Annotated in this window: 50 protein-coding genes (1 of these 50 running past the window's edge); 22 read left to right on the top strand and 28 right to left on the bottom strand. The window is 27.2% G+C overall.

The window, feature by feature from the left end:
- The 6 genes from N3D74_01735 to N3D74_01760 all read left to right on the top strand — a co-directional run.
- On the top strand, window positions 1-608 hold a 608-nt coding region (locus N3D74_01735; protein ID MCX8094901.1), incomplete at its 5' end, for an ABC transporter permease.
- 17 nt (window positions 609-625) lie between these two features.
- On the top strand, window positions 626-1624 hold the full coding sequence (locus tag N3D74_01740) for an ABC transporter ATP-binding protein (GenBank protein MCX8094902.1): 999 nt from the start codon (window positions 626-628) through the stop codon (window positions 1622-1624).
- Between the two features lies 1 nt (window position 1625).
- On the top strand, window positions 1626-2597 hold the full coding sequence (locus tag N3D74_01745) for an ABC transporter ATP-binding protein (GenBank protein MCX8094903.1): 972 nt from the start codon (window positions 1626-1628) through the stop codon (window positions 2595-2597).
- Between the two features lie 41 nt (window positions 2598-2638).
- Entirely contained in the window at window positions 2639-2896 is a 258-nt protein-coding gene (locus N3D74_01750) for a DUF167 domain-containing protein (protein ID MCX8094904.1), read from the top strand.
- Window positions 2897-2917: 21 nt separating this feature from the next.
- Entirely contained in the window at window positions 2918-3361 is a 444-nt protein-coding gene (gene lspA / locus N3D74_01755; protein ID MCX8094905.1) for a signal peptidase II, read from the top strand.
- Window positions 3343-4254: an RluA family pseudouridine synthase gene (locus N3D74_01760; protein MCX8094906.1), complete on the top strand. Its 912-nt coding sequence runs from the start codon at window positions 3343-3345 to the stop codon at window positions 4252-4254. The genes lspA and N3D74_01760 overlap by 19 nt, the downstream gene beginning before the upstream one ends.
- Here the strand turns inward: N3D74_01760 and N3D74_01765 are convergent.
- From N3D74_01765 to N3D74_01785, 5 genes are all read right to left on the bottom strand, one after another.
- Window positions 4225-5793, bottom strand: coding sequence for a CTP synthase (locus N3D74_01765; protein MCX8094907.1), 1569 nt, complete (start codon window positions 5791-5793; stop codon window positions 4225-4227). The two genes, N3D74_01760 and N3D74_01765, sit on opposite strands and share 30 nt — an antisense overlap.
- Before the next feature lie 11 nt (window positions 5794-5804).
- The gene (locus N3D74_01770; protein MCX8094908.1) at window positions 5805-6101 is read right to left on the bottom strand and encodes a hypothetical protein; all 297 of its coding nucleotides are present in this window, start codon (window positions 6099-6101) and stop codon (window positions 5805-5807) included.
- Between the two features lie 67 nt (window positions 6102-6168).
- A complete protein-coding gene (locus tag N3D74_01775) occupies window positions 6169-6507 on the bottom strand; it encodes an MTH938/NDUFAF3 family protein (GenBank protein MCX8094909.1) in 339 nt (112 codons plus the stop codon).
- A complete protein-coding gene (locus N3D74_01780) occupies window positions 6504-6992 on the bottom strand; it encodes an adenosine-specific kinase (protein ID MCX8094910.1) in 489 nt (162 codons plus the stop codon). Before N3D74_01780 ends, N3D74_01775 begins: the two co-directional genes overlap by 4 nt.
- Before the next feature lie 11 nt (window positions 6993-7003).
- Window positions 7004-7447, bottom strand: coding sequence for a hypothetical protein (locus N3D74_01785; GenBank protein MCX8094911.1), 444 nt, complete (start codon window positions 7445-7447; stop codon window positions 7004-7006).
- A gap of 64 nt (window positions 7448-7511) precedes the next feature.
- On the opposite strand from N3D74_01785, the gene N3D74_01790 reads away from it, so the two are divergent.
- From N3D74_01790 to N3D74_01800, 3 genes are all read left to right on the top strand, one after another.
- Window positions 7512-8033, top strand: a complete 522-nt coding sequence (locus tag N3D74_01790; GenBank protein MCX8094912.1) for a DUF5698 domain-containing protein — start codon at window positions 7512-7514, stop codon at window positions 8031-8033.
- A gap of 63 nt (window positions 8034-8096) precedes the next feature.
- Window positions 8097-8303 carry a cold-shock protein gene (locus N3D74_01795; protein MCX8094913.1) on the top strand — a complete coding sequence of 69 codons (207 nt, stop codon included), beginning with the start codon at window positions 8097-8099 and terminating at the stop codon, window positions 8301-8303.
- 108 nt (window positions 8304-8411) lie between these two features.
- Window positions 8412-11678, top strand: a complete 3267-nt coding sequence (locus N3D74_01800; protein MCX8094914.1) for an S-layer homology domain-containing protein — start codon at window positions 8412-8414, stop codon at window positions 11676-11678.
- Here the strand turns inward: N3D74_01800 and N3D74_01805 are convergent.
- A complete protein-coding gene (locus N3D74_01805) occupies window positions 11675-12883 on the bottom strand; it encodes a DUF401 family protein (protein ID MCX8094915.1) in 1209 nt (402 codons plus the stop codon). The two genes, N3D74_01800 and N3D74_01805, sit on opposite strands and share 4 nt — an antisense overlap.
- Window positions 12884-14215, bottom strand: coding sequence for a putative aminohydrolase SsnA (gene ssnA / locus N3D74_01810; protein ID MCX8094916.1), 1332 nt, complete (start codon window positions 14213-14215; stop codon window positions 12884-12886).
- Window positions 14216-14273: 58 nt separating this feature from the next.
- Between ssnA and N3D74_01815 the strand changes: the two genes are divergently transcribed.
- From N3D74_01815 to N3D74_01825, 3 genes are read left to right on the top strand one after another with little or no spacing between them, the layout of a single operon-like run.
- The gene (locus N3D74_01815; protein ID MCX8094917.1) at window positions 14274-14894 is read left to right on the top strand and encodes a DedA family protein; all 621 of its coding nucleotides are present in this window, start codon (window positions 14274-14276) and stop codon (window positions 14892-14894) included.
- A gap of 14 nt (window positions 14895-14908) precedes the next feature.
- The gene (locus tag N3D74_01820; protein MCX8094918.1) at window positions 14909-15244 is read left to right on the top strand and encodes a metallopeptidase family protein; all 336 of its coding nucleotides are present in this window, start codon (window positions 14909-14911) and stop codon (window positions 15242-15244) included.
- On the top strand, window positions 15245-17971 hold the full coding sequence (locus N3D74_01825; protein MCX8094919.1) for a UPF0182 family protein: 2727 nt from the start codon (window positions 15245-15247) through the stop codon (window positions 17969-17971).
- Here the strand turns inward: N3D74_01825 and N3D74_01830 are convergent.
- Window positions 17968-18822 (bottom strand): patatin-like phospholipase family protein, encoded by an 855-nt coding sequence (locus tag N3D74_01830; GenBank protein ID MCX8094920.1) that lies wholly within the window; start codon window positions 18820-18822, stop codon window positions 17968-17970. The two genes, N3D74_01825 and N3D74_01830, sit on opposite strands and share 4 nt — an antisense overlap.
- Window positions 18823-18875: 53 nt before the next feature.
- Here N3D74_01830 and ftcD point away from each other — a divergent pair, with 53 nt between their 5' ends.
- A complete protein-coding gene (gene ftcD, locus N3D74_01835) occupies window positions 18876-19775 on the top strand; it encodes a glutamate formimidoyltransferase (protein MCX8094921.1) in 900 nt (299 codons plus the stop codon).
- A 2-nt stretch (window positions 19776-19777) separates the two neighbouring features.
- Here the strand turns inward: ftcD and N3D74_01840 are convergent, their stop codons facing one another.
- The 13 genes from N3D74_01840 to N3D74_01900 all read right to left on the bottom strand — a co-directional run bounded on the left by N3D74_01840 (window position 19778) and on the right by N3D74_01900 (window position 29362).
- A complete protein-coding gene (locus tag N3D74_01840; protein MCX8094922.1) occupies window positions 19778-20470 on the bottom strand; it encodes an amino acid ABC transporter permease in 693 nt (230 codons plus the stop codon).
- The gene (locus N3D74_01845; protein MCX8094923.1) at window positions 20471-21220 is read right to left on the bottom strand and encodes an amino acid ABC transporter ATP-binding protein; all 750 of its coding nucleotides are present in this window, start codon (window positions 21218-21220) and stop codon (window positions 20471-20473) included.
- Window positions 21217-21882 (bottom strand): amino acid ABC transporter permease, encoded by a 666-nt coding sequence (locus N3D74_01850; protein MCX8094924.1) that lies wholly within the window; start codon window positions 21880-21882, stop codon window positions 21217-21219. The genes N3D74_01845 and N3D74_01850 overlap by 4 nt, the downstream gene beginning before the upstream one ends.
- An 8-nt stretch (window positions 21883-21890) precedes the next feature.
- Window positions 21891-22649, bottom strand: a complete 759-nt coding sequence (locus tag N3D74_01855; GenBank protein ID MCX8094925.1) for a transporter substrate-binding domain-containing protein — start codon at window positions 22647-22649, stop codon at window positions 21891-21893.
- Between the two features lie 65 nt (window positions 22650-22714).
- Window positions 22715-23938: an endonuclease Q family protein gene (locus tag N3D74_01860; GenBank protein MCX8094926.1), complete on the bottom strand. Its 1224-nt coding sequence runs from the start codon at window positions 23936-23938 to the stop codon at window positions 22715-22717.
- Complete coding sequence (locus tag N3D74_01865) at window positions 23922-24410, bottom strand: HIT domain-containing protein (GenBank protein MCX8094927.1); 489 nt, start codon at window positions 24408-24410, stop codon at window positions 23922-23924. Before N3D74_01865 ends, N3D74_01860 begins: the two co-directional genes overlap by 17 nt.
- A gap of 20 nt (window positions 24411-24430) precedes the next feature.
- Window positions 24431-24859, bottom strand: a complete 429-nt coding sequence (locus N3D74_01870; GenBank protein ID MCX8094928.1) for a hypothetical protein — start codon at window positions 24857-24859, stop codon at window positions 24431-24433.
- Window positions 24856-25551: a hypothetical protein gene (locus N3D74_01875; protein MCX8094929.1), complete on the bottom strand. Its 696-nt coding sequence runs from the start codon at window positions 25549-25551 to the stop codon at window positions 24856-24858. Before N3D74_01875 ends, N3D74_01870 begins: the two co-directional genes overlap by 4 nt.
- Before the next feature lie 19 nt (window positions 25552-25570).
- Entirely contained in the window at window positions 25571-26152 is a 582-nt protein-coding gene (locus N3D74_01880) for an RNA polymerase sigma factor (GenBank protein MCX8094930.1), read from the bottom strand.
- Entirely contained in the window at window positions 26145-27233 is a 1089-nt protein-coding gene (locus N3D74_01885) for a hypothetical protein (GenBank protein MCX8094931.1), read from the bottom strand. The genes N3D74_01880 and N3D74_01885 overlap by 8 nt, the downstream gene beginning before the upstream one ends.
- Window positions 27234-27248: 15 nt before the next feature.
- On the bottom strand, window positions 27249-28100 hold the full coding sequence (locus N3D74_01890) for a radical SAM protein (protein MCX8094932.1): 852 nt from the start codon (window positions 28098-28100) through the stop codon (window positions 27249-27251).
- The gene (locus N3D74_01895) at window positions 28087-28989 is read right to left on the bottom strand and encodes a hypothetical protein (protein ID MCX8094933.1); all 903 of its coding nucleotides are present in this window, start codon (window positions 28987-28989) and stop codon (window positions 28087-28089) included. The genes N3D74_01890 and N3D74_01895 overlap by 14 nt, the downstream gene beginning before the upstream one ends.
- Window positions 28961-29362, bottom strand: a complete 402-nt coding sequence (locus tag N3D74_01900) for a cobalamin B12-binding domain-containing protein (protein MCX8094934.1) — start codon at window positions 29360-29362, stop codon at window positions 28961-28963. The genes N3D74_01895 and N3D74_01900 overlap by 29 nt, the downstream gene beginning before the upstream one ends.
- Before the next feature lie 87 nt (window positions 29363-29449).
- Here N3D74_01900 and dnaX point away from each other — a divergent pair, with 87 nt between their 5' ends.
- The 9 genes from dnaX to N3D74_01945 all read left to right on the top strand — a co-directional run bounded on the left by dnaX (window position 29450) and on the right by N3D74_01945 (window position 51769).
- On the top strand, window positions 29450-30943 hold the full coding sequence (gene dnaX, locus N3D74_01905) for a DNA polymerase III subunit gamma/tau (protein MCX8094935.1): 1494 nt from the start codon (window positions 29450-29452) through the stop codon (window positions 30941-30943).
- A 23-nt stretch (window positions 30944-30966) separates the two neighbouring features.
- Window positions 30967-31851, top strand: coding sequence for a BON domain-containing protein (locus tag N3D74_01910; protein ID MCX8094936.1), 885 nt, complete (start codon window positions 30967-30969; stop codon window positions 31849-31851).
- Window positions 31852-33447 (top strand): arginine--tRNA ligase, encoded by a 1596-nt coding sequence (gene argS / locus N3D74_01915; GenBank protein MCX8094937.1) that lies wholly within the window; start codon window positions 31852-31854, stop codon window positions 33445-33447. It abuts the gene before it with no gap.
- A 2-nt stretch (window positions 33448-33449) separates the two neighbouring features.
- Window positions 33450-34853: an Asp-tRNA(Asn)/Glu-tRNA(Gln) amidotransferase subunit GatB gene (gene gatB / locus N3D74_01920; protein MCX8094938.1), complete on the top strand. Its 1404-nt coding sequence runs from the start codon at window positions 33450-33452 to the stop codon at window positions 34851-34853.
- A complete protein-coding gene (locus N3D74_01925) occupies window positions 34846-38238 on the top strand; it encodes a DNA polymerase III subunit alpha (GenBank protein ID MCX8094939.1) in 3393 nt (1130 codons plus the stop codon). Before gatB ends, N3D74_01925 begins: the two co-directional genes overlap by 8 nt.
- Window positions 38239-38257: 19 nt before the next feature.
- The gene (locus tag N3D74_01930; GenBank protein ID MCX8094940.1) at window positions 38258-39277 is read left to right on the top strand and encodes a 6-phosphofructokinase; all 1020 of its coding nucleotides are present in this window, start codon (window positions 38258-38260) and stop codon (window positions 39275-39277) included.
- Window positions 39278-40963 carry an ATP-binding protein gene (locus N3D74_01935; GenBank protein MCX8094941.1) on the top strand — a complete coding sequence of 562 codons (1686 nt, stop codon included), beginning with the start codon at window positions 39278-39280 and terminating at the stop codon, window positions 40961-40963.
- Window positions 40964-40985: 22 nt separating this feature from the next.
- Window positions 40986-42395, top strand: coding sequence for a sigma-54 dependent transcriptional regulator (locus N3D74_01940; protein MCX8094942.1), 1410 nt, complete (start codon window positions 40986-40988; stop codon window positions 42393-42395).
- A 92-nt stretch (window positions 42396-42487) separates the two neighbouring features.
- Window positions 42488-51769, top strand: coding sequence for a stalk domain-containing protein (locus N3D74_01945; GenBank protein MCX8094943.1), 9282 nt, complete (start codon window positions 42488-42490; stop codon window positions 51767-51769).
- Between the two features lie 92 nt (window positions 51770-51861).
- Here N3D74_01945 and N3D74_01950 read toward each other — a convergent pair whose 3' ends face one another.
- From N3D74_01950 to N3D74_01980, 7 genes are all read right to left on the bottom strand, one after another.
- Window positions 51862-52290, bottom strand: a complete 429-nt coding sequence (locus N3D74_01950; GenBank protein MCX8094944.1) for a Gmad2 immunoglobulin-like domain-containing protein — start codon at window positions 52288-52290, stop codon at window positions 51862-51864.
- Window positions 52291-52334: 44 nt separating this feature from the next.
- Entirely contained in the window at window positions 52335-52808 is a 474-nt protein-coding gene (locus tag N3D74_01955) for a GerMN domain-containing protein (protein ID MCX8094945.1), read from the bottom strand.
- 64 nt (window positions 52809-52872) lie between these two features.
- Window positions 52873-53544, bottom strand: coding sequence for a hypothetical protein (locus tag N3D74_01960; protein MCX8094946.1), 672 nt, complete (start codon window positions 53542-53544; stop codon window positions 52873-52875).
- Window positions 53516-53794 (bottom strand): hypothetical protein, encoded by a 279-nt coding sequence (locus N3D74_01965; protein ID MCX8094947.1) that lies wholly within the window; start codon window positions 53792-53794, stop codon window positions 53516-53518. Before N3D74_01965 ends, N3D74_01960 begins: the two co-directional genes overlap by 29 nt.
- 3 nt (window positions 53795-53797) lie before the next feature.
- Complete coding sequence (locus N3D74_01970; protein MCX8094948.1) at window positions 53798-54967, bottom strand: AAA family ATPase; 1170 nt, start codon at window positions 54965-54967, stop codon at window positions 53798-53800.
- Entirely contained in the window at window positions 54942-56726 is a 1785-nt protein-coding gene (locus tag N3D74_01975) for an ATP-binding protein (protein MCX8094949.1), read from the bottom strand. Before N3D74_01975 ends, N3D74_01970 begins: the two co-directional genes overlap by 26 nt.
- On the bottom strand, window positions 56723-57671 hold the 3' portion of the coding sequence (locus tag N3D74_01980) for a DNA double-strand break repair nuclease NurA (GenBank protein ID MCX8094950.1). Its footprint extends 65 nt past the window's final position; 949 of the gene's 1014 nt are visible here — the last part of the coding sequence; its start codon lies beyond the right edge, outside the window; it ends in the stop codon at window positions 56723-56725. The genes N3D74_01975 and N3D74_01980 overlap by 4 nt, the downstream gene beginning before the upstream one ends.

Below are 57671 nucleotides of genomic sequence, written 5' to 3' on the forward strand. Positions count from 1 at the left end.
TATCACTTTTTGTTGGCTTTGCTGCAATGTTTTCAGCAATTGTAATTGGTGTCATTATTGGTGCGCTTGCTGGTTATTATGGAGGTATACTTGATACACTTCTAATGAGATTTACAGATATTATGTTTTCTATTCCTGTTTTACCTCTTTTAGTTGTTTTAGCATCAGTTATTCCTGGTGGTGGTATATGGAAAATAGTTCTTGTTATTGCAATTTTTGGTTGGATGGTTGATGCAAGATTAGTTAGAGGTGTTTATCTTTCATTAAAAGAACAAGAATTTGCTGAAGCAGCAAGAGCAATTGGTGCTTCAAATTCAAGAATAATATGGAGACATCTTCTTCCTAATTCAATGGCTCCAATTATTGTCTCTGCAACTCTTGCAATTGGTGGAAATATAATTTACGAAGCATCTTTAAGTTACCTTGGTTTTGGAATTATGCCTCCAACTCCTTCTTGGGGAAATATGCTTCAAAATGCACAAAGTGCAATGTTTAATGCTCCATGGCTTATTTGGTTTCCTGGACTTGCGTTATTTATAACAGTACTTGCATTTAACTTTCTTGGAGATGGGTTAAGAGATGCTCTTGACCCAAGATTAAAGATATAAAGCAAAGGGAGAATTTAATGAAGAATGAAGTTTTATTAGAAACAAGAGATCTAAAAACTTATTTTTACACTGATGAGGGTATTGTTAGAGCAGTTGATGGAGTTGATATTAAGATCAATGTAGGTGAGACACTTGGTTTAGTAGGAGAATCTGGATGTGGCAAATCAGTAACCTCTCTTTCAATAATGAGACTTGTACCATGGCCTCCTGGAAAAATTGTTAGTGGTGAAATAATTTTCAAAGGAGAGGATTTGTTAAAGAAATCAGAAGAAGAGATGAGAAGAATTAGAGGAAGCCAAATTTCAATGATTTTTCAGGAACCAATGACTTCATTAAATCCTGTTTTTACAGTTGGATTTCAAATAAGTGAAGCAATTCTTATTCATCAAGATGTAACAGAGGAGGAGGCAAAAAAGAGGGCAATTGAGATGTTAAATTTAGTAGGAATTCCAGATCCTGATAAAAGATACAACGAATATCCACATCAACTTTCTGGTGGTATGAGACAGAGAGTTATGATAGCAATGGCTTTATCATGCAATCCTGATCTTCTAATTTCAGATGAGGCAACAACTGCTCTTGATGTCACAATTCAAGCTCAAATTCTTGAACTCATGAAGGATCTTAAGAGAAAAATTGGAATGGCAATATTAATGATTACCCATAACCTTGCAATAATTGCTGAAATGGCAGATAATGTTGCAGTTATGTATTCTGGAAAAATTGTAGAATATTCTGATGTTAAAACAATTTTTAAATCTCCACAACATCCATATACATATGGCCTTTTAAATTCAATTCCACTTGTAACTAAGAGAAGAAAGAAAGGTGAAAGATTACCTATTATTGAGGGAGTTGTTCCAAATCCATACCATCTTCCAAAAGGTTGCTACTTCCATCCAAGATGCCCATATGCAACTAAAATTTGTAGAGAAGAAGAGCCACGCTTAGAAGAAATCTCACCTAATCACTTTGTTAAATGTTGGAACTATTTAAAACCTAATATGGGGGTATAAGATGGCTGAACCATTGGTAAGTGTTAAGAATTTGAAGAAGTATTTCCCAATTCATGGTGGAATACTTGGCGGAGTTATAGCACATGTAAAAGCGGTTGATGATATTTCTTTTGATATTTATGAAGGTGAAACTGTTGGTCTTGTTGGTGAATCTGGTTCAGGAAAAACAACAGTTGGTAAAACAATTTTAATGCTTTATCCACCAACATCAGGAGAAATTAAATTTCTAGGACAAGTAATAAATAAACTTAAAGGCGAAGAGTTAAGAAGAATGAGAAGAAATATGCAGATAATTTTCCAAGATCCATATGGCTCACTTAATCCAAGAATGCCTATTTCTGAAATAATTGGAGAGCCCTTAGTAGTACATGGTCTTGTGAAAAATAAAAAAGAGATGATTGATAGAGTAGTTGAAGTTATGGAAATGGTTGGTTTGAGACCTGAATATATTAATAGATACCCTCACGAATTTTCTGGTGGTCAAAGACAAAGAATTGGAATAGCAAGAGCAATAATTTTAAATCCAAAATTTGTTGTTTGTGATGAACCAGTTAGTGCTCTTGATGTTTCAATTCAATCTCAAGTAATAAATCTTTTAAATGAATTACAAGAAAAATTAAAATTAACATATCTTTTTGTTGCACATGATATGGCAGTTATAAGGCACATGTGCGATAGAATTGTAGTTATGTACCTTGGAAAAATTATGGAAATAGCACCAAATGATGAACTTTTTGATAATCCACTTCATCCTTACACTCAAGCTTTACTTTCTGCAGTTCCAATTCCAGATCCTGAAATTAAAAAAGAAAGAGCAGTTCTTCAAGGAGATATTCCATCTCCTATAAATCCACCGAAAGGTTGTGTTTTCCATACAAGATGTCCAATTGCAATGCCAGTATGTAAAGAGGTTGTCCCTGAACAAAGAGAAATAAAACAAGGTCATTTTGTTTCATGTCATGCTGTTAAATAAATAAAATTAAAAGGGGCTCTTCGGAGCCCCTTAAAAATTTTATGAAAATAAAAGTTAAAATAACCCCCAATTCTAAGATCAATAAAATAGTTTTATTTAAAGAATCCACTCTATTTATAAAAATTTCAAAACCGCCTATTAATAATAAAGCGAATTCAGAACTATTAAAATTTCTTGAAGATATTTTTGAAGTTAAAGGTGTAAAAATAATTTATGGAGAGAGGGGGAGAGAAAAATTAATTGAAATACCAATTGATGAAAATTCATTTCTTGAAAAAATTAAAATGATTTTAAATTAAAATTTTGGTAATATATATTTTATGAAATATATTTACTTTGTAATCTTCTCTTCTATTTTTATCTTTTTAGATAGAATTTCAAAATATTTTGTAATAAAAAATATAAAATATGGAGATAGTATAAAAATTTTAGGGAATTTTTTAAAATTTGAAAGAGTTGATAATAGAGGTGGAATTTTTGGTCTTTTTCCAAATGGAAAATATATTTTTATTACTCTTTCAATAATTGCATTAATAATAATCTTTATTTTTTTTATTAAATATGAATTTAAATTTACATTATTTATTTTTCTTCTATCTTTAATATTTTCTGGAATAACTGGAAATTTAATTGATAGAATTTTTTATGGTTTTGTTGTTGATTTTATAAGTGTCAAAAACTTTCCAGTTTTTAATCTTTCTGATTCATATATTACAATTGGAGTTATTTTAATTGTTTTTTATTTATGGAGAGAAGAGTTATAAAGTTAGTTTCAAATGAGCATGGCGAGAGATTAGACTCATTTTTAAAAAAAAATTTAATAGAATATAGCAGGGAGTATCTTAAAAGTTTAATAAAAGATGGAAAAGTAACTGTTAATGGTGAAATTAAAAAACCATCTTACAAAATTAAGGAAAAAGATATAATTGAAGTGATAATTCCTGAACCAAAAGAGTTATCAATTAAACCAGAAAATTTAAATATTGAAATTATATATGAAGATGATGACATAGCGATTGTGAATAAACCTCAGGGAATGTTAACACATCCAACTGGAAAGAAAAAAGAAAATACACTTGTCAATGCACTTCTTTTTCACCTTAAAAATCTTTCTCAAATCGGTGGTGTATTGAGACCTGGAATTGTTCATAGATTGGATAAAGATACATCAGGTCTTCTTGTTATAGCAAAAAATGATTTTTCTCATCAAATTCTATCAAGAGATTTAAAAGAGAGAAAAATAAAAAGAATATATTATGCATTAGTTAAGGGAGAAGTGAATCAAAATGAAGGAACTATTTCTATACCTTTAACTAAAAATTTCAAATCAAAAAAGTTTGTTAAGCCATCTCTTCTTGGAAAAGAAGCAGAAACTCATTTTAAGGTAATAAAAAGATATAAAGATTTTACCTTACTTGAGATTTCGCTCAAAACTGGTAGAACACATCAGATCAGGGTTCACTTAAGTTTTATTGGATATCCAATAGTTGGTGATAGAGTTTATGGGATTTCAATACCTCAATTGAAAGGACAACTTCTTCATGCTAAAAAATTAATTTTAAACCATCCAAGAACAGGGCAAAGATTAGAATTTGATTCTCCAATCCCCGATTATTTTGAGAATTTTTTAAAGAATCTTCAAGAATTCAGTAAATAAATTGTTTGGAGAAAGGGGTTTAGAAGAAAATTCTGGGTGGTATTGAACTCCAATATAAAAAGGGTGCTCACTATATTCAACAATTTCAACCTCTCCATCCTTGTTTCTTCCAGAAATAATAAATCCTCCTTGATTTAATTCTTTAATAAAATCAAGATTAAATGTATATCTGTGTCTATGTCTCTCCTTTATAAAAGTTTGTTTATAAATTGAATGTGCTTTAGTATTTTCTTTAATTATAATTTCACTCTCTCCTAATCTCATTGTTCCACCAAGTAACTTTATATCTCTCTGTGAAGAAAGAAGATCAACTACTGGGTAGGGAGTTTCTTTTTCAAATTCTGTTGAATTTGCCTCTTTATAACCAATTACATTTCTAAAAAATTCAATTAATATAATTTGAAGTCCAAGACAAATTCCAAGAAGTGGTTTTTTGTTTTCTCTTGCATATTTTGCTCCATTAATCATACCCTCTATTCCTCTTTTTCCAAAACCACCTGGAATTATTATTCCATCGACTCTTTCAAGATTTTTATATAAATTTTCAATATCTTCAGAAGAAATCCATTCGATTTCAACATTTATTCCTAATTCAACACTAGAATGAACAAGAGCTTCCTTTAAAGAAAGATATGCATCTTTTAATTCAACATATTTCCCTAAAATGCCTACTTTTTTAGTTTTAGCACCTTTATTTATTTTTGATGTAAAATTTAACCAATTTGAGATTTCTAAATCTCTTTTTTCATTAAAAATACTATCTAAAATAGTTTTGATGTTTGAATTTAATAGAACCTCTGGAACTAAATAGTGGGATTCAAGATCCTTGACAGGAATTATTTTTTCTATTGGAATTCCAAGATAACGAGAAAGTTTTTCTCTTTCTTGAAGTCCTATATCTTTCTTACTCCTTAAAAATAAAATATCGGGGTATACTCCTAAACTTCTTAACTCTTTAACAGAGTGTTGAGTAGGTTTCGTTTTTAGTTCTTCTGTTGTTTCAAGATATGGTACATAAGTTACATGAAAAAAGAAAACATCTTTCTCTTCAATTTTTAATTCAGATGACGCTTCAATAAAAGGAAGAGATTCTATATCACCAACAGTTCCACCAATTTCAGTTATAATTATTTCACAGTTATCTTTTTTAATTACATCTTTTATACAATTTATAATTTCTTGAGTTAAATGTGGTATAACCTGTATTGTCTGACCTAAAAAATCACCTTTTCTCTCTTTTTCAATTATTGTTTTGTAAAGATATCCACTTGTAATATTATTATATCTTGACAGATTTTGATTTAAAAATCTCTCATAATGACCAATATCAAGATCAACTTCACCACCATCTCTTGTAACAAAAACTTCTCCATGTTGGTAAGGATTCATTGAGCCAGCATCTACATTTAGATATGGATCAAATTTTAACATTGATACATTGTAACCCATATTTTTAATTATGAGACCAAGAGATGATGCTAAAATTCCTTTACCTAAGGAGGACATTACTCCTCCTGTTAAAAATATAAATTTTGCCATATGTTTTTAGATTATATCTCTATTTTTTCCATCACCTCAACTTCTACATGTGCTATATCGATTATTTTGCTTATTGCCTCAATAAGTGCTTTACCCATATCAGATTCGAGACCTTTTTTCCATTTATCAAGTGATTCAACTGTATATTTAACATAAAAAATATTTGCCTCTCCATAAAGAGGCTTATAAACATCATAATCTTTTGCTCCCCACTCTTTTTGAACTGGCATAAACTCATTTAGCCACTTTTTAAAATCTTCAATTGTTTTTCCCTCTCTTAATTTATCCTTATAAATGATGTAAAACATTTAAATCACCTCCTTTTTAATTTTATCTTCTACTTTAATTATCCAAATTTTAATTCATTTTTCAAATTTAACAAGTTAAATGAAATGCCCCAGCTTTTCTTTTATTATCTATTTCATTAAATTTTTTCACTGCTTCCTTTGTTTTTAAAATATAATATTCAATTTTTTCATCTTTAAGTTTTTTAATTAAATCTTCGCTTACTCTCATTAAACCATTTGCACCTGTTCCAATTATTAAAACTTCTGGCTTATACTTCAAAACTTCAAAAAGATCTGCTTCTTTTAGTAAATGTCCTTCTTCTCTCCACCAATTTTCTATTATTTTATCCTCTATAATAATTAAATCACTTTTATAAACTTTACCTTCAATTATAATTTCGCCAAATTCATAAGAATCTATTATCATAGTTTATACCCAATTTTTCTTAAAAACTCTTTTCTTTTATTTTTATCTTCATCGCTCTCAAAACCCAGTGGTGATTCACCATCAACAACGCCTAAAACTCCTCTGCCTTGTTGTGTTTCTACAACAATTACTTCTATTGGATTTGCGCTCGCAGCAAAAATTCTTACCACTTCCTCAACCATTTTTATTCTATTCAAAACATTAATAGGATAAGCATCTTTTAAAAATATTACAAATATATGTCCAGCACCAATATTCATTGCATTTTCTTTTGCAAGTTCAATTAAATTGTCATCATTTCCTGCAAATCTTATAAGTCTTGGACCAGATGATTCATTAAATGCAATTCCAAATTTAATTGATGTTGAACTTGTAATCAATGTTTCATATAAATCTTCTACGGTTTTTATAAAATGTGATTGACCAATTATCACATTTAAATTCTCAGGATTTTTAATTTTAATTACTTTGATTTCCATAAAAATCAACCTCCTTATTATTCAACTAAAATTTCTAAAATATTAATAGGAATATTAATTTTTATTTCATCAATTCTAATTGGAAATCCAAATACATAATTTATAAAATCATATCTTTTTTCTTCAAATTGAACATTTAAATATACATCTCCGCTCTTTTTTGAAATGATTTTTATAAAGTCTGAAAAAGGTGAGTCAAGATTAATATTTGTGAGTTCTTTTACTAATTCATAAGATAAGAAGCAATACACCTTTGGATAAATTTTTATGTTTTTTATAAAAATTTCCTCATTTTCTTTAAGCTCACCAATTTTAATTTTTTTATTATAAGTTTCACTTTCTTTTAAATATACTTTCCAACCGAATCCAATTAAATAATTTTTGTTAATATTTTTTGATATAAAAAAAAGAAAAACATAAAAAATTAAAATAAAGATAATTAAGATTATAGCTTTTTTCATAATCATTAACATTATAACACTATTTATGATATAATTTTACGATATAGTTTTTAGGAGAGATTATATGAATTATGAAGTTATTAAGATTGCTTTAACTATTTTTTCAATTAGAGTTGTTGGAATAACAATTTCAAGTTTTAGAACAATTCTTATGGTTAAGGGTGAAAAACTTTTAACATTTATTTCCTCATTCTTTGAAACTGTACTTTATGTAATTGGTTTAAATCTTGTTTTGCAACATCTTGATAACTTCTTAAATTTATCTATTTATTCTCTTGGTTTTGCAGTTGGAAATTATATAGGAATGGTCATTGATGAGAAATTGGGAATTGGATATGAAACATTTATTGTTATTCCTACAAAATGTGATGGAGAAATAACTAAACTTTTAAGAGATGAGGGTTATATAGTGACAAAAGTTAAAGGAGAAGGTTTGAAAGGTGAAAAAGATGTACTTTATGTTACCTTAAAAAGAAAGGATATTAAAAAATTTGAAAATCTTATTAAAGAGTTTGATAAAGAGGCATTTTATTTTACACTTGAAACAAAAAAAGCAAGAAAATTTACATACTTGACAAAACATTAATTTCTGTTAAACTCAATTCGTACCTTGAAGGTACTAAACAATTTTTTAGGAGGAAGCATTAGCATGATTAAAGGTAAAGTTAAGTGGTTTGACTCATCAAAGGGCTATGGGTTTATTACAAGAGATGATGGTGGTGAAGATGTCTTTGTACATTACACTGCTATTGAGGGGACAGGTTTCAAAACATTAAAAGAGGGCGATGCAGTTGAATTTGAAGTTCAAGAGGGAAAAAAGGGACCACAAGCAAAGAATGTTAAGAAACTTTCTTAATAGATAAGAATTTAAGAAGTTTCTAAAAAGCCCTGGAATTTCCAGGGCTTTTTTATTTTTATAGAAATTATTATAAAATTTATTAGAAGGAAAGGAGATAATTAAATTATGAAAAAAATTTTAATTTTAATAATTCTAATTTTTATATCTTTTGAAATAAATATAGTCAAAGGAGAAAATATATTTGTTGTTAAAAACACGAATCCATATGGTGAGAATTCATTTCTTTGGGCTATTGAAGAAGCAAATAAAGAAGGTGGAATAATTAAATTTGATATACCAAAAGAAGATAAAAATTTTAACGGGAAAAGCTGGACTATTTTTTTAAGAAGTAATTTACCAACAATAGAAAGAAAAATTATAATTGATGGATTGTCTCAAAATGAAAAATATACTGATTTAGAAAAAAACACCCCTTTAATTGATATTGATGCATCTTTAATAACTTCTGATTCATTGTTTACATTTAAATATGATTTTGAATTATCTGGTCTAAATTTTAAAAATTTTAAAAGCAAAGATTATATAAGAATTGAAACAAATAGGGGAACAATTAAAAATATTTCAATTGATAATGGAGACACTGGTATTCATCTTTTTAAATCAAGTAATATTAAAATTTTAAATTCTACTTTTAAAAATTTAAATTATGGCATTTATCTATATTATTCAAATTATAATATTATAGATGAAGTTAATATTGAAAATTCAACTTTTGGAATAAGATTTTATTTTTCTTCATCAAATGAAATAAAAAATTCAATTTTTAAAAATAGTCAGACTGGTATAAGAATTTTTTATAATTCACTGAGAAATAAAATATATAAAAACACCATTTTAAATAATGAAGATGGAATATTTTTAAGGGATAGTTTTGGAGAAAAGAATGATTTATTTGAGAATAAATTTGTTAGTAACTTAAATGGAATACATCTTTATTATGGAACAGCCTCCTTAATTTATAAAAATGAATTTTATTCAAATGAAATTGGTTTAAATATTGATTTTTTCTCTTCTGATAATTCAATATTTAATAATACATTTAAAGAAAATAATTATGGAGTTAAATTTTTTAATTCATGTGAGAAAAATATAATAAAAGAAAACATTTTTGAAAAAAATAAAAAGGGTATTTTTTTTGAAGATAAAAGCAATAGATTTAATAGTTTTTCGAAAAATATTTTTATTGATAATAATGAAAATATAAATTTAAGTGGTGGAAATGAAGGGATAACTCCAATAGAGGTTTCTTTTGCTAAAACTTTTGGAAAGAGTGTTTTGATTTCAACAAAAAGTGATAAAAAAGGTAAAATTGAAATTTTTTCTTCTGATATTTTAGGAAATAATTCAATTTCTTTTTTAGGAGAAAAAAATATCAATAATTTTGAAGAAATCTTTTATATCTTAACAAATGAAGAACTTCTTGGAAAATATATTCTCTATACTTTTACTGATGATTTATTTAATACATCTGAATTTGGAAAGGTTCTTATTGATAAAAAGGCACCATTTCTTGATCTTATTTTAAAAAAAACTACACAATCTGAAAAAGGGGGGAAAGTTGAATTTTTATCTGAAATTAAAAATTATGGAGATGAAGATATAGAAGGAGTTATATTTAAAATACAAATTCCAAGGGAATTTGGTGAGATAAATATTTTATCAAATCCTAAAGGTTCAAAATACAAGATTGAAAACAATCAAATAATAGTTGAAAATATAAAGGTAGCTAAAAATTCAAATGAATTCATTAAATTTTCTTTTTCAATAGGAGATAAAGTTACAATTAATACAAAATTTTCTCTTCATGGTGAGATAGAATATTTTCTTTATGGAAAATTAAAAATAATTGAAAAAAGTGACGAAAATGGCATAGATGATGGAGTGCCTCAGAGTTTTAACTTAGATGAACCAACTGAATTTACTATAACTGGTAAACCACAAATTTTGGTAGATATACCACAAAATTTAAATATAAACTCAAATTCTATTTTTTCATTAAAATTTTCCATCAAAAATATTGGAAATTATTTAGATAAAAATGTAAATATAAAAATTTCAATTCCAGATTCTTTTGACTATTTATCTTCAAATATTGGTCAGTTTAAAAGAGAGGAAAGAACATTTTATTTAAATTTTGATTCTATAAAGGAAAATGAAATTTATACTATAAACCTTGAATTTAAATCAAAAGAGACAATTTCTGACAAAAAAGAAAAAATTTCATTTTTATATAAAAGTGAAACAACAGAAATCAAAAAAGAGATAGATATTTTAATAAAAGGTGAAGGAAAAGAATCTCTTTCTTTAAGAGTTGAGGGAGAAAAGGAGACAAATTTATATTCTTTTTATAATATTCAAGTTTTTATAAAAAATAGTGGAACAAAAGAAGCAAAAGATAAAATTCTAAAGATTGCAGTTCCAAATAATTTTAATGTTTCAAATGAATTTGAAATTAAAAGTGGTTTTATTGAAATAAAAATAGATAAAATAGGTATAAATGAAGAGAAAAAAATAAGTTTAATTTTTAAATCTATTTCTTCATGTGATTCAATAAACACATTTGAATTTAATATTGATAATTTGATTTATAAGAAAGATGTTTTTATAAAATGTTTTAAAATTTTTCACAATCAAATTATTACTGGATTTCCTGATAGTACATTTAAGCCAGATATTCCAATAAAAAGGGTTGAAGTTGCAGCAATTTTGTCAAACACATTTATGTTAAGTAGAAGTAATTTAGAGACTTTACCAAAAGATGTAAAGGAGAGCCATTGGGGTAAAAATTATATATTAAATGTTATTTCAAGTGGTCTTATGAGTGGATACAAAGATGGTACATTTAAACCAGATGAACCACTAAAAAGATCTGAAGCAGCAGCAATTATTTTTAAAATTCTTTCATTAGAAGAAGACTTTGGAAATTACTTTAAAGATATTCCTTCTTCATATTGGGCAAAAGGAATAATAGGAGGAGTCTATAAAAGTGGAATTATTTCAGGTTATAAAGATAAAACTTTTAAAGGCGAGAAGAGTGTAACAAGGGCTGAATTTTTGGTTATGCTTCTAAAAGCAATTGGAAGAGAAGGGAATCTTGGTGAGATAAATAAATTTAAAGATTTAGATAAAAATCACTGGGCATATAAATATATTCTTGAATCAACAATACCACATATACTTATTAATCCTCAAAGAATAAAAGAAATAAAATTAGGACAAAGAGTGTTGCCTATATTTATTGAAAAAGATACTTCATTTTTACAAATTCTTAAAATAGGTGACAAATTAAAAGTATCTATTCCATTTCTATATGAGGATTTAAAAGAAATAGAAGTTGAAATTTTAGAAAACGGATTTAAATTGAATCCCTAAAATTTTAATTTAAAAAGAAGTAAGTAAATTAAAATTAACAAAATAGAAGAAAAAGAAATTGATGTTGTTAAACTTTTATACATTTTAGATATCTCACATTTAAAATAATTCATAGTTACAATTAGACAAAGATGAAGCGGAGAGAAAAGAATCCCACAAACTGCACCACTATAGGCAAGTCCCATTAAAGAGAAAGAAAGAGTTCCATTTGGATAAAAAAGATTTAAAATTATTGGGTATGATATTGCAACACCCATAGATGTTAAACCAGTTAAAAATGCACTTATAAATGGCATTAAAAAAATAATAAGAAAAGGAGATATTTTAAGAATTGAAAGTGAAATTGATATATCATTTGCTATTCCAGAATTTAAAAGGTTTCTAAAGAAATAAACACCTATTGGTAAAAATAAATTATCTAAATTTATAGATTTTTTAATATAATCTATTAATTCTTTTTTATTTGGTTTTAAAAATAAAATAGAGAGAATAAGAGAGATTCCGATTGCAAATACAACCTCAAAATTAAAAACAAGGATAAGAATTAAAATTAAAAGAATTGGTGAAAAATATTTTAGAAAATTTTTAAAACTTCCATCTTCACTTTTATTTTCTGGTACATAAACTCCCTTAAAACCAATTAAAATTCCTACAAAAACAAGAACCAAGGGAATAAAAATGTGAGCAAGTAGTGCACTTCTAATTGAAACATTTAAAAATTTTGCAGCAAGAATTATACCAGGATAAGTAGGGAAAGCTCCTTCAAGAACATGTCTAAACCAATAATTCATGTATGCTTTTTTTTCATTTGTTGTTTTTATATCTTTTGTTAAACTATCTACAAGAGGTGCTGAAAAAAGAGCTCCTCCGGGCATTGGTAAAAGGCCAATAAGCATAGATGAAAGAAAAATAGTTATTTTTCTTTTTGGAAAAAGTGAATTAAGATTTTTAATCATTTTCGAAAGTATCTCTTTTCCTTGAAGAAGATATGAAAGAAAATATATTAAAATAAGAGTAATTATTAATTCAATTGTATCTTTTAATGTTAAGGCATTATAAAAATTTTTAAATAGATTATATGGTTTATATGGATAGATTAATCCAAGAATTGTAGCACCAATTATTAAAGATATCCCTGGTTTAATCTTCTTTTGTATAAGAAATACAATCAATAAAAAAGAGAGAATAATCTTTAAAATAGTCATTTAAATTGACTCAAACCTTTCCCATAAGTTTTTCGCTACTCTAATGCTCTCATAAAATATTTTTTCTTCATCAATTCCTAAAATTTTTCCATCTTTCAAAATTATCTCTCCATTAACATAAACATCACTCACAAATCTACTTGAAAGACCAAATATAAAATGTCCAAAGAAATTAGTTTCATTTAATGGGGTAGGAGGATTGTAATTAAGTAAAACAAAATCGCTTTTGTAATCTTCTTTAATCTCTCCAATTTTTTCATTAAATATAAGTTTGGCAATTTTTGGATTATTTACAAATAAAAGTTTGTAAGACTCATTAAAACCAATATTAGAGTTTTGTTTTTCATGTTTATGAGCGATATATAAAACTTGGGTTTCTCTAAACATATCTTGCGTAAATCCATCTGTTCCTAATCCCACAACTACACCTCTGTTTAATAAAGAAAAAATATCTGGTAAACCAACTGCATTGTTCATGTTTGATTCAGGATTATGAACAACAATTGATTTTTTATCCTTGATTAGATCTTTCTCTTTTTCATCTATATGAACACAATGAATAAGGAGCGTTTTTTCATTTAACATATTCTCTTTGTTCAATCTTTCGATAGGAGAAAGTCCAAAAAAACTTAAATTATAATCTCTATCAAATTTGTCTTCAGATAAGTGAACATGAAAAGATGTTTTTTTATCTTTTCCAATTTCACTACACATTTTAAGTGTTTTTTCACTAATTGTAAAAAGAGCATGTAAACCAAAGGTTGGAACTATCATTTTATCCTCTCTTTTTTCGGTTTTCTCAATAAATCTTAAATTTTCAAAAATAGACTCTTTTGCCTTTTCTTCTCCCCATCTATCAGATACCTCGAAACATGTTGATAATCTTAATTTAATTAGATTTTGAGCATTTTCAATTTCATCTAGACTATATTTAATGAATCCGAAACTTGCATGATGGTCTATAATTGTTGTTACACCACATTTTACCGCGTCAATGATCCCTATTAATGCAGAGTAATATATAGACTCTCTATCAAGTGCTAAATCTAATTTCCACCAAAGTTTGTCAAGTATCTCATAAAAATTCCTTGGAGAGGCTTGTTTTAAACTTATACCTCTTGCAAGAGATGAGTAAAGGTGATCATGAGAAATAATTAGTCCAGGAATTAATAATTTACCTTTTCCATCTATTATTTCACAATTATAATTTTTTAATTCATCTTCATTTTCAAAAATTTTTATTATTTTATTATTAAAAACAATCACACCATTTTTAATAAATTTAGGATTCTCCCCTCCAGTAAAAATTGATATATTCTTAATTGCTTTCATTCATTCCTCCAAATAATAAAATTTCATAAAAATTTTATCACAATATATAATTAAATGGATGAGTGAGATTTTTCATTACATTTTAAATCTAATAGATAAATTAGGATATTTAGGTTTATTTTTTGCAATGGTTTTAAATGGTTCTTTTATACCAATATCTTCAGAAATTTTTATAATACCAGCAGGATACCTTGCTTCAAAGGGAGATTTTAACCTTTTACTTGTCATTCTTTCTGGTTCATTGGGAAGTCTATGTGGTTCATTAATAAATTATTTTATTGGTTTTAAAATTGGGAGACCATTTATAGAGAAATATGGAAAGGTTTTAAGAATTAAAAAAGAAACATTAGATAAAGGAGAGGAGTGGTTCAAAAATTATGGAATTTATGCAGTGTTTTTTACAAAATTTATACCAACAATAAGACAATATATAACAATTTTACCTGGAATATTAAAAATGAACATCATTAATTTTGCCATTTTTTCCTTTATTGGTGATATTTTTGTTGTTACTTTTATGACTTTAATAGGTTACTTCTTTGGAGAATATAGGGATATTTTAAGACAATATATAGATGAAATATATATAATATTTTTTACTTTAATTCTTCTTGGAGTTATTGTATATATTTTCTTTAGATTATTTAAAAAAAGAAAAGGGATAGAAAAACTTATTTGATATATAATTATTACATGGAATTAAAAGAATTTATTAATTTGGTTGAAGAAATATATTTGAGTTTACCTAAAGATATAAAATCTTCACTTGAAAATATTGAAATAACAGTTGAGGAGAAAGATAAAGGCCTTTTACTTGGTTTTTATAGGGGAGTACCATATAAATATAGAGGTCCTCATTATAATTTTGTTCTTCCTGACAAAATAGTTTTATTTAAAGAGGAAATCGAAAATGCGTCAATTCTAGAAAATATTTCTGTGAAAGAGAAGATAAAAAAAGTTTTACTTCATGAAATAGGACATTACTTAGGATTAAGTGAAGAGAAATTAAGAGAATTGGGAGTATATTAAATGGCACAATTAATTTTTATTTTATTGTTTCTTATTTTTATTCTTTATGTTTTATCAAAATCTAAAGCAAGAATTAAACCTCAAATTGTTATATTGATATTTATCCCGTTTATAACTATTATTATTTTAAATCTTCTTTCAACAATTTTTGTTGATTATTATTTTTTTGATAGTGTAAAGTATAAAAGTGTATTTTTTATTAGATTTTTCATAAATCTAGCAATAAAAGGTGCAGTTTTTGTAATTACTTTTTTAATGCTTTATTTTATTACAAAATTTGAGTATATACTTACTCCTTTTGAAACTCCAGAAAGAAAAAGGGAAAAGATAATTTTTAAAATTATTCATTTTATAATTGTTCTTATTTCATCAATAATATTCACAACACTAATTAACTTTAATTACAACAATATTTTAATGTTTTTTAATAGAGTTCCAACAGGAGTAATAACTGAAATTTTAAATAAAGACATTTCATTTTATCTATTTACTCTTCCTTTCTTGAATGATTTATCAAATATATTTCTCTCTATTTTAATATTTATTCTTTTATTTTCTATATTTTTCTTCTTTCTTCTTTCAAAATTAAAGTACACCCTTTCAATTAAGTTAAAAGATGAAGATATACAGAGAAAGTTGTTAAAAATAGTGTCATTTATAGTTTTTGTAATTTCTTTAAAAACTTATCTTGCAATTTATAATTTAATGTTTTCAAAAAGAGGTGCAGTTTATGGAATAGGATATACAGATTATTATATTAGAATTCCAATTTATTATATACTAATAATTATTTTAATACTTCTTGGTATTGTCCTTTTATTTATTAATAATAGAATTTTTTTAAAAAAAAGAAGAACATTTATAATTTTAACCTCTTTTTCTCTTATTATAATTTTATTTTTATATTCTATACTTCCCTCAATTTATCAAAGATTTGTTGTAAATCCAAATGAACTTTCAAGAGAAAGCATTTTTTTAGAATATAATATTAAATACACTAGATATGCTTATGGCATAGAGGATTTTAATTTTATAGAAATTGGGAATGTTTCAAATATAACAAAAGAAGTGGTAGAAAATAATCAAACAGTTATAAATAGTGCTAGAATTTGGGATCCAAGAGCACTTAAAGATACTTATAAAGAAATACAAGGTATAAGACCTTATTATAAATTCAATGATGTTGATATAGATAGATATATCATAAATGGGTTATTAAGAGAAGTTATGATATCAGCAAGAGAACTTGATAAGAATCTTCTCCCTGCTGATTCAAGAAGTTGGGTTAATCTTCATCTTAAATTTACACATGGATATGGAGTGTGCATGAGTGGAGTGGATGAAAGTACTCCTGAGGGACTACCAGTTCTTTTAATAAAAGATATACCTCCAAAAGTTGAAATAGATGGTGTTAAAATTACAAGATCTGAAATTTATTTCGGTGAATTAACAAATGATTATATTTTTGTTAATACTTCAACAGAAGAATTTGATTATCCAAAAGGTAATGAGAATGTATATACAAAATATAAAGGTGAAAGTGGAGTAAAAATAGACAATCTATTTAGAAAAATAATTTTTGCTATGCATTTTGGTGATATAAATATTCTTCTTTCAAGATATTTAACCAAAGGATCAAGAATCCTCTATTATAGAGAAGTTCTTGAAAGAGTAGATAAAATTGCACCTTTTCTTCTTTATGGATATGATCCTTATATTGTAATAGATAAGAACGGTAATTTGTTTTGGATAGGTGATGGATTTACAATCTCAAATACTTTTCCATACTCTGAAGGAGTAAAATATGGAGATATAATGCTTAATTACATAAGAAATTCTGTAAAATTTACTGTAAATGCATATAGTGGAGAGGTTAATTTTTATATTACAGATGAGAATGATCCATTAATAAAGGTTTATAGAAAAATTTATAAAGATTTATTTAAATCAATTGATGAGATGCCTGAAGATTTAAGAGAACATTTGAGATACCCAGATGATCTTGTTGAGATCCAATCTTATATTTTAAGAGATTATCATATGAAAGATGTTCAAGTTTTTTACAATAGAGAAGATAGATGGGAAAAAGCAAAAGAGAAATACATTCAAGATATACAACCTATTATTCCATATTTTATTTTTATGAATATTGATGGAAAAGTTGAATTTGTAAATATTCTTCCTATGACGCCAGTTGGAAAGGGAAATCTTATCTCGCTCTTTGTTGGGAGATGCGATAAAGAAAATTATGGTAAAGTTATAATTTACCAATTTTCAAAAGAAACATTGATTTATGGACCACAACAAATAGAAGCAAGAGTTGATCAGGATGAAGAAATTTCAAAAACATTAACACTTTGGAATCAACAAGGCTCACAAGTTATAAGGGGAAATACACTACTCTTACTTATTAATGGTTCAATTTTGTATATTGAACCTGTTTATCTTCAAGCAACACAAGGGAAAATTCCACAACTTAAAAAAGTTATATGTGCAACATTAGATAGACTAACTTGGGGAGATAGTGTAAAAGATGCTTTATCTGAAATACTTAAATATGAAAAAGGGCCTGAAAAAGAGATAAATTTTGATGAAATTTTAAAATCTCTTAAAGAGGCATTAGATAATTATAAAAGATACTCTGGAGAAGGAAATTTTGAGTTAGCAGGAAAAGAATTAAAGAAAATAGATGAGTTGCTAAAAATTCTGGAAAGCTTAAAGCCTTAGAATGAAAAAAGTATTTTTTTAATTTTTTTAATTTCACTTAATGTTTTTTCTTTGCCCTTTTCAATTATTTCTTGAGTATTTGTAAAATCAAAAGTGCTTTTCTCAATATCAATTTTTAATACATAATCTGCTTTTTCTAAATTTATTTCAACTAATTTTTCTGTCATAACATCATAAATTCTTTTTAAAATAGATAAATCTGAATTTAAGTTTTTTATGCTTTCTTTTTTTAAACCTCTATGAATGTCAACAACAAGAATTTTTTTTGCTCCAAACTCTTTTGCTTTTATAACTGGTGCATTATCAAGAACTCCTCCATCAACAAGAAGCATTTTGTTATAACTTACTGGTTTAAAAATAAATGGATAAGACATAGTAGCTCTAAGTGCTTTATAAAGAGGTCCTTTATCAAAGATAATCTCCTTTCCAGTTAATAGATCTACTGCTGTGCAGAAAAATTTTATTTTTAGATTTTCTATTTGTTCTTCTTTTGTAATTTCTTTTAATAACTCTTCAATTTTATCTTCACCTTCTTTTTCAAATAACCTTCCATATGTTGAAAGAAAAATAATTTCAAAAATATTGTTTAAATTTTTTATAAATGAAAATCTTGGTAATTTTAAAATTTTTGAATAATCAAAATTTAATGCCATATTTTTTATTTCTTCTGGAGTGTATCCTAGGGCAAATAAACCTCCAATTATTCCACCCATTGAAGTCCCACATATTAAATCAAAATTAATTCCACTGTTTATTAGTGCTTCAAGAACTCCAATATGTGCAAGACCTCTTGCTCCTCCACCCATTAAGACAATTCCAATTTTTCTTTTGAATAAACCAATTTTTTTCATCAAGATAAAGTATAACAGAGATGATATAATAATTCTAACTGGAGGTATTGTTTATGGCAAAACTTATTGAATCAGTACCTAACATAAGTGAAGGAAGGAGAAAGGATGTAATTGAGGAAATTGTAAAGGAAGTTAGAGATAGGCAAAATGTAAAACTTTTAGAGGTTTCTTCTGATGAATCTCATAATAGAACAGTTGTTACGATAGCAGGAGAAGTTGAAGAGGTAATTGATGCGCTTTTTTATTTTACTAAAAAAGCAGTTGAACTAATTGATCTTAGAAATCATAAAGGAGAGCACCCTCGAATTGGTGCAGTAGATGTTATACCTCTTGTTCCAATTTCAGGTATTGATAAAAAAGAGTTAAATGAATATGCAAAAAAACTTGGTGAAAAAATTTGGAATGAACTTAAAGTACCAATTTATTTTTATGCTGATTCTGCAACAAATGAAGAGAGGAAAAAGCTTCCAAATATTAGAAAAGGAGAGTTCGAGGGATTAGAAGAAAAAATGAAAGACCCAAAATGGTACCCTGATATTGGTGAACCAAAACCACATATTTCAGCTGGTGCAACAGTAGTTGGTGTTAGAGAGTTTTTAATTGCATATAATATAAATCTTGGAACAAAAGATGTAGAAATAGCAGAAAAAATAGCAAAATCAATAAGAGAATCATCTGGTGGACTCATGTTTGTTCAAGCAAAAGGATTTTATTTGGAAGATAAACAGTGCGCTCAAGTCTCAATGAATATTTTAAATTTCAAAAAAGCACCACTTTATAGAATTTATGAAATTGTAAAAATGGAAGCCGAAAGATATGGTACATACATTAAAGAAAGTGAACTAGTTGGATTAATTCCTTTAAAAGCTGTTTTAGATACTTTTGCTTTTTATTTAAAACTACCCGAACTTTCTCAAGATAAGGTTATTGAATATAAAATATTTAGTGAATAAATTTAAAAACTGAATGTTCTTCCTTTTACCGCAGAAACTCCAGGTATTTCTAACTTCTTTTCAAAAATAATCATAAATCTTGTGAGAATTATTGAAATTACTACATAGATAAATGCAATAATTGTAAAAGATTGAATATAATAAAAAGTTTTGCTTCCAATAAATTTTGCAACACTGGTAAGTTCCATTACAGTTAATATCATAGCTAAACTTGAATATTGTGTGAGAGCAATTAGTTCATTTGTCCATGCAGGAATTACAATTCTCAAAACTTGTGGAAGAAGTATATATCTTATCACTTTAAATCTATTCATTCCAATGCTTAATGCTGCATCTGTTTGACCTGTTGGGATAGCTAGAAAAGCAGTTCTAAAATATTCTGCTTGATATGCAGCGCTATTAAGACCCATTCCTAAAATTGCGGCAGTAAGTGGTGTAAATCTAACTAAACCTGTAGAAGGTAATCCAAAGTAAATTATGAAAAGTTGAACAACCATAGGGGTTCCTCTAATTATTTCTATATAAAGAGTCGAAAGAATTTTTAAAATCTTTGGGCCATAGAGTTTTAAAACTGCAAGAACTAATCCAAATATTAAACCAAAAAAAATTGAAACAAATGTTATATAAAGAGTTAGATAAAAACCACTTAAAAGTAAATTTCCATATCTTTCAAAAATAATTAAATAAGCTTCCATCTAATCTTTTTCCTCTTTGGTTATTATTCCAAGAAACTTTTTTATTCTCTCACTTTTAGGATTAAAGATTATTTCCTCTGGTGAACCTTTTTCAATTATTTTTCCACTATCAAGAAACATAATTTCATCTGCAACATCTTTTGCAAAATCTAATTCATGTGTAACAAGAAGCATTGTCATACCTTTTTCAGCTAAATTTTTTATTGCTCTTAAGACCTCTCCAATCAATTCCACATCAAGAGCACTTGTTGGTTCATCAAATAAAATTATTCTTGGATTCATAGCAATTGCTCTTGCAATTGCTACCCTCTGTTGTTGTCCACCAGAAAGTTGTGCAGGATAAAGCTTCCATAATCTTTTATCAATTCCAACAATATTTAAAGCATTTTCTGCAATACTTTCCGCCTCTTCTTTTTTCATTCCTTTAACTTTAAGTAGTCCAATTAAAACATTTTCAATTGCATTTAGATGCATAAAAAGATTAAAATGTTGGAAAACAAAGCCAATTTTTTCTCTAATTTTTGACAAATTTACTCCACTTTTTGTTATTTCCTCATTATCAAGAAAAATTTTTCCAGAATCAGGTTTTGTTAGAAAATTTATACAATAAAGTAGAGTGCTTTTGCCTCCCCCACTTGGTCCAATTATTACTTTTATTTCATTTTCATTTATTGAAAATGAAACTCCTTTTAAAACTTCATTTTTACCAAAACTCTTCTTTAAATTTTCTACTCTTAAGACCTCTTTCACCTTTTTTCTCCTAATCCTGGGATTCTATTTTTTTCATAAATTGAATAAAAAATATAATTTGAAAATCTCACCATAATAAAATATAAAATAGCAATAAAAATATAAATTTCAAAATATCTTCCAATTGATCTTGAAATAAGTTCTGCTTTTGTCATAATTTCTGTTATACCAAGAACAAAAGCAATAGATGTATCTTTAAGAAGGGTTATAAACTCATTTGTCCAGGATGGAATCATTATTCTAATAGCTTGAGGTAATAATATATTTAAGAAAACTTGAGTTTTGTTCATTCCAATACTCAATGCTGCAAGAATTTGACCTGTTGGAATTGCTTCAAGGGATGATCTAAAAATTTGACTTTGATAAGCAGCGCTTCTTATTCCAAGACCAAGTATTGCAGAAGTTAGTGGATCAAGATTAAATCCAAGATAAAGAATCAAGAAAAGAACCATTAAAGGAATTCCTCTTATTATTTCACCAATAATTCTAAAGATTAAATTAAATGGGGAGGCAAGATATACCTCCCCAAAAGTTAATAGTGAACCAGCAATAAAACCAAGAGCTATTCCTGTTAAAGTGAGCAAAATTGTATTAAAAATTCCAGAGAGTATATAAACTATTGCTCTAATATTATAAAAAATTGTTATGTCAAAAATTTTCATTAATATAATTATTCACCTGAAAAATATTTTTGAACTAAATCTGACCAATCTTTACTATTTTTAACTTCTTCCAAAGCTTTCTTTAAATCATTAAATAGTTTTTCATTATCTTTCTGGACAAATATTCCAGCAGTTTCTGGGGCAAGTTCTGCAGTAACAACATAGTTATATTTTTGCTCATATAATTTTGCAACTGGAGTATCAATTATCATAGCGTCAATTGCTCCATTTTGAAGATCAAGCATTCCTAGAATAACAGATGTATATCTTCTCACATCTACATTTAATGCCTCTTTTTTCTGTATCCCTTCATCAAGAATTTGTTCTCCGGTAGTACCTTTTTGAACTCCTACTTTCTTACCAGAAAGATCTGATAGACCTAAAGGTTTAAATGCACTTTTTACATTAACTATAATTGATTGACCAGTAACCCAATAAGGAATTGCAGGAGCAACTTTAAGTCTATCTTCAGTTATTGTAATACATGCTATTGCAACATCAATTTTTTTCTTTTCAAGAGAAGGAATTATTGAGTCAAAATCCATGTTAACAATTTTTACCTCATACCCAAGCTTTTTTCCTAATAATCTTATTAAATCTAAATCAAAACCAACAAATTCACCAGTTTTTTCATCAACATACTCAAATGGAGGGTAATCTGCAGATGTTCCAACATTTAAAACTTTAGGTTGTTTTTTACAAGAGATAAATAAACTTAAAACAAGTGATAAAATTAATACTAATAAAACAATTTTATTTTTAATCATAAAAACCTCCTCTTAAAAATTTTATCAATTTAATTAAATCTAATCAATAATTTTCTATGAAATACTTAAAAAAGTGATGGAGGCTTTTCTGTTTCAAAATCTTCTATTACCTCAATCACTCCATATTCTCCATCAAAGCCTGGTTTTTTCTTTACTTTTCCTTCTCTCATATTTTTTATTAGTTTAAAAATTTTATCATCTATTCTACCTGATAGTTCGTTTAAGGGTAAAAAAAGAAGAACATTCATTTCATTTCCAAATTTTTGAACTATTTTCATATATTCATCTTCAACAAATTTTGTGTTTTTGTTTTTTTGGTGTGCTTGAGAGATAATCTCAATTAAAGGAATTAAATTTTTAAATGGTATAAAATTATTTTCATTGAAATTTTCTCTATCTTTTAACTCATAAACTCTATGAAGAACTCCAAGGGTTAATGGTTTTTTACAAACTGGACATATGTTTTTTATTTTAATTGATTCCTCAGGACTTAAAGATACTCCACAGTTTCTGTGTCCATCATAATGGTATTTTCCTTCTTCTGGAAAAAATTCAATTGTGAATAGAAAACGTGTCTTATCTCTCTTTTTTATTGCATCTATTATTTCATCATATTTTAATTCACAATCAAAAACATTTCCCTCTCTTCCAATATTTGAAGGAGAATGAGCATCAGAGTTAGATAAAAGAGCTATGTTATCTAATTTTGAAATAAGGTGATTCATAGGAGGGTCAGATGAAAGTCCTGTTTCAATTGCATAAATATTATCTAATTCATTTTGAAATGCTTCTTCTAAAGAATCAAAACCAGTTTCTGAACCAAAAATACCAAACCATGGAGTCCAAGCGTGAGCAGGATAAATAAAAGTATATGGCGCGACATCTTTTATTACTTTCACAAATTCACTACAACTAAATGGAAGTATTGGCCTTCCATCAATTCCTAAATCTGAATATTTTGATAGAGTTTTGTTTATTTTTTCCATATCTTCAATTGATTTAATTAAAAATGATATATGTACTCTTCTAGTTTTTCCTCCTTGTGAAAAAATAAGAGCAACCTCGCCACTAATTATAAAATTTGTTCCATCATACTCATATATTCCATCATTTTTTTCCTTAAGATACATCTTTATTTCTTTTTCCCATTCAGGATGAGTTGAGTCTCCAGTTCCAAGAAGATTTATACCTTTAATTTTTGCCCATTGTGAAAGTGTAGAAATATCCATATCCTTACTTGTTGCTCTTGAATATTTAGAATGTATGTGTAAATCAGCAACTATTTTCAATAAATTCCTCCTTTAATTTTTTATAAATTTCAAATAAACTATCTGGTATAACTCTTGTTTCACCAAATACAGTCATAAAGTTTGTATCTCCAGACCAGCGAGGAACAATGTGAAAATGTAGGTGCTCTTCTCCTGCACCAGCAGCCCTACCAATATTAACTCCTATATTATAACCATCTGGTTTATATATTTTTTCAATTATTTTCTGTGATAAAATTAAAAAATTCATAATCTCTTTCATTTCATCATCATTTAGTTCATAAAGGTCTTTAATATGTCTCAAAGGAGAAATCATTAGATGTGCAGAATTATAAGGATATTTATTCATAATAATTATAGAGAAATTCCCTCTCTTTAAAATAAGATTTTCTTCATCTTTATTATCTTTAACCAGTTCACATATAAAGCAACCTGTTTTTTTCTTTGAAGATAATATATATTTTATTCTCCATGGAGCCCAAAGAACTCTCATATTTCAAATTATATAAAAATTTAGATGTTTGGTAAAATGAGTAGATAAAAAATTATAGCAATAAGAAGTATGAAATAAAAATTTTTTGATAACAAAATATTAGACAACTCTAAAAGAAAAATTGTTTTGAAATCAGATGATATAAAATTTTTTAGATTCTCTTTCAAATATATTCTTGTATTTCCCTCTTTTATATCTATAAAATCTATTTTTTTATCTCTTAAGAATTTTTCAAAAGCAGTTATATTTTCTTTTTCAACATAAATATCTAAATATCCTGAAAGATAATTTTCGTTTCTTTCAAATACAATATTTTTAACTTCAACTAATCCTAATTTTTCTCCCTCATCAAAAGTTTTCAAAATATCAATTATATTGTCAACTTTAAACACTTTGAATCCTAATAAAAAAATTGCTAAAAGAAACAATATTATAATTAATTTTTTCATAATAAAACTTTTCTATTTCTTTTAAGAATAAAAAAGAGTGGGAGCAAAAATATTGTTGTAAATATTAAATATGGCAAATATGTTCCTAAATAATATGAAAAGGTTTTTTTTGGATAATTTTTATAATTTATTTTAACTGAGATATAATCACTTTTTTCTTTTCCCCCTTCAATTTTTTCAACCAAAATCTCTCCTTTATCTGATAGAGTTTCAAACAAAAGATTAAACTCCTCTCTTGGAATTTTTAAATTGCCAGTTTTTTCTTCTATTTTTTCATCTTTAACATAAAGAGTAAGTTCTATTTCATTTATATTTGAGTTATTTACAACATTTGAAATCGTATATTTATGATTTTGTTTATTTAAATTTGAAATCTTTAAATTGTGCTCTTTATGAGTAAATGGGATTATCATTAATAAAATAAGGGTAAAATTTAATGCTAAGCCTAAATATATAGAAACTTTTCTTTTTATCTTCTCTTTTCTAATTTTATATAATATTTTACTCTCTAAATTTATTTTTTCTCTTAAATTTTTTATTTCTTTTAAATCTTTTCTTAAAATTTCTAATTTTTTGAAGTAATTAAACGCAATTTCATCCTCTTTTAAAATTTTAAAGAGTTTTTCTTTTTCCTCTTCAGATAGTTCAGACTCAAAGAAGCGATTGATTAAATCTCTAATAACTTTTTCCATCACTTTTTAGATTTAAAAATTAAATTTTTGTTTCAGAATTACTATCTTTTCCGCTCAATTTCCTCTCTATCTCTCTTTTTAGTTTTTCTCTTGCTCTAAAAAGTCTCGATTTTATAGTTCCAATAGGAAGAGAAAGGACTCTAGACATCTCTTCATAACTTAAGTTATTAATTTCCCTTAACTCAATTATTAATCTGTCAAAATCTTTTAGTTTGCCAAGACATTCATTAACTATTTTTATTCTCTCTTCTTTTTCAATTTCATCCCAAACAGAAGACTTTGTATCTTCAATTTGAAATTCAAGTTCATCTTCATCTTTGTCTATAATTGTTAAAATTTGTCCTCTTTTTTTCAAATAATTAATAGAGAGATTGTATGCAATTCTATATAACCATGTTGAGAAAGATGAATTACCTTTAAAATTTTTTAAATTATTATATGCTATAAGAAATGCCTCTTGCGTTAAATCAAGTGCATCATCTCTATTTTTTACTATTGAAAAACATAAGTTAAAAATTTCATTTTGATGCTCTTTTATAAAATAAGAGAACTTTTCAATATCTCCTTTTAAAATCTCATTTATTAATTCCTTTTCATTCATAATTTAATGTATAAATTTTTGAATCTATAAGAATTAAATAATAATCTCCATTAAAAATTATATCTTTAAATTTTCCCTTAAAAATAAAATTTTTTCCATTTATCTTTAAAATTTTATATTCACTATAGAAACTATTAAACTCCCAAATTGATATTAAATTTTTATTTATATTATAAATTGTAATTGGCCTTATAAATGGAAAATAAATTTCTTGAGTAATTTTATAATCTTTAACAACTAAAATTTTATCATTTAACAATAAATAATATTTATCTTCTAATTTAACAATTTCATTTATATCACTTTTAATATCGAATTTTATTTTAATATCACCATTAAAATTTAAAAATAGAATAGAATTTGATGTATAAGAGTAACTTTGCCAGAATAAAATTATTTCTTCTTTCTCATAATCTATCAACCCTTTTGGGTTAAATAGAATTTCATTTTGAGGTCTTACATTTTTTTGAAGCAGTATCTCACCATTAAAATTTATAATTAAAAGATCGCCATCATTTTGAAAAACTAGAATTTTTTCACCATTTGAAAAAACAGTAGAATATGGCATACTATTCAAGTTTTCAAATTTTATATTTTTAAGTTCTTTATAACTATTTTTATCATAAAGAGAAAAAAGAATTGATAGAGAATCCTTTTTTAAATATTTAATAACAAAGCGTTCATCAAATATATATAATTCATAAGGATAGAAACCCTCTTTTTTAATTTCCTTTAAAGTTTTTAAATCCTTATTTAATATAACTAAATTATCTGAAAGGATATATATTTTGTCTTTATCGACTTCAAAATTTCTTATAAAATATTGAAAAGAAGAATACTTATCTTCATTTAGTAAATATATTGATTTTGATGTTGCATAAAAAGGTGTATTTTCAATCTCTCCTATTTTAAAACTTAATGGAAGAACATCTTTTCCATATTTAAGAATTGTTCCTTTTTGTGAAAATATAAATAAAAACAAAATATATAAAAAAAGAAAAAGCAAGAAATTTAATTTCTGAATAAATTTTTTTGGAAATTTAAACTCTCTTTTTCTTTTTATCTTAAATCTATCTTCCATGATTAATAAATTATACTATTTTTTAAATAATCCACTTCCATCACAAACATTGGTATTAAGAAAGGATAAATTTTCTCTACATGTTGAGAAATATAAACCATATGAAAGAGCAATATCCCTAATATTTTTTAATAATCTCTCTCTATAGGAAGATTCAATATATAAAGAATTACCATATTTTTCTTTATATAATGGAATCATTTTTTCATAAATATCAGATAACTTTTCTTTAAATCTTTTCATTGAATCAAATTTTAATTTTAATGTTGAAGAAATAATTTGATTTGAATATTTTGAAACTAATCTAATTAAATCCTCTATTTTTCTCAAATCATCATTAAAAAAAGGAATAATTGGGTCAATTCTTACTGCTGTTTGAATCCCATTTTCTTTTAAAATTTTTAACATATTTATTCTTCTTTCAGGAGATGGTGCATATGGTTCAATTTTTTTATAATTTTCGTCATTAATTGTTATTGTCACAGTTACTACTACATTCATTTCTTTTAAAATATCAATATCCCTTAATAAGATGTCACTTTTAGTAACAATTAAAACCTTAATATTGTTTTCCATAAAAATTTTAAGTATTTCCCTTGTAATTTTTAAATGTTTTTCTATGTATGGATAGGGGTCTGAAGAATTTGAAAGCATAATATAAAAATTTTTATCAAAATTTTTTAAATCTCTTTTAACATTATCAATTAAATTTTGTTTTAACCTAACTTTATTTGAATTTTTAATATAAGAAGTGATATAACAATATATACAATTGAATGAACACCCGGTATAAGGGTTTAAACTATATTTTTTTGGACAGGTACAAAATTTTCCCTTCCAGGGGTCGAATTCTTTAATTATTCTCAAAATCTAACTCGTAAATATTTATTTCTCCTTCTTCTATTCCTTTTAATTTTTCTTCTTCCAATTTTTTAATGTATCTATTAATAAACCTCTCTCTTATAAAATATTTAAATGTTTCTTTTCTTCTAATTCTTTCTCTTTTTTCAAAGATATCACAATTCAATATCTCCTCTCTTTTTATCTTAATATTCTCTATAAATTCATCTATTCCTCTACCATTAATTGCACTTACAAGATATGTTTGAGGAACCTCTTTAAAAAAGAAATTAAAACTATTTTTAAGTGAACTATAAAAAACTTCAGCATTTTCATAATCGCCTTTAGTTACAACAAATATATCTCCTATTTCCATAATTCCACCTTTTAGAAATTGAATTTCATCTCCAAGGTATGGTGCCAGAAGAACAACTGTAAGATGAGAAAAATTTTTGATACTTGAATCACCTTGACCAATTCCTGCTGTTTCAACAATAATTGTTTTGAATGGAGAGGCAGAGAGTAGATCTAAAACAAACGGGAGTGAAGGAGATATGCCAAAAGGAAAGTTTCTTGTTGCCATTGATCTTATAAAAAAGTTTTCACTTTTTGTTTTCATTCTTAATCTATCGCCAAGAAATGCACCTCCACTAATAGGACTTGATGGGTCACATAGAAGGCATCCAATTTTTTCATCTTCAAAAAAGGAAAGGAGTCTATCAATAAGTGTTGATTTACCAACTCCAAGAGGTCCTGTTATGCCTAAAATAAAAATTCTCTTTCTTAAAGGAAAGATAGCCTTTAAAATTTCAAATCCTTCATCTTCTCCATTTTCAACAAGAGTTATCGCTTTCCCTAATTTTAATCTATCCCCCTCAATTACCCCATTAACTAAAGACTCTATTTTTGAATTCATTATTCAAAAATTCAATAATTTCTTTTATACTTGAATCTGGAGTGAATATTTTTTTAAAACCATAAGATTTAAGAATTTCAATATCTTCTTTTGGAATAATTCCACCACCAAAAAGTAAAACTTCCTTCCCCTTCTCTTTTAAAAGTTCACTTACTTTTTTAAAAAGTTCCAGATGGGCACCAGACAAGCAAGAAAGACCAACTGCGTCAACATCTTCTTCAATTGCCATATTTACAATTTCTTCTGGTGTTCTTCTTATACCAGTATAAATAACCTCATACCCCTCGTCCATTAAAGCTCTTGAGATTACTTTCGCTCCTCTATCATGTCCATCAAGACCAGGTTTTGCAATTAAAATTCTTATTCTTTTCATATTTCCTCCAAAAGAATTATATAAAAAAATTAAGAATTTTCTATTATAATTTTATTATGAAACTCACTTTTTTGAGGCAAAAGGAAAATGGAATATCTCACCCTATATAGAAAATATAGACCCAAAGATTTCAGTGAAATAAAAGGTCAAGAACACATAGTTAAGGTATTAATTAATTCTCTTGAAATGAAAAAAATTTCACATGCATATCTATTTTCAGGTCCAAAAGGAACAGGAAAGACAACAATTGCAAGAATTTTTTCCAAAGGTTTAAATTGCGAATCAGGAATTACATCAAAACCATGTAATGTTTGTAGAAATTGCATAAGCATAAATGAAGGTACAAATATTGATGTTATAGAGATAGACGGAGCATCAAATAGAGGTATTGATGAAGTTAGAAGTTTAAAAGAAAGAGTAAATCTTGCACCAACTTTTGGAAGATACAGAGTTTTTATAATAGATGAAGCACATATGCTAACTCAAGAAGCATTTAACGCTCTATTAAAGACTCTTGAAGAACCACCTGAAAAAACCATTTTCATTCTTGCAACTACTGATCCACAAAAATTACCTTTAACAATAATTTCAAGATGTATAAGATTTAACTTCAAAAGAATAAGCATAAAAGATTTGATTGATACAGGAAAGATGATTGCAACAAATGAAAAAATTGAAATAGAAGATGAAGTTCTAGAAAGAATAGCAAATTATTCAGAAGGTTCATTAAGAGATTTTATTTCAACTTTAGAAGAGATTGTTCTATTTAGTGGGAACAAAGTCAGTTTAAAAGATTTATTGTCTTTATATGGTGAAAGTGAAGATGAGATTTATAAAAAAATTTATACTTCTATTTTACAAGGAGATGACTCCTTGTTTCTTACTTTGATTCATAATTTGGTTGAAGAAGGAAAAGAGATAAATGAAATTTTAAGGGGTTTAATAAATTTTGGGAGAAAAGTTCTCTTTTTGAAAATTTTTGATGAAAAAAGAGATGACGATACTCTCTCTTTTTTTAAAAAAGATTTTCTTATAGAGACTCTTGATACTTTAATAAACTTGAGTTCTGAGTTGAGATATTCACACTATCCAAGATTTCTTTTTGAAGTAAAAATTTTAAAGCTCCTTTTAAAATTTTCAAAAGAAAAATTTCCTGAAAAAGTTTATGTAAAATCACCTCAAGAGGTTACTTCTGAAACTATTCAAATAAAAAAAGAAGAAAAAAGAAGTTTTTTATGGAATGATTTTCTTGATGAGTTGAAAAAATCAAATAAAGCACTGTATGCTATGCTGAGATTTGGAAGATTTATTAAGTTAGAGGAAGAAAAAATTTATATAGAATTTCCATTTCCATATAAATTTCAAAAAGACACGGTTGAGAGCAAAAAAGATGAAATTAAAAAAACTCTTTTAAATCTTGGATATAGAGTTAATGATCTTATATTTTCACTTCAAAGTGAAGAGGATTATATAAAAGAAAAAGAGGAAATTGAAAAGTCTGATGAACTCCAAACCCTTTTTAAATTTTTTGAGGGTAAGGTTGAAAGAGTAGAAGAGAATATAGAGAATGAGGAATTTTAAAAATAAATGAAAGGAGGGCAATGATGGATAGAAGAATAGCCCCTTCTGATGAGAAGGGTTTGAAGTTAAAAGATTTAAATATATTAAAAAAAATAAAAAATTTAATAGATAAAAATGAAGCTCTTAAAAAAGAAAAGATAAATATAACAGTAAAAAGTGGAGAAGTTATTCTTGAAGGAAATGTGTCAAGTGAAAAAGTGATAAATGAGATTGAAAATTTATTAAAAGAAATAAAAAGTATTAAAAAAGTTATAAACAATCTAACTTATGAGATAAAAAGAAGTTTGGATGCAAATATAGCGGAAGAGAGTTTAAAAATACTTGAAGAGAAAGGTTTTAAAAATCTTAACATAACTTATAAAGGAGGAGTTCTAAATATATATGGAAATGTAAATAATTTAAAAGAAAAAAAGCAAATCGAAAAAATTCTTTCTAATTTAAAACTAACAAAAATTAACAATTTTATAAAAATTAAACCAAGTTTTAATGTTAATGATTTTATTATTGAAAGTTTGGTTTATGATAATTTAAAGAAAAATAAAATTTTTAACTTAAAAATTAAAGTGTTAAATAAAGTACTTTACCTTAGAGGAAATGTTGAAAATGAGAAAGAGAGAGAAGAAGTTTTAGATAAAGCATCAGAGGTTCCAGGAGTTATAGAAATTATAAATGGAATAACATTAAGAGATGAAAAAAGTATTGATATTGAAATTGAGAACAACATAAGAGAAATTTTAAAGGGACCAGAATATTCAAGTGATAAAATAAATTTTATATCAATATCAGGTAATGTATTTCTAGAAGGTGAAGCATATAATCAAAATACACTTTATTCAATTGAGGAAAAAGTTAGTAAAATAAAAAATGTTAAAAGAGTAATAAACAGGATAATTGGAGTTGTTAGATAAATGATTCTAAGACCTATTTTTGAAGAAAAATTCAAGAAATTCAATTTAAATTCAAAAGATTTTAATTTAAACATACCAAAAAATAAAAATTTTGGCGATATATCATCAGATTTTTTAATAAATTTAAAAGATAAATCTATTAGAGAAGAGATAAAAAAAGAGTTTGAAAATGATAAATATTTTAAAAAAGTTGAAATAGTTGAACCTGGTTTTCTAAATTTATTTTTTTCTGAAGCATTTTACTCTTTTTTCATAAAAAAACTTTTAAATGATGGTGTTAATTTTTTAAAAGATTCTTTAAAATCTAATAAAAAAATTCAAATAGAGTTTGTATCTGCAAATCCAACAGGTCCTTTAACTCTTGGTAATGGAAGAAATGCAGTTATTGGTGATGTACTTGCTAATGTATTTGCTTATCTTGGTTTTAATGTCCAAAGAGAATATTATCTAAATGATGCTGGAAAAAAGGTAGAACTTTTAGTTGATTCAGTTTATGCAAGGGTTAAAGAACTTTTAGGAGAAAATGTGCTATTTCCAGAGGATGGATATAGAGGAGAGTATGTAGTAGAAATTGCAAGGAATATTATTGACAGCAAAAAAATTTATCTTTTAAATAATAGAGAAAAATTTAGAGAAGAAATTTTAAATATTATTATTGGTTGGATAAAAAAAGATCTATCTGATTTTGGAGTATATTTTGACAATTTTTTTTCAGAAAGAGAGATGAGAGAAAGGGGGGAGGTTGAAGAGGTTTTAAAAATATTAAAAGATAAAAATATGAGTTATGAAAAAGATGGGGCAGTTTGGTTTAAATCAACTCTTTTTGGAGATGAGAAAGACAGAGTTTTAGTAAAAAGTGATGGAGATTATACCTACTTTCTTACTGACATAGCATATCATATAAATAAATGGAGAAGAGGTTTTGAACTTGTAATAGATATTTGGGGTTGGGATCACATTGGGCATATTGAACCACTTAAAAATGCGCTTTCAATTTTTGGAATACCCCATAATTTTCTTAATGTTATTCTTTATCAGATAGTTCACTTAAAATCTTATGGAAAAGAGATAAAAATGAGTAAAACAAGTGGTGAATTTGTTCTTTTGAGAGAACTTATAGATGATATAGGCAAAGACACTGTAAGATTTATATTTTTATCAAGAGCATCTGAAAGTCCACTTGATTTTGATATAGAAATTGCAAAAAAGAAAAATATGGAAAACCCAGTTTTTTATATTCAATATGCATATACAAGAGGTAAAGCAATAGAAAGAAAAAAATTAGAAAAAGGAATAGAAATAAATTTTGAAAATTTAGATCTTTCTTTTTCAGATCTTGAAAGAGAAATATTAAATAGATTGATTTATACAGAAGAAATTTTATATCAAGTAATAAATAAATATGCTCCGCATCTATTAACATTTCACTCACTAGAGATTTCAAAAAAATTTCATACATTTTATCATGATTATCCTGTTTTGTCAGAGAACGACGAAAAAACAAGGAATAGAAGATATGCAATTGTAAAGTGTGTTGAAATTATATTAAATATATTGTTAAATTTAATGGGTGTATCAACACCTGAGGAGATGTGAGTATGAACGATGTTATAATTGGCCTTGAGATACATGCACAACTAAAAACTGAAACAAAACTTTTTTGTTCATGTAAGATTGATTTTAGCGCTCCTCCAAATACAAATATTTGTCCAGTTTGTCTTGGTCTTCCTGGTGCATTGCCCTCTTTAAATGAAAAGGCATTGATTTATTCATTAATGATTGCAGAAGCACTTAATTGCAAGATAAACAAAAAATCTCTATTTCATAGAAAAAACTATTTTTATCCAGATCTTCCAAAAGGATATCAAATTTCTCAATATGATATTCCTCTTGCTGAAGAAGGTTATCTTTCTCTTCCAAAAACTAACAAAAAAATTAGAATAAAAAGAGTTCATATGGAAGAAGACGCAGGAAAACTAATTCATCCAGAAGATATAATTGAAGCTAATTATTCTTATGTTGATTATAATAGATCTGGTGTTCCTCTTGTAGAAATTGTAACCTATCCAGATTTATCTTCTCCTGAGGAGGCTGTTGAATTTCTTGAGGAGCTAAGACTCATCTTAATATACCTTGGAGTTTCAACTGGAAATATGGAAGAAGGAGCTTTAAGATGTGATGCAAATATCTCAATAAGAGGACACTCAAGATGTGAAGTAAAAAATATGAATTCATTTAGATCTGTAAAGAGAGCTCTTTTATATGAAATTGAAAGACAAATAGATTTAATTAACAAGGGAGAAGAGGTTATTCAAGAAACTAGGCATTTTAATGAGAGCGATGGAAAAACATATTCAATGAGAGGAAAAGAAGAGGCAGAAGATTATAGATATTTCCCAGATCCTGATCTTCCTCCTCTTTTAATTGATGATAATATTTTAAATAGAGCAAAAGAAAACATAAAGGAGTTACCTCAAAATATAAGAGAGAAATTAAAAGAATTTTCTCTAACAGAAACAGAAATTGAAACCATTGTTTCAAATTTATATATTAAAGATTTTTACTTTAAAACAATTAATTTCTTCAACGAGCCAAAAGTAATTTCAAATTGGCTTTTAACAGATATTTTAGGATTTATTAATGAGAGAAATTTAGATAGAATACCTTTTTCACCCGAAGATTTTGCTGAATCTTTAAAAATGTTTTATGAAAAAAAGATTTCTTCAAAAATATTAAAAAAGATAATTGAACTTTTATTTGAAGGAAAATCACTTGAGTATATAATTAAAAATGAAAATATTATGCCAATAACTTCAAAAGAGGAAATAAGAAAATTTGTTTTAGAGGTTATAAAAGAAAATATGAAAGTAGTTGAAGATTACAAAAAAGGAAAAAACAAAGTTTTGCAATTTTTAATAGGGCAAGCAATGGCAAAAAGTAAAGGAAGATTAGATCCAGATTTATTAAAAGAAGTTTTTATTGAGGAGCTTAAAAATGAGTAGTTTTGTTCATCTTCATCTTCATACTGAATATTCACTTCTTGATGGTTTGATAAAATTTGATGATCTTTTTGAAAAATTGAAAAAACTCAATATGGATTCAGTTGGAATAACTGATCATGGTGGATTATATGGAGTTATTCCATTTTATAAAAAAGCAAAAGAGGTAGGAGTTAAACCGATAATTGGTGTTGAACTTTACTTTTCTCCAACTTCAAGACATGAGAAGAAAGGAAAAGAAGATAGAGAAAATTATCATATACTTTTGTTTGCCAAAGATTATGAAGGATATTCAAATTTATCTAAACTTGTCACAATAGCTCATCTTGAGGGATTTTATTATAAACCAAGAATAGATATAGAAGTTTTAAGAAAACATAATAAAGGTTTAATTCTTACAACCTCTTGTGTTAAAGGAGAAATACCTTCTTATATTCTTGAAGGAAGGTATGAAGAAGCAAAAAGTAGAATTTATGAATTTAAAGAAATTTTTGGGAATGATTTTTATATTGAACTACAAGATCATAATTTAAAAGAAGAAAAAGAAGTTTTACCAAAACTTGTTCAAATTGCAAAAGAAACAAATACAAAAATTTTTGCTTCAAATGATGTTCACTATTTAAATAGAGAAGATGCCAAAGTTCATGGAATACTTTTATGTGTTCAAACTCAAACAACAATTGATAATCCTGATAGATTAAAATTTGAAACAGATGAATTTTACTTAAAATCTTTTGAAGAGATGTGGGCTACTTTTAAAGAAATTCCTGAAGCAATTTATACAACAATTGAAATAAAAGAGAAGTGTAATTTAGAAATACCACTCCAAATTCCTAAACTTCCAAAGTTTCCTTTAAAAGAAGGAGAAGAGCCATTTAAAGTTTTAAAAGAATTATGTGAAAAAGCTCTTCCAGAAAAATATGAAAAAATAACAGATGAGATTAAAGAAAGACTTGTAATGGAACTTAAAACAATTCATGATATGGGTTTTTCTGATTACTTTTTAATTGTTAGTGATTTTGTTTCTTATGCCAAAAGAAATGGAATAAGGGTAGGACCTGGTAGAGGAAGTGCAGCAGGAAGTATTGTTTCATATCTTTTAGGAATTACAGATGTTGATCCATTAAAATACAATCTTCTATTTGAAAGATTTTTAAACCCTCAAAGAATCTCTCTTCCAGATATAGATATTGATTTTGCAGATGATAGAAGAGATGAAGTTATAAATTATGTTAGAAGAAAATATGGTGAAGATAGAGTTGCTCAAATCGCTACTTTTGGAAAAATGGAAGCTAGAGGAACAATAAGAGATGTTGGAAGAGTTTTAAATTATCCTGTTTCAGAGATGGATAGAATTGCAAAATTAATTCCTTTTGGTTTAGATTTTAAGGAAGCACTTGAAAAAGAACCACTTTTGCTTAAAGAGATGAATGCTGATGAAAAAAAGAAAGAACTATTTCAAATTGCTATGAAACTTGAAGGTATTAACAGAAACTTTTCAACTCATGCAGCAGGAGTTGTAATTGGTGAGGGCCCTCTTTCTGAAATTGTACCACTTCAATTAACAAAAGATAAAGGAATCACAACTCAATATGATAAAGATTCTCTTGAAGATTTAGGTCTTCTTAAAATAGACTTTCTTGGTTTAAGAACATTAACTGTAATTGATGAGACAATTAAATTAATAAAAGAGAGAAAAGGAATAGAAATAAAAATAGAAAAAATTCCACTCAATGATGAAAAGACCTTCTCACTTCTGAGAGATGGTAAAACAATAGGAGTATTTCAACTAGAATCTTATGGAATGAGAAAAGTACTTTCAAGTTTAAAGCCTACAAACATTGAAGATATAATTGCAGTTTTATCTTTATATAGACCTGGAACCCTTAAATCTGGTCAAGTTGAGGAGTATATTAAAAGAAAAAACTCAAATGAAAAATATGAAGTACTTCATCCAAAAGTTGAAGATATTTTAAAACCTACTTATGGAATTATGGTTTATCAAGAACAGGTTATGCAAGTTGCACAAAAATTAGCTGGTTATACTCTTGCTGAAGCGGATTTATTAAGAAAAGCAATTGGTAAAAAGAAAAAAGATTTGATGGAAAAAAATAGAGAAGATTTTATTTTAAGATGTGTTAATAATGGAATCGATAAAAGCACAGCAGAAAAAATTTTCAATTATATAGAAAAATTCGCAGAATATGGATTTAATAAATCTCATTCTACAGCATATGCAATGATATCTTATCAAACTGCATATTTAAAGGCAAATTATCCCAATGAATATTTTGTTTCTCTTTTATCATCTGTTGCTGGAAATGAAGATAAAGAGGAAATTTATATAAAAGATATTGAAAGTTTTGGAATTAAAATTTTACCGCCTCATATAAATAAAAGTGATATATATTTTACGCTTGAAGACCAAGGAATTAGATTTGGTTTTGCTGCAATAAAAAATGTTGGCGAAAATGCGGCAATTGATATTATAAATGAAAGAAAAAAAGGAGAGTTTAGGTCATTTTATGATTTTCTCTCAAGATGTAAAAATACTAAAATAAATAAAAAAGTTATTGAAGCACTAATAAAATCTGGAGCTTTTGACGAATTTTCAAAAGATAGAGCAGCACTTTTTGAAGAACTTCAAAGTGATGAGAAAACAAAACCTCTTTTATTTAATGAAGTTCCGCAAAAAAGAAGAAAAGTTGATGAGAGTAAAATTTTAGAGTGGGAAAAAGAAGCCTTTGGTTTTTATTTTTCAGGACACCCTCTTAAATTTTATCTTGAAAAATTAAGAAAAGATGAAGTAAAAATTTCTGAATTACCACTTTTAGAGAGTGGTAAAATTGTAAATATAATTGGTTCAATTATTTCATTTAAACACCATTCAACAAAAAAGGGCGAAGGTTTTTTAAAATTTGTCCTTGAAGATGAAAGTGGAAAAGTAGATGTTTTAGTATTTAATTCTCAAATAGATACAATTGAAAGTTATTTGAGAAAAGAAGGTCTTATTAAAATAGAAGGTGAACTCAAAATTGAAGATGAAAGATTTTCTCTAAGAATGACAAAATTCATAGAATTTATACACAAAAGTGAACTTGACGATAAAATAAAAGACATTCAGGTAAAAGATGAGAATAAATCAAACTTTCATTTATATATAAACCTTAAGAAAGAACAACTAAAAGATGATATATTAGAAAAGTTATCGATTTCACTTAAAGAAAATAAAGGAACTACACCAGTAACAATTTATTTACAGATCAATGGTAAAAAGGTTGAAGTTTCTCTTTCTGAAAAATATATGGTAAATCTCACACCATCTCTTCTTTCAAATTTATCTAAATTAATTGGGATAGAAAACTTTTATTATAAAGAGGTATCTTAAAAATAAGGAGGTAAGATATATGAGAATAGGAGTTTTGACAGGTGGAGGAGATTGTCCAGGATTAAATTCAACAATAAGAGCAGTTTTTTATAGAAGTTTAAATTACGGTTTTGAAGTTTTTGGTTTTTTTGATGGTTGGAAAGGATTGATAGAAGATAATGGAAGGCTTCTCAAACTTGAAGATGTTGAAGATATATTAAATTTAGGTGGAACTATTTTGTATTCATCTAGAACAAATCCATTTAAAGAAGAAAGGGGAGTTGAAAGAATTTTAGAAACATTAAATAAAGAAAAAATCAACGCTCTTATAGCAATAGGAGGAGACGATACTTTAAGTGTTGCTGCAAAACTCTATGAAGGATATAAGGTGAATACAGTTGGAGTTCCAAAGACAATGGATAATGATGTTTTTGGAACTGATTATACATTCGGTTTTGATTCTGCAACAACAATTTCAATGGATGCTCTTGAGAAATTAAAAGATACAGCAAAGGCAATGAAAAGAATTTTGATTCTTGAAGTTATGGGAAGAGAAGCAGGATGGGTTGCTCTTTTTACAGGTCTAGCAGGTGGAGCTGATGTTACAGTAATTCCAGAAGAAAAATTTGATAAAGATAAATTTGTTGAAAAAGTAAAAAGAGCATTTGAAAGAAAAGGATACGCAGTTATTTGTGTATCTGAAGGGGTTGAGGTTGCAGAAAGAGAAGAAGTTGAGGTTGATGCATTTGGTCATAAACTTCTTCAAGAGAGAGGTGTTGGTAGTTATCTTGGAAAAATTATAAAGGATGAATTAAATATAAACACAAGAGTTGCTCAAATTGGTCATGTTCAGAGAGGTGGCGCTCCTACTCTTTTTGATAGAATTTTAACAATAAGACTTGGAATAAAAGCAGTTGATATGGTAAAAAATGGTGAATTTGGAAAAATGGCAACACTTTTGAATGGTGAAATTACATCAATTCCTCTAAAAGAAGTTTTAAATAAAACTAAAAAGGTTGATGATTATTGGATTTCGATTAAAAATGTTTTTGAGATATAGATGAAATTTTTTAATTCATTAAGGTTTCAAGTAATTGTTTCATTTTTTGTTGTTGTGATAATCTCAACATTTCTTCTTGGTTCTATTATGATTAGAACCATGGAAGAAAACCTCTGGAAGGCAGAAGAAGAAAAGTTAACAACAATTGCAAAACAACTTGAAATAGCTTATACAAGAATAATTGAAAGGTTAATAACAACCGCATCTATTCAAAAGATAGATTTAAAAACAGCTAAAAGGTTGTATCTTGAAAGATCATTGGAAGATTATACATATACAATTCATGAACAAAATCCTCTTTATGGTGTTGGATATTTCATATATGGAGATTATTTTAATAGACCAGTTGCATTTTATGAATCCTCCTCTACTTTTTCAGAAAAATATAGAGTTGTTTTATCTCTTTATGAAAATGAAGAGGAGTCAGGTTATGTTTGGGTTGAAGAACCAAAAGAGATAGTTTATTCAAAAATTAACCAACTCAAATTAACTCAAAGAAACATACTTTATATAGTTGTTTTGATTTCTGGTCTTTTTGCAATTTACATATCAACAATTTTTGTAAGAAAAGTTACTACAATCAAAAAAGGCTTAGAAAATTTAAAAACGGATCTTTCATTTAAACTTCCTAAAATGTCTGGAGAGATGGGTGAAATAAGTTTTGCAATTAATGACCTTGCTCAAACTCTTTTAATAACAAGAAGTAATTCTGAAAAAATTCTTGAAACTATAAATTCAGGGGTACTTGTTATTACAAAAGATGGAACAATAAAAGAAGTTAATAGGGCATTTGAAAAACTATTGGATTTAAAGAAAAAAGATATTCTTGAAAAAAATTTTAACACAATCCCAATATTAAAAAATCTTCTTTTCGGTCTTTTTGAAAAGGGAAACTTAAAAGAAAAAAGAGTAAAAATTGGAAAAGATGAAAAAATATTTAACATACTTTCAACTCCATTTAATACAGATGAAATTTTAATTACAGTTGAAGATATAACTGAAGAAGTTAAACTTCTTGAAGAGAAAAGAAGAACAGAGTCATTAAAAACTCTTGGAATTTTTACCACAGGTGTTGCTCATGAAATAAGGAATCCTTTAACTGCTATTAAAGGTTTTGCACAAATTCTTGAAAAGAAATTTGAAAATGATGGTGATGAATTAAAATATACAAGAACAATTCTTAATGAAGTAAAAAGGTTAGAAGATATTGTAAAAGATTTACTTATGTATGGAAGACCATCTCCTCCAAACAAAATTTTGTCAAACATTTCAAGTGTTATAAAAGATTCAGTTTCTCTTCTTCAGGAAAAAATCAGTGAGAAAAATATAAATTTAGAGTTAGATTTAGTTTATGATCCAAAATTTAATTTCGATCCAAAACAAATGGAGCAAGTTTTACTCAATTTGATATTAAATGCAATTGATAGTTCTGATTTTAATGGAAAAATTATTGTTAAAACAAAAAAATATGAAGATGGAATTTTAATTGAAGTAAAAGATTTTGGATTTGGAATAAAAGAAGAAGATAAAGAGAAAATTTTCACTCCATTTTTTACAACAAAAGAAAAAGGAACAGGTCTTGGTCTACCAATTTCACAAAAATTAGTTGAAATGCATAATGGAAAGATATGGTTCAATTCAGATCAAAATGGTACAAGTTTTTTTGTTTATCTTCCAGTAATATAAATGGTATAATTGTTTTATGAATATGAGCAAAAATGATAGAGTTACAGTGCTAATTGTTGATGATGAGGAAAATATTCTTGAATTTTTAAATGAAGCATTAAAAGAAGATTATATTATAATTAAAGCAAAAAATGGAAAGGAGGCTTTGAAAAAAGTAACTGAGTTTTATCCTGATGTTGTTCTTATGGATTATAAAATGCCAGGGATGGATGGGATGGAGGCATTTTTAAAAATTAAAGAAATTGACAAAGACCTTCCTGTAATTTTAATGACTGCTTATGGCACTAGTTCTGTTGCAATTCAAGCAATGAAAGAGGGTGCTTATGATTATGTTACAAAACCGCTTGACCTTGACGAAATTAGAGTGACCCTAAAAAGAGCAATAGAACTTAAAAAATTATCTGAAAAAATCAAAAAGAAAGAAATTCAATATGAAGGTGATTTTCAAGCAGAAGGGTTAATTGGAAAATCTCAAGTTATGCAAGAAGTTTATAAACAAATAGGAAAAGCAGCATCTTCAGATGTAACTGTTTTAATTTTAGGTGAAAGTGGAACAGGCAAAGAACTTGTAGCAAAATCAATTTATAAAAATTCTTCAAGAAGAGACAAACCATTTGTGACAGTTAATTGTGCTGCAATTCCTGAAGGACTTCTTGAATCAGAACTTTTTGGTCATGAAAAAGGTGCATTTACTGATGCAAAAGAAAGACACATTGGAAAATTTGAACAAGCAAAAGATGGAACTATTTTTTTAGATGAAATAGGAGATATGAGTTTACCTCTTCAAGCAAAAATTTTAAGAGTTTTGCAAGAAAGAAGTTTTGAAAGAGTTGGAGGAACTGAAACAATTTTTACAAACGCAAGAATAATTGCAGCAACAAATAAGAATCTATTGAAACTTGTTGAAGAGAAGAAATTTAGAGAAGACCTTTATTATAGATTAAATGTTTTTACAATAACTCTTCCTCCTTTAAGAGATAGAAAGGAGGATATCCCTGATCTTGTTGAATATTTTATTTTTAAATATTCACATAAATATCAAAAAGTTATTACAGGTATAGCACCAGATGTTATGGATATCTTTATGAATTATTCCTGGCCTGGAAATGTTAGAGAATTAGAAAATGCGATAGCACATGCAATTGTTGCATCTCATGGTCAAATAATTTTAAAAGATTATCTCCCTCAAACAATTTTAGGGAACAAAAAAGTTGAAGTTACATCTAATAACATAAATGATGATAAAGTTTTACCACTTAATGAGGTTGTTGCTAAAGTGGAGAAAGATATGATTATTAAAGCATTAAAACAATGTAAAGGTAATAAAACTAAAGCAGCAAAACTTTTGGGGATTTCAAGAAAATCTTTATTTAATAAAATTAGGGATTATAATATAATCATAGAAAACATTGAAAATATAAACGAGAATTAAATTAATTTTTTATTTATATATAAAAATTTTTAAATAGAGAGGTGCTATAAGGGAGTATGTTAATTAAAAAAAGAATGAAAGGAGAGGAAAGAATGAAAAAATTTTTAGGGATTTTAATTATTTTATCCCTTCTTTTAACCTTCGCCCCTGTTAAAAATTTAACATTTTCTATATCAAATCCTGTTAATGTTATTAATGTTACATTAACACCAAATATTGTAGGAGAGTTAGTTAGAATAGATATTAAATTTATTTTAGGTGTTTCAATTTCAGCAAATTCTGATAATATAGTGATAACTTTTCCTAAAGATTCATTAGGTGATACATCAAAAGAATTTTATTTACCAACAAATATTCCTAAAACATCAGTTTTAATAAATGGAAGCAATAATATAACTGATGTTCAAGTAGATTTATTAAATAGAAAAGTCGCAGTTATAACATCAATAAATTTAGCAGCAGCAAATGAACATGTAATTACTTTTTTAACTACATCAGGTATTAAAAATCCAACAAAATCTGGTTTTTATTCATTGAAATTAAATACTTCACAAGAAACCGTGCTTTCATCTTCTCCATCTTTTTATATTTACCCCGGACCATTTCATCATGTTAAGATAATTCCAAATCCATCATTTTTCTCATCTAATAGATATGCTACTGGTCCTACAGCAGAATTTTATCTTGCAAGGTATGGTTCCTCTGGTGTAATGGATTATATTCCATCTGATATGTATGGAAATAATCTTTTTGAAGGATACACATACACTTTTGGAAATTGGGTTAAACCAGAAGATAAAGATTGTGGATATGAAACTTATGACATACCAACTGCAAGATGGTTTATAGTTTATGACCCAAATAATCCTTCACCTTCACCACCTGGCGGTCATACACCTGTAAATTGGCATTGGTGGATTCCCGGTTTTAGTTCTAATTATGCAATAAGACTTTCTTCGCCAGGGAATAAATCTGATGATACATCATTATTCATTCATCCACTTTATAATAAAAACCTTTCCGATTTTATTTTAGAAACTAAAATTGCATTTGATAACACTGTTGGTTATCATAGGGGAGTTAAATTTAGATTTAATGATTATGTTACAAGATACAATACAAAAGCAAATGGTTACTATGTTGATATATGGGGCCCTAATATAAGACTATTAAAGACAGTAAATGGAGTTGAAACTCTAATAACACAAAGTCCCTTACCTGCTGCAATATCTGCAAACACTTGGTATACTTTAAAAATAGTTGCTAATGGATCAAATATTCAAGTATTTTGGGGTCCCTCATCTTTGCCTTTACCAACTACTCCAATAATAAATGCAACTGATACAACATTTACTTCAGGAATTTTTGGTGTATGGCAATATGGTGGTGATGCAATTGTAAGAAGAACAGATTGGGATGATTTTTATATTAAAACATTAACAGGAGTAACTCTATTTTCAGATAATTTTGAAACTAAAATAGCAGCACCAAATGATCCACCTGATGATGGTGTTGATGCAAATTTTAGATATTGTGATTCAAATAATAATGGGGTTTATGATTGCATGGATTGTGTTTATCTTGACCTTGATAACTCTTTCTCTGTAACAAGAGGAGATATAAGAATTACAGCATCAACTTGTGGTGGAAGTTATGGACCAGGAAGTATTGTTAAAGCAGGTGATTCTGATATAGGAATATCATTAAGAACATTAAATGTCTTTTTAAACCCATCAACAGTTAGAGCAGGGGATGAAGATATAGGAGGACCTGCTATTGATATTGGAACTGGATTAATAGGTTTTGCTGCTACAGAAAAACATGCAGATAATATAAATTTAATTGCATCGTTTGAGCCCGGAGAGTGGATTTATAGAGATGCACCCATAGATCCATTTCCATTTTATGTTTCACCAGGAGATACAAGATTAACAACTGTCACAATTGGTTCAGTTAATTACCCTGTAAATAGTGTTGTAAGTAATCCATTTGTAAAACATACTGATGGTGGACCCACATTAAATACTTATGATCCAGGTGAATATATTTATCAGGATAATGATAATAGTGGAACTGTTACAGTAGGTGATTTAAGATTAACTACTGTTGGAGTTTATCCTGCTGGTTCAACTGTTGCAGCAGGAGAAATTGATATTGGGACAGTTCTAATACTTTTTAATTTTGCTACTGGAACACCAGAAAAATTTGTAGATGCAAATGTTAATTTAATGTATAACATAGGAGAGTGGATTTATAGAGACAATGATAATAATAAGATAGTTTCTCCAGGAGATACAAGATTAACATCTGTAACAATTGGAGCAACAACTTATACAGCAGGTTCTACTGTTGCAATTGGTGATTTAGATTTAGGAAAAGCACTAATTCCATTTGGTGATTTGGATTTAGGAGAACCACTTATAAACTTTGCGGCGAATGAAAAACACGCTGAAAACTTAGTTTCAGATAATTTATATAATCCTGGCGAATGGATTTATAAAGATAACGATGCATCAAATACCGTAACAACCTATGATTTAAGACTTACCTCTGTTACAATTGGTGTAATAACTTATCCTGCAAACTCAAATGTAACATCTGGGTATGCTCTTAGACCATTTGCTGCAGATGAAAAATATTATGATTACGATTTTACAACAACATTTACGACAGAAGATTGGATATATAGAGATTTAGATAATTCAAATACTGTTACAGCAGGTGATAAAAGATTGTCAAATGTTACAATTGGTGGAAAATCATATCCTGCTGGNTCAACTGTATTAGCATCTGATACTGATATTGGTTTATCTTTGACTTCAATAGATAACACAGCACCTCCCCCAATATTCAGTTATTTTGACTCAGACAATTCAGGTACATATTCACCTTTTGAAAGAATATATAATGATGTAAATAATAGTGACACAATAGATGTTGGCGATATAAGAGTTAGAACTCCATCATTAAGATTTTATAATACAGATACTAGTAAAGATAAAGGTCTTGATTCTTGTGATTTTGTATATCTTGATCTTGATAACTCTATGACACCATCTGAATGTGATGTAAGATTAACACCAGTAAATATTTGGACAACAAACTCCTTTGCTCATTATGAAGCAGGAAGCAAAGTTAAAATAACAGATCTCGATGCATCTAAATTAGATCCACTTCAAATTGTTTGGCCATTTATGATGTTGAAACAATATTCTAATCCTTCAAATAGATTATTTTTTAATTACCATTTTGGTGATTATAATTCAAATAAAGTATGGGATGATAATGAACCAGTTAACTTTATTATAGATTTTGTATTGAACTATAAATTAATTAATGGAATTCAAAAAAATGTCGTATCTCCTGGTGATTTAAGAATTTCTACTAACTTTTTGATAAGTTCAAATTTAGTTGGAACAAATCCTGGTTATATTGATATAAATGGTTTTTACACTGCACCTATCTTAGGAAGCGCTGATCCTCCTTATGAAGTCACTCTAAATGTAACCCTTTCTATTGGTGGAATAGCAAGAAGTGGTTCTTCAAAAATTGTTTTATTCAGAGGTCCTCCAAAAATTACTTTATCACCACAGACTCAATGGTTAGCACCTTGTACTGAATTTCAATACAAGGCAATTGTTACAGATATTTCAGGAAATCCAATTCCTAATGCAGAGAAAAATGTTAATTTTGGTGTTGGATATCCAAAAAATACAACAACAAATAAATATTTAATGCCTTATCCTTTTGGATTTACAGGTACATATCCGGAAGATCTTGGTATGCCGCTTGTTGAATTTTCTAATTTTGAAAAGCATGCTGACAATGTTTTGATAAATGTTCCAGCAAATAATGGAAAATATGACCCTGGTGAGTGGATATATAGAGATAATGATTTATCAAATTCTGTATCACCAGGTGACCTGAGATTATCAAAAGTTTATAAAGTAGGTAAAACATATGCTCCAGGAACAGTGGTTCAATTAGGCGATTGGGATGCAGGCACAGCACTCATTTCATTTAATAATTTAAAAGAAAGACATACACAACATATTAATTCAAATGCTCCGTTCCCACCAGCATTTGATGTTGGTGAATATATTTATTCAGATGAAGATTCAAATTTTGCAGTATCATTTGGAGATATTAGACTTACTGATGTTAAAAGAGGTTCAGTATTTTATGCAGCAGGAACAAAGGTAAATGATAAAGATATTGGTGATGCCTTAAAACAATTTAATGATGATTTACCAGGAGGAATTGATGTAAAGTTTGTTGACTTAAATGGAAATGGAGTTTTTGATAACGGTTTTTGGTTCCAGAGCAATAATGATTGGTACTATTTCCCTGGTGAATGGTTATATATTGATGTTGACAACAATGGAGTTGTAAGTCAAGGTGATTATAGAATTTTATCTTGTAGTTGCCTCTCTAATTGTTTAATATGTGGACCTATGGGACTTAACCCTGGTTATGTTTTAGCAACAGATACTGACCTAGGCTATTCTTTATCTGTAGATGTAAATATCGATGAAAAGATAAAATTTGTTGATAGAAACTCAAATGGTTCATGGGACTATTTAAATGAACCACTTTATTGGGATAAAAATGGAGATTCTTATGTAACAAAGGATGATATAAGATTAACAGATGTTTACACTCCAGGTGCTACAATTGATAAGACAGGAAAATTCGTATCGACTGCTTGTTCAGGTGGTGAATATAGTATTTGGGCTTCATTTACATATAACAATACTTGTGTTGATGGAACTTGTGGAGGTGCAGTCGTTTATAATTCTATTCCAACATATGCAATTGTAACAACAGCAGTAAGAGTTGAAGTATCTCCAAGAGATATAACATTAATATCTGGTGAAAGAGTTCAATTTACAGCAGTTGCTCTTGATCCCCTTGACCATGTTGTTATAACTCCATCACCAGTTTGGAGTTTGTTTAATATAGACCCAATGTATCCAATTGGAACAATTGATTCATCAACTGGATTATTCACTGCTCTATCAGATAGATGTGTTGAAGGATATGCAATAGCAACAATAAAAACTACATGTTGTGGTGATATTTCTTCAACATTACCTCCACCAGAAGAAAATAGAACTTCTGCAAAAATAAAAGTAAATAGTCTGGTAGATGTTCTTGAACAAACTATAAAATTCTCAGGTTCAGAAATTAGCACAAATGTAAAATGGTTTGTTGATCAAAGTGGAGATAAACTTAAAGTAACAATAACTACAAGTATTGGAACTTCAAAAGAGTTATACTTTACACCACCAACAGCAAGTGTTGGATCATGGCAAAATATTTATGTTTCAATCCCTATAACAGAACTTGGTATTACTACAATTGGTACAACCATAACAGTTACTTTAAGAGCAGATGTTATACCATCTTATCCGTCAAGTAAGTGGTGTACATTTGATTTATACTCATTTAAATTTACAACAACTCCTTTACTTACAATATCAGGAGATGTTTTTATAATTGGTTCAAATATAACTGGAACATTAACAACCCTTTCTGATTTAAATAATGATGGCAAACTTGACCCACTTCAATTCATTCAAATTGTTCTTTCAGGTCCTTACGATAAAAATTTAATGTTGGAGCCTTGGGGTTCAACTTCTGTTGTAAATGTTCAAACAGACCTTAATGGTAATTTCTCACTTGGTACTGGATGGGTAGATTCATTAGGTTATCATGGAGCAAAATATGATGGTATTTATAAAATAGAAGCTTTATATACTGTTCCAACATCAAAATTTATCTATCTTAAATATAAAGATACAATAACAACTGATTTATCAAAATTAACAGTTGATCTTACAACACCACAAGTAATTGAAGGAACTCTCCAATTACCAAATAGTTTAACACCAGGAAATAATGATGTTTATGTAGAACTATGGAAAGTTGATCCAACAAAAGGTTATGAAAGAGTAAATATATCAAGTGGACCAATAAATGAAATTGTAAGAACAAATTTACCACCTCAAACATATGCACCAGTAAAACTTGGACCAAATGGATACTTTAAGATTTATGCAATAATAGATGAGTTAGGAAGTTATGCAATATTTACAAGGGTTGGAAATGTAAAATCTACCCTTGGAGATTATCTATATGGAAGATATTATGATCAAGTAGGAAATCCTGTTCCTTATAGACCATTTTCAATAGGTGCACCAAATTATAAAGCAACTCTTCTTGTTGAACCAACTGTTCTTTACGCAAATAAATTAAATTACTTCACAATTTTTGTAACAGATCCTTCTGGAAATCCAGTTGATGAATTGTCTTTAAATCTTAAAGATAAATTTACATTTGAACTTCCACCTGGATGGACTCTTCAAAATAAAATGGTTAAACCAATAACAAAAGGTACATATCTTATTTCAGGCACACCAGTTGGTACAGGAAGTGGCTCAATGGTTGTAAAAGTGGCTGGTGCAATTCTTCTTTCTCTTCCAATTCAACCACTATCCCTTTATAATCCATATGCTTATGTTGACTTAACATCTGTAAGACTTGATAGAGAAATGATACCACCAGTTGTTGGAGAAGATTATGTTCTTGTTTTTGGTTTCCATCAACCACCAACTCCAGGTTTAGTAGTTTTTGACCCAACAAAAGATTATTTGATTGATAAAGATGATTCAATTTATGTTGAAGAGTTATCAAGAAGTGATACTGAAATAAAACTAAAATTTATTCCTACAATGTACACTGAACTGCCAATTAACCTAAAGTTTGGTTTAAGAGGAGTTGATAATAGAGGTGATGAAGAGAATGGCAAAGTTTCAGATAGTGTAGTTAACTTTAAGTTATTTAGTAAATTCAAAAATATAATGGGATTTAAGATAAAAGTTGAAACAACTCCTCAAGAAATTACTCAAGGAGCAATAGGTGCAGTAAGTGTAACAGTTTTAGATATAAATGATGTTCCAAGAAACAATGCATGGGTAGAGATTTGGGGTTATAACAAAGATGGTTCACCTGTTAATGATATGTTTAATGTTGGTGGACCAACTCCAAAAATTATAATTGATGCATCTCACCTTGATCCACTTAACCAAAACATTCTAAATGGAGTTTATACTCAATTAAACATTGGATTTAACCATGCATCTGATCCTGAGAAAACAAAAGTTCCATTTGAAGTTAGAAGATACACTCTTGTAAAGGTTTATACAGGTGATCCAAGTATACCAACATCAAAAATTATGGGTTATATACCTTATGCATTTGTAATTAAACCTAAAAAAATGCTTAATATTTCTCTTCTATCTATAGATGGAATGACAACTTACAATAAGATACTCACAGGAAGAAAACATCAATTATTGATAAATGCCCCAGGAGTTCCTTCTGGTTCAGAAATAATAGCAGTTGGTTCTAGAGGTTCAACTTTTGTAAATAATATGAATGGAACATTTACATTAACATTAGGTGAACCATATCTTGAAGAAGGAAATGCAAGAATAATGGCTATAGGTCCAAATAGAGATACATATGGAGAGATAGATGTTCCAGTTGTTAAACCAAAATTAGTGATAAATCCATCTGATAATATTCTTTCAGCAGAAATTAATGAAACAATAACTTTCTCACTTTTTGATCCAATAACAAATGCTCCATTTTATGCAAAAGAGGTTGGAGCAGATGGTAAAGTTGATACTTATGGAGCTCCATTTGGATTTAGAACAGTAATTATGAATAGAGTTTCTATTAGTGGAGTTTCATCTGGAACATTGACTGTAAATGGAAGAGATAATAAAAACTCAACTCTTCCTGATTCACCTAAAGTAATTCTTTATTACACAACAAATGACACTCCAGTTGGAAAATATGTAATTCTTAATGAATTTGACCTTATCTCTGTTAAAGTTACTATTGAAATATCAACACCTCAAGGCACTTTAATTGATAAAGCGATTGTAAACAAGACAAATAGAATAAAAATTAAAGTTGTTGATGCCCATAATAATCCTGTTGCAAATGCAGAAGTTGGAATAACATTTGCATATAATTATGCTCAAACTGTTTATGACTTAAAGGGATATACAGATAATTCAGGAGTTGTATCATTCACTAACTTTATTCCAAAATACGCTGGTGGTTATGATATTGTTGTGAAGAAACAAGATAAAGAATATGTTTTCTATGACTATTTCTATGCAAAAGAGGTTACAGAAGATGTTACACCTCCAAATATTACAGTTATTGAACCTACAGATGGAAGTACAAGTTCAAAAGTTAAAATTGAGGTTATAGGAAAAGTATCAGACGATTCTTCAGTTACAGCAGTTTATGTAAATGGAATGAGAGTTGATTTATTACCTGATGGAACATTTATGACCTATATAAATTTAGATGAAGGAACAAACAGAATAAGAATTATTGCAGTTGATGAGTTTGGAAATATTGGAACAAAAGAAATTTATGTAATTTATAAAGCACCAACCTTAACTCTTGTGATTGATCCAATTCCTTCATTTGTTAATAAACCAGTTATTAAAATTAAAGGTTCCACAGATAAAGGGGCAACTGTATATATTAATGATGAAGAGATAGAAGTAGATAGTGAAGGAAAATTTGAGGCGTCTTACACTTTAATTGAAGGATTGAATACAATTGTTATAAGGGCAGAAAAAGGAACTCTTACAAGAACAAGAAGAGTTTCAGTTACTTTAGACACAACTCCTCCAAAACTTCAAGTTTCAATACCTGATAATGTGTTAGAAAGAGCGTTTGATGTTAAAGGTACAACAGAAATTGGAGCAACAGTTACAATAAATAATGAGCCAGTGGTTGTTAATCCTGATGGTTCATTCTCATATACCTTAACAATTCCTGTTGGTGAAAAAGAACTTAATGTTGTTGTTAAAGCAGAAGATAAGGCAGGAAATACATCAATAGTTTCAAAGACAGTTAAATATAGAAGAGAAATAATAATAGAGATGATTATTGATTCACCAGTAATTAAGGTAACAAAAGATGGTGTTACAACAACTGTTATTTATGAGATAGCACCATTTACAATGCCTCCTGGAAGAACTATGGTGCCATTGAGATTTATAGCAGAAACATTTGGTGCAAGAGTTGATTGGGATCCAAAGACAGAAGGAATTCATATTGAACTTAAGAAGAGTGATGGAACTATGGTTATAATTGATATGCAACTTGGAAATAAGATAGCATATGTAAATGGAAAACCATATGTTCTTGATGTAGCACCATTTACTGTTGAACCTCAAGGAAGAACAGTTGTTCCAATTAGATTTATAGCAGAAGCATTTGGTGCAAAAGTTGATTGGGATCCAGCACTTCAAAAAGTAACTATAACCTATTATCCATAGACTAAGTGAAAGAAAATTGAAAGTTAAAAGGGGCTCAGTTAGAGCCCCTTTTTTTAATGAGTTATTTTGATTTATTAGACAAAAGTAATATATTATGGAAAGTAGACAGGGATATATAGTTCAAATTGATTTTCTTTTAAACCACTCGGATTTGCTCTTTCAAAAACGATAAATCCTCTTTTTGTTTTTCCAAAATTTATATTTATATACTTTTCAAAAGATACAAAATTTTCTGTCATCCAGTTATCTTTTGTTTCAATATAATCTGTTAATAATACATTTCCATTTTCATCGATTATTTTTATTGGAAAGGTTGCTTCAAAGAAAAAGTAGCCTTTTGCTTTTCCTTTAATTAAAACTGGATTTTGAATTTTCTCATATGGTTTAGGTTTTTCTACCATTATCAAATTTTCAGCATCTTTAATTTTTTTGAGAGTTAAATATCTTTGGTAAAAATTTAAGACAAAAATTAAAATAATTATAATAATTAAAATAAGTATTATTTTATTTGTATATTTCATTTATTTCTCCTTATAAAAACTTTAAATTAACAAATAAAATTATTTTAAGGTTGAAATAGATCTTCTGGTAAAAATTTAACTACTTTAACTTCATTGAATTGTTTTGCAGTATATTCAATTTGAAGCCATAAAATTTTTGCCCTACATGCACCACCTGATGATTTAAAGTATGGATCATCAAAAGTTAAAGTAAGGACTCCATTTTTTAATTCGCTTTTAACTAATTTAAAACCTTCAAGTGGAAATTCTGTTGTTATTCCTTTTTTCTTTTCTTCATCTGTTAACTTACCTTCAATCAATAGTTTAATTGTTTCTTCAATTATATTTTCACTTTTAATTTTTCTTTCAACTGGAACAAGACCTTTTTCGCTACATAAAATATTTCCAGAGGCATCTTTGTCGAGTTCTGGATTATAGTAATAAAGTTTTACTGTTTTTTCTTTTTGAGCACATGCAGAAAAAGAAAAATTTAAACCTAGTAATAAGATTAAAAGAATTAAAATTTTTAATATCCTCATATATCCTCCTTTAAGATTAATATATTATATTAAACAATTTAAAATAGAAAAAGTTTCACAAATTTTATATTTCACCAATTTCTTCAAAACTTTTAATTTCCTGAACTTTACTTTCTCCATTTTCTTGAGTTATATAGAAAATTTTATCTCCTATTTCCATTAAAATTCTATCATGGGTTATCAATATAATTTGCCTATTTAAATATTCACTTATTGATTTAATAAAATCACCTATTTTTCTTTTACTTGCTTCATCAAGAAAAGTTAATGGTTCATCTAAAATTAAAGGACCCTCAAATTTAGGATTTAAGCTTTTTTCGAGAATGCTTATCCTTAATGCAAGAGAGATTATTTGACTAACAGTTCCACCACTTGTATTTAATGGATCTCCTTCAAATTCAAACTTTTTAGTGATTTTTTTAATAAGAGGTTTTGCGACTTTTTTATTTCTCTCATCTTCGAGTTCAATTTTAAATATAAGGTCATCAAAAATCTTTTTAAGTGCCTTATTAACAAGAGATTCTATTCCTTCCATTGTGTTTTTTCTTACTTTTTCATAAGCATTTTTTAGAATTTCTTCACTTTTTTTTAAAATGAATCTTTTTTTTTCTATTTTTTTAAGCTCATCTTCTTTTTCAGAAATTTCTCTTTTTATCCTTTCTCTTTCACCAATTTTCCTTTCAACAATTTGATAAATTTTAAAAAAGTTATTCTCTATAATTTCTATTGAGTTCATTCTCTATCTCCTTTATTGAATGTTCAATATTTAAGATTTTTTCTTTTATCTCTGTTTCAAGTTTATTTATCTCTTCATTTAACTTTTCAACTGTCTCAATTCCATATTTCTCTTTAAGTTCAGTTAATATCTCTTCTTCTCTTTTTTTTAACGCCTCAAGTTTTCCTGTGAGTTCATCTCTTCTTTTAATAAGTTGCTTTATCTTTTGATGAATAGAATCAATTTTAGAGATAATATCTTCACTACTCATAATTTACCTCCACATTTTATTTAAATTATCTTTTATCTTTTCTTTTATATCTTCATCAATTTCTCTATTACAAACTGGACAAACCTTATTATTGAATATTAAATAAAAATATTCATCTATATTTATATCAATTTTATTTTGGATTTCATCGTATTCAATTTTTAAATTATTAATATCGCCTTTTAGTTTTAAGAAAGAAGTTTTAATATAATTGAGATTATTAAGTCTATCAATTTTTAATTTAATTTCAGAAGTTAATTCTTCTCTTAAATTATGTCTTTTTAAAATTTCTAAATCTTTTGAAATTTTTTCTAAATCACCTTTTAGATTTTCTAAATCTCTTTTTAAATTTCTTAAACTCATGAACTTTTCTTTTCTATCTATAAGAAAAATAATATCTTTTTCAATCGGTTCAACCTTTTTTAAAGAATTTAATTCTAATAAATCTATATCTTGAGCTCTTTTAATGTTAATCAATTCAATCTTTGTTTTTTCTAAAAAATTTTTTCTCTCTTCTATTTTCTTGAGACTAACAATTTCATTTTTTATTTTTATAAGACTCTCTTTCTTCTCGTCTATCCCTTCATAATTTTTGAGTAATACAACTTTTTCATCAATATCTTTTTTTATGTCTTTTTCTTTTCTATCTAATCTTTGTAGATCTACAAGAATTGAATTAATTGCTTCATCAAATACTTGTCCTCCTGATATTGTAAGTAAAGTTGAATGAATTGTTGATGGTGATTCATCAAGAAGATATATATTTTCCATCTGATCTTTAATTTGTGGGTTTAGTTTTTTTCCATTTTCAAGAGGAAGCGTTTTCATTCCAATTACTTTTTTTATTTCATCTGGTACATCTCTTCCAAAGTTTGAAAACTCTTTCTTGTTACCATTTGGATCAACTAAAACATATTTATTTACATTAACACCTCTTTCCCTAATAACTTTATATCCATTATCAAGTGTTATTGAAACAAAAGCACTCTGTTCATTTTGTCTAATAAAACTTGTACCTTGAGGTTCGTTAAAAAAGACCCATATTAGTGCTCTTATAATAGAGCTTTTACCACTATTTCCTTTACCTAAAAAAACATTGATTTTATCTGATAGTTCAATTTTTGTATATTTATGTGATTGGAAGTTTTTAATAATTATTTCTTTGATGTACATTTTTTAATCTCCAAATAGAGGTTATAGGATTTTCGTCTTTCTCAATTATACCTTCTAATTCAAGTTCATTTAAAATAATTTTAATCTCATTGATATCTTTAAAAATAACCCCACAACTTTCAAACTCTCTTAGAATTCTTTCAAAAAATATTTCTTCAATCACCCCTTCTCTTTTTAGGTAAGATAAAATAAACTCCTTTTTATCTTCTTTTTTCTCCTTGAGTTCTAAAAATGGATTTTTAGACGGAGGTGGATTTGTAAAAGTTTTTCTTACCCTAATTGGTATAGATCTTTGGAATATAGCAGAAGAAACAAAAGCATCACCTGTCTTTAAATATGGAAGCCTTCCAATATCAATATTTGTCAAATCAGTTTCTTTTCTAATTGTATCAAGATCAGTTTCTCTGACAGTTCTTAAGATAAATTTTGTTGAAAGTTGAGCCAAAATAGTGTCATCAAGAAGTGATGGTCTCTGTGTTGAAAGAATTAAAAATATGCCATATTTTCTTCCTTCTTGAGAAATTATTTTTAAAACTCTTTTTGATGGAATAAAATAAATTGATTCTTTTGGTGCAAAATTATGTGCTTCATCTAAAATAACAAAAAATGGAGGAAAATAGTCTTTTATTTCTCCTCTCTTTTCTCCATCTTTATAATCTTTTCTTTTTTCAACAATTTTCTCTAAGAAGAATGAGGCAAAAGTTTTAAGTGTTTCTAGTGAACCTTGAATTACAGCTATTTTCTCATTTTTAATCCAATTTAAAAGTTCTCTATCGCTTTTGCCAAATATATTTAATCTTTCAAGATGACTTAATTTTCTTAATACAGCCCTTGCACTAGTTCTACTTGTAATGTTTTTATCACTATCATCTTTACTTTTTTGAGCAAGGTTTAATAAATTCTCTCTAAAGTTACTTAAACTTTTTTCACTACCCATCATATAATATGCATTATAAATAACATCTTCTTGAGGAATTTCTATTTCGCCAATTGACTTAAAAAGGTTTTCTAACTCTCTTTCTGATATTTCAGAAAAATCAATTCCTGTATCTTCACCAACTGTAAAAACTTTAATATTTTTAATAATTTCATTTATCCCCTTTTCTTTTTCATTTAAAGTCGAAAAACTCATTTCAAAGTGAGGATCAAAAATAATTGCAGGATAACCAAATTTTGCTATCTCTTCAATTAAAACTCTTAAAAGAAAAGATTTTCCAGAACCTGAGCCACCAAAAATTCCAATGTGTGGATATTGAATCATCTCCTCTATTGTAAATACAAATGGTATTTCTCTTTGTTCTCTCTCTTTTCCATCTTCTATTATTTTGTATAAATTTTTCAATTTTGAAGGTAATTCATCAAAAAACCTATCACTATTTTTTATACCTCCAAGAATTAACCCCTTTTCTTCAACTTTAAAAATGTTTTTTATTTCTGAAAAATTTGCCCTTCTTGCTTTGCTTCCAACTTTTATTGGAAAAGGTGGTTCATCAAGAAGTTTAAGTTTAGCTATATTTATATCTTCTTTTTCAATATCAAATCCGAGTATTTTAAGGTGTTCTATAATTTTTTGGTCTCTTTCATTTTGAATATCTGGTCTTGGAAAAAATTTATTAAAAGTAAAAGATTCAACAATTTCTCCAAGATACTCTTTCTCCTCTATAACAAAAAAATAGTCTCTTAAAGAAAATCTTTCTTCTCTAGAAGCAATATAAACTTCAAATTGATTTGATTCTCCAACAACATATATCTCTTTCATCTTAGCCACCTTTTTAATTTAAATAATTTTTCAAGATATTCACTTTTTATAAAATTTTTTGAAATCAAAAATTTTTCTTCATCTGTTAATTTTACATCTTCATGAGACATGTCTCTAAAAATTGGTATTCCTCTTCCGTATCTTTCAGTAATAAACATTAGGAATGAAGCAATTTCTTTATATTTATAACTCCAAATGTTTGGAACCTCAAAAGAAATTGGAGAAGGATCTTTTGATAATCTTAAAAATGTTGTTGAAAAACCCTCTTTTCTTGAAGGTTTTTCAATATGTAACATCTCTCCCTCATTTAGATTTCCAATTAAAAGTTCTTTATCATGAACTTTTGTTGAATTAGGAGTATCTTCAAAAATACCCGATATAATAATACTTCCAATATCTTCAACTATTCCACATAATAAAATTCCATTTTCATTACAAATTTTGATTAATCTTCCAAATTCTTCCGGACACTCTCCTTTAAAATGAGTCAGAGATCCATCCATAAAAACAATATCTCCATTTTTTAGATACTGTATTGATTCTTTAGTTACTTCAATTTCAAGTTTTGCCATTAAAACATATCTTAGAGACTCTTCAACATAATTTATATTTGATAAGTTTAAGAATATATCATCTTTTTTATTTTGTTTATGATTAGTGAGCTTTTCTAACTTTTCTTTAAAGAGATTATAATCTTCTTCAATTAAAGGAGAAAAAAGGTCATACATAAATATTTTTATTTCAAGATTTGGTGAATAAGAAAGAGATCTAAATATGTAGTAATAGTGTGGAAAGGTGTTTCCAATTTTAGACATAGAGCCATCAACAAAAAAAGTATTAAATTTAAAATCTAATCCAAAAGATTCTATTTTTTCTTTATTTTTTAAAATATAATCTATAAAAATTTTGTTTTTTTCATCATTAAATAGATTTTCAATTTCAAAG

The organism is Caldisericia bacterium (assembly GCA_026414995.1).
Taxonomy (GTDB): domain Bacteria; phylum Caldisericota; class Caldisericia; order B22-G15; family B22-G15; genus JAAYUH01.

Coding starts and splice junctions, on each gene's coding strand:
- N3D74_01740 (MCX8094902.1), top strand. CDS start 626: ATGAAGAATGAAGTTTTATTAGAAACAAGAGATCTAAAAACTTATTTT.
- N3D74_01745 (MCX8094903.1), top strand. CDS start 1,626: ATGGCTGAACCATTGGTAAGTGTTAAGAATTTGAAGAAGTATTTCCCA.
- N3D74_01750 (MCX8094904.1), top strand. CDS start 2,639: ATGAAAATAAAAGTTAAAATAACCCCCAATTCTAAGATCAATAAAATA.
- lspA (MCX8094905.1), top strand. CDS start 2,918: ATGAAATATATTTACTTTGTAATCTTCTCTTCTATTTTTATCTTTTTA.
- N3D74_01760 (MCX8094906.1), top strand. CDS start 3,343: ATGGAGAGAAGAGTTATAAAGTTAGTTTCAAATGAGCATGGCGAGAGA.
- N3D74_01765 (MCX8094907.1), bottom strand. CDS start 5,793: ATGGCAAAATTTATATTTTTAACAGGAGGAGTAATGTCCTCCTTAGGT.
- N3D74_01770 (MCX8094908.1), bottom strand. CDS start 6,101: ATGTTTTACATCATTTATAAGGATAAATTAAGAGAGGGAAAAACAATT.
- N3D74_01775 (MCX8094909.1), bottom strand. CDS start 6,507: ATGATAATAGATTCTTATGAATTTGGCGAAATTATAATTGAAGGTAAA.
- N3D74_01785 (MCX8094911.1), bottom strand. CDS start 7,447: ATGAAAAAAGCTATAATCTTAATTATCTTTATTTTAATTTTTTATGTT.
- N3D74_01790 (MCX8094912.1), top strand. CDS start 7,512: ATGAATTATGAAGTTATTAAGATTGCTTTAACTATTTTTTCAATTAGA.
- N3D74_01795 (MCX8094913.1), top strand. CDS start 8,097: ATGATTAAAGGTAAAGTTAAGTGGTTTGACTCATCAAAGGGCTATGGG.
- N3D74_01800 (MCX8094914.1), top strand. CDS start 8,412: ATGAAAAAAATTTTAATTTTAATAATTCTAATTTTTATATCTTTTGAA.
- N3D74_01805 (MCX8094915.1), bottom strand. CDS start 12,883: ATGACTATTTTAAAGATTATTCTCTCTTTTTTATTGATTGTATTTCTT.
- ssnA (MCX8094916.1), bottom strand. CDS start 14,215: ATGAAAGCAATTAAGAATATATCAATTTTTACTGGAGGGGAGAATCCT.
- N3D74_01815 (MCX8094917.1), top strand. CDS start 14,274: ATGAGTGAGATTTTTCATTACATTTTAAATCTAATAGATAAATTAGGA.
- N3D74_01820 (MCX8094918.1), top strand. CDS start 14,909: ATGGAATTAAAAGAATTTATTAATTTGGTTGAAGAAATATATTTGAGT.
- N3D74_01825 (MCX8094919.1), top strand. CDS start 15,245: ATGGCACAATTAATTTTTATTTTATTGTTTCTTATTTTTATTCTTTAT.
- N3D74_01830 (MCX8094920.1), bottom strand. CDS start 18,822: ATGAAAAAAATTGGTTTATTCAAAAGAAAAATTGGAATTGTCTTAATG.
- ftcD (MCX8094921.1), top strand. CDS start 18,876: ATGGCAAAACTTATTGAATCAGTACCTAACATAAGTGAAGGAAGGAGA.
- N3D74_01840 (MCX8094922.1), bottom strand. CDS start 20,470: ATGGAAGCTTATTTAATTATTTTTGAAAGATATGGAAATTTACTTTTA.
- N3D74_01850 (MCX8094924.1), bottom strand. CDS start 21,882: ATGAAAATTTTTGACATAACAATTTTTTATAATATTAGAGCAATAGTT.
- N3D74_01855 (MCX8094925.1), bottom strand. CDS start 22,649: ATGATTAAAAATAAAATTGTTTTATTAGTATTAATTTTATCACTTGTT.
- N3D74_01865 (MCX8094927.1), bottom strand. CDS start 24,410: ATGAGAGTTCTTTGGGCTCCATGGAGAATAAAATATATATTATCTTCA.
- N3D74_01870 (MCX8094928.1), bottom strand. CDS start 24,859: ATGAAAAAATTAATTATAATATTGTTTCTTTTAGCAATTTTTTTATTA.
- N3D74_01875 (MCX8094929.1), bottom strand. CDS start 25,551: ATGGAAAAAGTTATTAGAGATTTAATCAATCGCTTCTTTGAGTCTGAA.
- N3D74_01880 (MCX8094930.1), bottom strand. CDS start 26,152: ATGAATGAAAAGGAATTAATAAATGAGATTTTAAAAGGAGATATTGAA.
- N3D74_01885 (MCX8094931.1), bottom strand. CDS start 27,233: ATGGAAGATAGATTTAAGATAAAAAGAAAAAGAGAGTTTAAATTTCCA.
- N3D74_01895 (MCX8094933.1), bottom strand. CDS start 28,989: ATGAATTCAAAAATAGAGTCTTTAGTTAATGGGGTAATTGAGGGGGAT.
- N3D74_01900 (MCX8094934.1), bottom strand. CDS start 29,362: ATGAAAAGAATAAGAATTTTAATTGCAAAACCTGGTCTTGATGGACAT.
- dnaX (MCX8094935.1), top strand. CDS start 29,450: ATGGAATATCTCACCCTATATAGAAAATATAGACCCAAAGATTTCAGT.
- N3D74_01910 (MCX8094936.1), top strand. CDS start 30,967: ATGGATAGAAGAATAGCCCCTTCTGATGAGAAGGGTTTGAAGTTAAAA.
- argS (MCX8094937.1), top strand. CDS start 31,852: ATGATTCTAAGACCTATTTTTGAAGAAAAATTCAAGAAATTCAATTTA.
- gatB (MCX8094938.1), top strand. CDS start 33,450: ATGAACGATGTTATAATTGGCCTTGAGATACATGCACAACTAAAAACT.
- N3D74_01925 (MCX8094939.1), top strand. CDS start 34,846: ATGAGTAGTTTTGTTCATCTTCATCTTCATACTGAATATTCACTTCTT.
- N3D74_01930 (MCX8094940.1), top strand. CDS start 38,258: ATGAGAATAGGAGTTTTGACAGGTGGAGGAGATTGTCCAGGATTAAAT.
- N3D74_01935 (MCX8094941.1), top strand. CDS start 39,278: ATGAAATTTTTTAATTCATTAAGGTTTCAAGTAATTGTTTCATTTTTT.
- N3D74_01940 (MCX8094942.1), top strand. CDS start 40,986: ATGAGCAAAAATGATAGAGTTACAGTGCTAATTGTTGATGATGAGGAA.
- N3D74_01950 (MCX8094944.1), bottom strand. CDS start 52,290: ATGAAATATACAAATAAAATAATACTTATTTTAATTATTATAATTATT.
- N3D74_01955 (MCX8094945.1), bottom strand. CDS start 52,808: ATGAGGATATTAAAAATTTTAATTCTTTTAATCTTATTACTAGGTTTA.
- N3D74_01960 (MCX8094946.1), bottom strand. CDS start 53,544: ATGAACTCAATAGAAATTATAGAGAATAACTTTTTTAAAATTTATCAA.
- N3D74_01965 (MCX8094947.1), bottom strand. CDS start 53,794: ATGAGTAGTGAAGATATTATCTCTAAAATTGATTCTATTCATCAAAAG.
- N3D74_01970 (MCX8094948.1), bottom strand. CDS start 54,967: ATGTACATCAAAGAAATAATTATTAAAAACTTCCAATCACATAAATAT.
- N3D74_01975 (MCX8094949.1), bottom strand. CDS start 56,726: ATGAAAGAGATATATGTTGTTGGAGAATCAAATCAATTTGAAGTTTAT.